A 49905-nucleotide genomic window follows, 5' to 3' on the forward strand; every position below is an offset into this window, starting at 1 on the left:
CCCGACGCGTCCGCGATCACGGGCATCGACGTTCCCGTCGATTGCGGCTGGCTCGCGGGCACCTCCTGGCACAGCTATGGCGGCTTCCGCGATCCGGGGAACGGCAGCGATGCTTGAGATCCGCAATCTGGTGAAGGCCTTTGGCGGGGTGCGCGCGACCGACGACGTCACGCTGACCTTCGAGACCGCCTCGCTGACCGCGATCATCGGGCCGAACGGCGCGGGAAAGAGCACCTTCTTCAACCAGCTCTCGGGGGCGATCCGGCCCGATAGCGGCGAGATCCGGCTCGATGGCCAGAACCTCGTCGGATTGAGCATCGGTGAGATCGTCCGGCGCGGGGTCGGGCGGGCCTTCCAGGTCGCGAGCATCTTCCCGTCGCTGACGGTCGAGGAAACCCTGCTGGCCGCGGTCTCCGCGCATCACCGCCACGCGGGCCGCCTCGGCACGCGTTTCCCGCTCGCCTCGACGCGCGCCCATGCCGGCCATTGCGTCGCGATGGTCGGGCTTCACGACAAGCGCCACATCCTCTCGGCCAATCTCTCGCATGGCGACCAGAAGCTGCTCGATATCGCGCTTGCCCTGGTGCTCGAGCCGCGCGTGCTCCTGCTCGACGAGCCGACCGCCGGCATGGGCCCCGAGGAACGCTGGCGCGTCATCGACAAGGTCCATGAGCTCTGGGAACGGCAGAAGATGACCGTGGTCTTCATCGAGCACGACATGGACATCGTCTTCAAGATCGCCCCGTCGATCCGCGTCCTGAGCTATGGCCGGGTTCTGGCGGAAGGCACGCCGCAGCAGATCCGGACCAATCCGGCCGTGATCGAGGCCTATCTMGGCAGCGAGCATGAGGTGGCGGCATGAGCGGCGGTTCCGTCACCAGCCCTGCGGTCATCGCGCTGTCCGGCGTCGACGTCTTCTATGGGGCGAGCCAGATCCTGTTCGGTGTCGGCTTTTCCGTCGAGCAGGGCCAGACCATGGCGCTGCTCGGCCGCAACGGCGCCGGCAAGAGCACGACGATGAAGGCGATCGCCGGTCTTGCCCCGCCGCGGCGCGGCAGCGTGCGCCTGAACGGCGCCGAGACGACGCGCCAGAAACCGCATCGCATCGCCTGCGCCGGGCTCGGCTTCGTGCCCGAGGACAGGCAGGTCTTTCCGCAGCACAGCGTCGAGGACAACCTGCTGATCGCCGCGAAGAAGGGCCCCGATGGGCGGGACGAGTGGAACCTCGAACGCATCTACGAGGTGTTCCCGCTGCTCGTGCCCCTGCGCCAGCGCATGGCCGGGCGCCTCTCAGGCGGCGAGCAGCAGATGCTCGCGATCGCCCGCATGCTGATGGGCAACCCCTCGGTGCTGCTTCTGGACGAGCCCAGCGAAGGCCTCGCGCCCATCATCGTGCAGCGCATCGGCGAGCTGATCCGCACGCTGCGCCAGACCGGCGTCACGATCCTGATCGCCGAGCAGAACATGCATTTCTGCCTCGGCCTCGCGACGGACGCGACCGTGATCGACAAGGGCCAGATCGTCTTCAAGGGCTCGATCGCGGCCCTGAAGGCGAATGACGACATCCGCCAGCGTTATCTCGCGCTCTGATCGCCCAGGAGATTGCTCGTGCCGACGCTCACCCGCGAGATCGCCCGTTTTGTCGTGCAGCTGCGCACGGAGACCCTGCCGCCCGAGGTTGTGGCCAAGGCCCGGTCCTGCCTCGTCAATGCGCTCGGCATGGCGGTCAATGGCTTCGATACGCCCTATGCGCCGGTGGCGCGCAAGGCCGCCCTGGCGCTCGATGGCGAGATCGCCCACGGGGCGACCCTGCTCGGCGATGGCAGGCGCAGCACGATCGGCGCTGCCTGCCTCGCCAATGCAGCGCTGTTCCATGGCCGGGCCCAGGAGGATACCTGCGGGGCGGCGCATTTCGGCACGATCCTGATCCCGATGCTGCTGGCGATGATCGAGGCCAGGGCCTATCCGCTTGCAAGGCTGCTTCCGGCGCTGGTCGCGGGCTACGAGGCTGGCGGCTTGCTGGAGCAGGCCTTCGCCGGCCGCACGACGCCGGCCGGGTTCCGCTCCTCCGCGACCTATGGCACCGTTGCGGCTGCGGCTGCGGCCGGYACGCTGATGGAGCTTGACGAGGCGACGCTCGCGGCAGCGCTGGCCAATGCCGTCTCGTTCACCGGCGGCGTCCTGCAATCCTTTGCCGACGGCACCGACGAATGGCGCTACCAGGTCGGCATCGTCGCCCGCAACGGCCTGGCCGCCGCCGAGCTTGCCGCGGCCGGCTCGGTCTCCGCGCCGCATGCCGTGGAGGGCAGGGCGGGGCTCGCGCGCAGCTTTGCCGGGGTGGAGGCGCCGGCCGGTCTCGCCGCCAGCCTCGGCCGCGACTGGGCGATCCTGCGCGTCACCTTCAAGCCCTTTCCGGTTTGCGCTTTCAACCAGACGCCGGTGACCGGTGCGCTCGCCCTGCGCGAGGTGCTGGCTAGCAGGCCGCTCGCGGCGGTGCGCGTGCGGATGAACCCCTATGAGACCGGTTATGCCGGCATGGATGCGACCGGCCCGTTCAGCTCGATTTCAGGCACGCTGATGAGCATTCCGTTCTGCATTGCCACGACCCTGGTCCACGGCGCGCCGAGCACGCGGCAGATGACGACCTATGACCGGAGGTCGTCGGGCTCTTCTCGGAGATCGAAGGCCGGCGCCGGGCGGCGTAGCCCGGCGTGATCCACTTGGCGTGACCCGCTTCGCATCAACGTCCTGGCATCGAAGCAGTTGCATTCTCAAAAAATGAATTATGACTCATAAATCATTTTATGTTAAATGCGACTCCTGGTGATTGAGAGCTTCATGACAGAACCATTGGACCCTTCCGTCGCGCCGGCCGGCCACAACGCCGCCCACGGGTTGCTCGCGCTCTATCGTTCGCTGGTGCTGATCCGCTGCAGCGAAGAGCGGCTGAGCGCGATGTTCGCCGATGGCGAGGTGCCGGGTTTCATCCATCTGAGCATCGGCCAGGAGGCGGTGTCGGYTGGCGTCATGGCGGCCCTGACGGCGCAGGATACGATCGCCTCGACCCATCGCGGCCACGGCCATGCCATCGCCAAGGGGCTTTCGCTCGACGGGTTCTTTGCGGAACTGCTGGCCCGGGATACCGGGCTCTGCCGCGGCCGCGGCGGCTCGATGCATGTCGCCGACATGTCGGTCGGCATGCTTGGCGCCAACGGCATTGTCGGGGCCGGGCTCTCGATCGCGCTCGGCAGCGCGCTCGCGCATCGGACGCAGAAGAACGGCGCGATCGCGGTTGCCTTCTTCGGTGACGGGGCGCTGGCCGAGGGCCTCGTGCATGAATGCCTGAACATGGCGGCGCTCTGGCGGCTGCCCATGCTCTTCGTCTGCGAGAACAATGGCTGGGGCGAATTCCTGCCGACCTCGAAGCAGCTCTCCTTTGCATTGAAGGATCTGGCCGCCGCCTACCGGATCCCGCATGTCCTGGTCGACGGCAACGATGTCGCTGCCGTTGCCGAGGCCGCCGCGCGGATCGTGCCCGAGGTCCGGGCGGACGGCCCGCGCATCCTCGAATGCATGACGACGCGCGTGCGTGGCCATTTCGAGGGCGATGCCCAGAAATACCGTGATGCCGCCGACCTCGCTGCGCTGAGCGAACGCGACCCGCTGCGGATCACCGCGACGCAGCTGGTTGAGGCYGGCATCGCCGAGGACGCCTTGGCCAGCATCACCGAAGAGGTCAAGGCGCGCATTCATGCCGCGGTCGAGGCGGCGCGCGCGGCACCTGGCCCCGGTTTCGAGGCTGCGCTCGCGGATGTCTACACAGCGGCGCCAGCCGGGATGGAGGCACACTGATGCCGGAGCTTCGTTATCTCAAGGCGATCAACCTCGCCTTGGCCGACGCGATGGCGGCCGACCCCACCGTCATCCTGATCGGCGAGGATGTCTCCGAGGCCGGCGGCGCCTTCGGGGCCAGCCGCGGCCTGCGCGAGCGCTTCGGTGCCGAACGCATCGTCGATACGCCGATCTCCGAGGCCGCGATCGCGGGTGCCGCCGTGGGAGCCGCGCTCAGCGGCCTCAGGCCGGTCGTCGAGATCATGTTCATGGATTTCACCACGCTGGTCATGGACGCGATGGTGAACCAGGCAGCCAAGGCGCGCTTCATGTTCGGCGGCCAGAGCTCCGTGCCGATGGTGCTGCGCACGCCGCATGGCGGCGGCCTTGGCGCCGGCCCCCAGCATTCGCAATGCCTGGAGGCCTGGTTTGCCCATGTGCCGGGGCTGAAGGTCGTTTGCCCCTCCGACCCGGCCAGCGCCTATGGCCTGCTGCGCGCGGCGATCGCCGATCCCGACCCGGTCGTCTTCGTCGAGAACAAGGCGCTCTACGCCATGAAGGCCGACGTGCCGGCCGAGCTGCCGGTCATCCCGCTCGGCCAGGCGGCGACGCTGCGCGAGGGCAGGGATGTCAGCATCATTGCCTATGGCGCCGCCGTCCACACGGCCCTGGCCGCTGCCTCCCAGCTCGCGGGGGAGGGCGTCGAGGCCGAAATCCTGGACCTGCGCAGCATCCAGCCCTGGGACGAGCAGGCCGTCCTGCGCTCGCTCGCCAAAACCCATCGCCTCGTCGTGGTGCACGAGGCCGTCGAGGCCTTTGGCGTCGGCGCCGAGATCGTCGCCCGGATGGCCGATATCGGTTTCGACGAACTCGACGGGCCGATCGTACGGGTCGGCGCACCCTTCATGCCGGTGCCGTTCTCCAAGGGGTTGGAGACGGCCTACCTGCCTTCCGCCGAGCGGGTGGTGCAAGCCGTGCGCCGCACACTCGCCTGAGATCGAGAGGAACACCCGTGTCCGACAGCATTCTCTATGAGCGCCGTGACGCCACCGCCCTGATCACGATCAATCGGCCAGCGACGCTGAATGCGCTCGACATGGCGACGCTTGCGGCGCTCGACGAGGCCGTGGGCCGCGCCGGGGCCGATCCGCTGGTCAAGGTCGTCGTCCTGACCGGAGCCGGCGAGCGCGCCTTCGTCGCCGGCGGCGATATCGCCGATCTCGATAGCCGCCAGGGCCTGCCGCATTATCTCGAGCTCGGCGAGCGGCTGCACAGCGTCTTCCGCCGCATCGAGACGCTGGACAAGCCGACGATCGCCGCGGTGAACGGCTGGGCGCTGGGCGGCGGCACCGAATTGCTGCTCTGCCTCGATATTCGCCTTGCCGCGAGCTCGGCCAAGTTCGGCCTGCCCGAGATCAATCTGGGCCTGTTCCCCGGCGCAGGCGGCTCTCAGCGGCTGATCCGCCAGATCCCGCTGTGCCGGGCGAAGGAGCTGATGTTCACCGGCGGCCGCATCGATGCGGCCGAGGCGGAGCGGCTCGGCTTGATCAACCGCGTAGTGCCCGATGCCGAACTGCTCGACCAGGCGCTGGCGCTTGCGGCCAGCATCGCGACCACATCCCCGCTCGTCCTGAAACTCCTGAAGCGCACGCTCAATGACGGTGCGGATATGCCGCTGYCCTCGGCGCTGCGCCATGAGCAGGCGATGATCGGCCTCGTGCTCGATTCCGCCGACGCACATGAAGGCTGCCAGGCCTTCCTGCAGAAGCGCCAAGCCAGCTTCCGGGGCGTGTGACCATGTCGAGCGCCGCCCCCATCGTGATGCCCAAGCTCGGCCTGACCATGACCGAGGGCCTGCTCGCGTCCTGGCGCGTCGGTCCGGGCGACAGGGTTGCGGCCGGCGACATCCTGTTCATCGTCGAGACCGAGAAGATCGCGACCGAGATCGAGGCCCAGCAGGCCGGCAGCATCGGCGAAATCCTGATCCCGGAAGGCGAGACGGTCCCTGTCGGCGCCGTGCTCGCAACCTGGGCCGGCGCGGCCCCGGCTGCCGGGGTGCAGAAGGCCGCAGCTCCGGAGATGACCGCGGCCAAGCCGGCACCGGAACCGGTGTCCGTGCCGGCGCCAGTTGCGGGGGATCGCGTGATCGCGACGCCGCTGGCGCGGCGCATCGCCCGCCGGCATGGCCTGGACCTGGCCTTGGTCGCAGGCTCCGGCCCGCGCGGCAGGATCAAGCAGGCCGATGTCCAGGCGGCTCTGGCAGCGACCATCGCACCGACCGAGGCGAACGCCCGACCGACTCCGGCCGTGCGAGCGACGTCCGACCGGCGACGCCCCGCCAGCACCATGGAAAGGATCGTCGCGCGCCGGCTGACCCTGTCCAAGCAGACGATCCCGCATTTCTACGTTCATGCCGAGGCCGATATCTCGCGGCTGCTGGACCTGCGCGAGGAATTGAACGGCAGCGGCGGGCAGACCCGCCTGAGCATCACGCATTTCATCATGGCGGCGGTGGGCCGGGCCCTGGTCGAGATGCCGGCCTGCAACCTGCTCTGGGCCGAGGACGAGATCATCGAGCTCGCCAGTCCGGATGTCGGGCTCGCGGTCGACAGCGAACGGGGCCTGCTCGTGCCGGTGCTTCGTGAGGCCGGCCACCTAAGCCTGGATGCGGTCGCTGACGGGTGCGGCGATCTCGTTGCCCGCGCCCGCTCCGGACGCCTCGCGAGCGCCGAGCTCGAAGGCGGCGCCATCTCTGTCTCCAATGTCGGCATGTTCGGCGCCTCGCATCTCGTGCCGATCATCAATCCCGGCCAGTCGGCCATTCTCGGCGTCGCGGCGCAGAAGCCGGTCTTCCGGCCGGATGCGAATGGCCTGCCGAGCCTGCGGCGCGAAATCGGTCTGGTTCTCTCCTGCGACCACCGCGTGCTCGACGGCGTGCGGGCGGCGCGCTTCCTCGATCACATCGTCAACACCCTTGAAAACCCGTTGCGGCTGCTGCGCCAGCGCGCGGCGGAGCGGAGGCCAGCATGAATTTCGACCGCAGCGACGAGCAACAGATGCTGGCGGAAACCGCGCGGCGGGTCGGCGAAAAGTTCGGCCTGGACTACTGGCGCGAGCTCGACGCGAAGAAGGAATTTCCCAGCGCCGTCTGGCGCGAGATCTGCGCGGCCGGGCTCTGCGGCATCGCGATCCCGGAGGAATATGGTGGCGCCGGGCTCGGCATGGCCGAAGTCGCGATCGCGGTCGAGAACCTTTGCGCGGCGGCCGGCGGGTCGACGCTGAGCCAGATGTTCATGTGCAATCCGGTCTTTGGCGGGGTGACCATCAGCCGCTTCGGCACCGAGGCGATGAAGCGCGAGCTCTTGCCGGCGCTGGTGGCGGGCGACGCGCTGTTCGCGATGGCGCTGACCGAGCCGGATGCCGGTACGAATTCGCTCGCGCTCAAGACATTCGCCCGCACTGACGGCAATGGCTGGCGCCTCAACGGCCAGAAGATCTGGATCACCGCGGTGCCCCAGGCTACGAAGATGCTGGTCGTCGCGCGCACCCGCAAGCTCGAGGAGGTCAGCCGCAAGACCGACGGCATCAGTCTCTTCCTCATCGATGTCGACAGGGCGGGGCTGACCCATCAGGCGATCGAGAAGGTCGGCACCAACACCTTGCCCTCCAGCGCCGTGTTCTTCGAGGATGTGCGCGTCGAGGGGCATGAGCTCGTCGGCACGCTCGATGGCGGCTTTCGCGAATTGCTCGACGTGCTGAACACCGAGCGCATCGTCACCACGGCCGGGCTGGTCGGCACGGCCGAACTCGCGATCCGGCTTGCAGCCGACTATGCCCGCGAACGCAAGATCTTCAACGGCGCGGCGATCGGCTCCTATCAGGGCATCCAGTTCCCACTCGCCGAGGCGCATATCCAGCTGGAATGCGCCAGGCTGATGAACCAGAAGGCGGCGGCGCTCTACGACCAGGGCAAGCCCTATGGCAGCGAGGCCAATATGGCGAAATGGCTTGCCGGCCACGCCGCGGGGCTGGCGACGGACCGCGCCATCCAGACCCTCGGCGGCATGGGTTATGCGAAGGAATACCATGTCGAGCGGCTCTGGCGCGACGCGCGCCTGTTCCGCGTCGCTCCGGTCTCGGAGGAGATGATCCTCAACTATGTCGCCCAGCATGACCTGGGGCTGCCGCGCTCCTACTAGGGCATCGGCCCGAAAAGTGGATTGCGGTTCTCGGGAAAGCYGATGCCATCACAAAGGGTTAGATCATCGGACCGGATACGATTTCCCTGTCTGATGATCTAGGTGTGAGCTCTCAATAGGTTGTCCATCCGGTCCCGAGCGAGGAAGCTGAGGTTGCGAAGCTTCAGTCTCCATCGAAGGAGGACCGGATGAACATCCACAAGAATGCCCGTCTGACGCAGTTGGGTCGAGAGCGGATCGTGCGCATGGCGGCGGCAGGCACGGCCTCTGGCGTGATCGCCAAGGCGGCCGGCGTCAGCCTCAAGACCGTCCATAAATGGATCGCCCGCTTCGCCGCCGAGGGCATGGCCGGGCTGGCGGACCGCTCGTCGCGTCCGCACCGGCTGCATCGCCCGACGCCGGCAGGCCAGGTCGAGCAGATCATCGCACTGCGGCGCCAGCGGCTGAGCGGCCACTCAGAGCGCAGAGCCGAAGAGCTGCCGCGCTGGCTCCATCACTACAACTGGCATCGCCCCCACGGCGGAATCCAGGCCAAGACACCCATCAGCAGACTCGCTCGCGACGAGGACAACCTGTTGACGCTCCACATCTAGGGGCGCTGAGCACCGATGCGATGCGGGCTGTCCGGCCAGCACCGGCAGCCGGGGAGCCACGCCCGAACAGGATTTGAGGAGATGCGAACGCCGCCGGCAGGCCCCCCGTCGGGTTCATTCGTTCTGACGATGCCGTTGCCGCAGCGGCAACGCAGAATGCGGCAGAACTCGGTCAACAATGGGGGCAATGTTGGAAGCGATCGGGCGCCGACGTTCAGAAGGTTCGCCTTCTCATGCCGTGCGGTCCATTCCAGGTGATGGGAGGCCGCAGGACGCAACGACCGTCCGAAACAGCATCTTGGACGATGTGGCCTGGGCAGGGGCATCGGCGCGCGCCCTCGACAGGGACGGCCCCACCAGCCATCCCTTCGCAGAGATGAGCGACGATTTTTCGGACGCACCGGCGTTCGAACATCTGGAACGGGTTGTCCAGAAGCACGCAGACAAGATCGCGCTCAGTGACGGCACGACATCGCTGACCTTTCTGCGGTTGTTGCACGCGGTTCAGATCCTCGCCGCCGTCATCGCCGATGCGGTCCCGCCCGGAGAGACGGTCGGACTGCTTCTCGGCAACGCCCTCTGGTACCCGGTGGCCATGCTGGCTGCCATGCGCGCCGGCAGGCCCGCGGTGCCGCTCAATCCGCGGGACCCGGTGCCGCGCCTGGCGGCCATTGCGGCGGATGCGCGCCTAAAGGCCATCGTGAGGGTCGGCCCTGGCGAACCGCAGGACTGGCCGGATGCGGTGCCGCTGCAATGGATCGACCCGGCAAAATGTCTCGCGGAGGCGCCGCCTGGCAGGGTCCCGCTGTCGCAATCCGAGATCTCCGTCGATGCGCCGGCCATCGTTCTCTACACATCGGGCAGCACCGGAACGCCAAAGGGCGTGGTCAACAGCCAACGCGCGCTCCTCCAGCGTGTTCAGCAATATGTAAACGCCGGCCATATCGGCCCCGATGATGTCTTCATGCCGCTGACCGGGCCTGCGACCATCGCGGGATGCCGGGAAATGATGACGCCGATGCTCTGCGGCGCGACATTGTATCTGCTGGATGTCGAGAGCGCCGGCATTCGCGCCGTTCGCGAGCATTTCCAGACCTGGCAGGTGACGGTCGCCTATCTCGTGCCTGCCTTGTTGCGCGTCTTGATGAATGGCGCCCAGCCCGACACGTTTGCCTCGCTCCGCGTGGTGCGGGTCGGCGGCGAAAGGGTGCTCTGGGCCGATATCGATCGCCTCCGCGCGGCGGTGCCGGAGACCTGCTTCATCCAGATCAGCTATTTGTCGACCGAGAGTACGGGAACACAGTGGTTCCTGCCGAGGGACTATCCGGAACAGGGTGCAACGGTTCCGGTCGGTTTCGTCCTGCCCGGCGTTGATTATGCCGTGGTCGACGAGAACGGAGATCCGGTCGCTCCAGGGCAGGAGGGCGAGCTGCTGCTCCGCAGCAGCTACGTCGCCCTTGGATACTGGGAACGCGGCAGAAATCTCCCGCTTCAGGCGGGCCTGCCCGATCCGCAGCTTCGGCTCTTCGCAACGGGCGATCTCGTCACAGTGGACGAAACCGGCTTGATGCGGGTCGTTGGACGCAAAGGGCGCCAGATCAAGATCAATGGACGGCGCGTCGAGCCGGCCGAACTCGAACTTGTCCTGCGGCGCGCGCCCGGCATCCGCGATGCCGTCGCGGTCGTGACGGACGGAAACGAACTGGTGGCCTTTGTCGTTCCCGCCGAACAGGCGGGCACGGACCTGATTCCAGAATTGCGCGCGCTGATCAGGCGGTCGCTGCCGGCCGCCGTCCATCCGACGCGGCTGCATAGTCTTGCCGAATTGCCACGGCTTCGGGGCGGGAAGATCGACAGTATCCGGCTGCGGGAGCTGGATGGCGGGCTGCGCCCGCCCAAGGACAACGATGACGCTCCGGAATCCCGACAAATGGGAAACCCTCATGCTGTCGAGGCGGTGGTCGGGACCCTTTGGGAACGGATACTCCAGGGCAAGGGAGCGGCAGGCAGCCGCTGGGATGAAGCGGGTGGCGATTCCCTGAAGTTGCTGCAATTCGTCATGGAACTCGAGGAGGCGCTTGGGCGGGAACTCGATCTGGACCTGTTCACCATCGACATGAGTTTTGCCGATATCGTCAGGGCAGCGTCCGGCGACGAGGCGACGAGACATCCGCCTGCCCCCTCCGACACGCGGCCCGTCCTGTTCATCGTGCCGGGATCGATCGGCTACGGCCCTAGCCTTGCGGCCTTCGGGCTGGAGATGGGCAAGGTCGCCCGGGTTGTCGCCGTGCGCTACGAGAACCTGAAGGACCTGCTGGCCGGACAGGGAACGATACCCCGGATGGTCGATGCCGTTGTCGACCAGATCAACCATGCCCAGCCCGAGGGCAATGTGAAGCTCATCGGCTATTCCCTGGGCGGCGGCGTCGCCTTCKAGGTTGCTTCCACGCTCGTCGCGGCGGGCCGGTCGGTCACCTTCCTGGGAATCCTCGACACCAATATCGGCGCCGGGCATCACAGCTACGCTGAGACCCTGGCCCGCACGGCGCAGCGCATCCGGGCGCACCGGGTGACCATCGATCGCATGATGTTGCGGGCCGTCGCCAAGATCTTTGCCCGTTTCGGCGCAGAGGCCCAGCTCGCCAGCGGCATCGAGCGCTTGAAATGGGAGATCCTCGCCCGGCCACGTTTCATTCTGCGCCTCGAGCTCGAGGAGGTGCTGCGCATGCGCGCCTTCGACCACTGGCTCCGCCAGCCGAAAACCGCGCTGCCGATAGCCGCCACCCTGTTTCGATGCCGACGGCCCGGCGTTCCGTTAGATCTGGGCTGGGGCGAGCTCTTCACCGATCTGAACGTGGTCCCGATCGTCGGCGGGCATCTCGATATGCTGATTGAACCGCACCTCGGCCATAACCGCCCCTTGATCGAGCACGCCTTCCTGGCGAGCGGCGGATAGGGCAACCTCCGGTGGACGTTTCCCTCGGCAGCGGCGACGCTCTCAAGGTATCGGCGCAGGCGAGGCATCCCGGCCTCATGTGGCGCTGGCCGACGATGCGACCCAGCACCATCGCAGCCGTGCCGGAGATGGCGCCGGTCTCGGCCAGATCGGTGCCGTAGAGCATGAGGCGCAGCCTGATGCCGGGCGCAACCACATAGCTGTTCGCTGCGATGGTCACGAGCCGCCGCGTCTGTGCCGGATCGAAATCCTGTACCATGCAGGGATTGCCGACCTCGCGGACCGCTGTGCGTTCGTGCTCGACGCCCTGCGGGTTGCCTGACTGACGCGACCGGGCATTCCAACGAAAGGATCAAACCATGTCACTCAAGGATATTCTTCCGGGCAAGCTCGGCTTCGGCGCCGCCCCGCTTGGAAACATGTTMCGCGACATTCCCGAGCAGGAGGCGCTCGCAACGGTCGAGGCTGCCTGGAAGGACGGCATCCGCTATTTCGACAACGCTCCCTTTTACGGGGCCGGCCTCGCCGAAATCCGCATGGGCGAGGCGCTCAATGGCCGGCCGCGCGACGAATACGTCATCAGCACCAAGGTCGGCCGCGTCATCCTCGACGAGATCGAGGATGTCAGTGCGCGAGATCTCGGCGAGAAGGGCGAGGTCTTCAAGCATGGCCGCCCCAACAGGATCGTGAACGACTATTCCGAGGCCGCAACTTTGCGGTCCATCGAGGACAGCCTGAAGCGACTGAAGACCGATCGTATCGAGATCGCCTGGGTCCATGATGTCGCCCAGGATTTCTACGGCGACGAATGGCTCGGCGTGTTCGAGGCGTCGCGCAAGGGCGCCTTCAGGGCCCTCGACCGGCTGCGCGACGAAGGCGTGATCAAGGGCTGGGGCCTCGGTGTCAACCGGGTGGAGCCGATCGAGCTGCTGCTCGGGCTCGACGGTCCGCGCCCAGACGGCTTCCTGCTGGCGGGACGCTACACGCTGCTCGACCATGCGCGCGCCCTCCAGCGCGTGATGCCGCTGGTCACCGAGCGCGGGMTCGGCATCGTCGTCGGCGGCCCCTACAGCTCCGGTGCCTTGGTCGGCGGCCCGAACTTCGAATACGCACCGATGACGACGGAGATCCGCGCCAAGGTCGCGCGCATCAAGGCCATCGCCGACCGCCACGGCGTCAGCATGAAGGCGGCCGGCCTGCAGTTTTCGCTCGCCAATCCCGCGGTCGCTGCGGTGATCCCCGGCGCCAGCCAGCCGAGCCGCATCGCCGAAGACCGGGCTGCGCTGCAGGAGGTGGTGCCTGCCGCGTTCTGGCGGGAGCTGCGGGAGGCCGGGCTGGTCCATCCCGACGCGCCCTTGCCCGGCGCGTAGCATGTCAGGCAGCTGACGGCTGCCGTCTCGCCGGATGAAAAATCGAAGGCATGCAAACACAAGAGGTTAGGTCATCGCACCGGATCCGATTTCCTGTCCGGTGAACTATTCCGTGACCTTGATATCCAGTTCGCGGATCAGCCGGCCGAAACGCTCGATGTCTCCGGTGACCAGGCGCGCCATGTCCTGGGGGAGCCGGGAGCGGGGTCGAGCCCGCTGGCCGCGAGCCTTGTCGCGATTTCGGGAGCCATGATCGCGCGCGCGGCCGCCGCATTCAGGCGCGCGACGATCGGCGCTGGAGTCCCGGCGGGGGCAACGAGGCCGAAGAAATTCGGGATCAGCGGATCATCGGAGAGGCCGAGTTCCGTCATCGTCGGCACCTCGCTCATGTCGCGCAGCCGCCGCTCGTTCCCGACGGCGAGCGCCTTCAGCTTTCCGTCCTGCATCAGGGAGAGCGCGGCCGGCGGCGTGGAGATGGTCAGCGCGACTTCGCCCGTCGCCACCGCCGTGACGGCGGGCGGCGCACCGCGATAGGGCACATGCACCATCCTGACGCCGAGCCTGCGTGCCAGCGCCTCGATGTTGAGATGGGCCATGCTGCCCTTGCCGAAGCTGGCATAGGGCAGCTCGCGCTGCTTCGCGAGGGCGACGAACTCGGCGAAACTGCCGACGCCGAGCCCGGGATTTACGACCAGCACATAGGGGCCCGTCGCGACCACCCCGACATAGGCGAAGTCCCGTTTGCCATCGAGAGCCTGCTGCGGCATCAGGATCGGATTGATGCCAAAGACCTCGCGCGGCGCCATCAGCAGTGTGTAGCCGTCAGGCTCTGCCCGCGCGACGGCCGCTGCCCCGACCATGCCGTTGGCGCCGGCCCGGTTCTCGACGACGACCGGCTGGCCGAATTCGAGGCGCAGTTTCTCGGCGACGAGCCGCGCGGCAAGATCGACCGCGCCTCCGGCCGGGTAGGGCACGATCAGCAGGATCTGCCTGGTGGGATAGCCGGTCTGGCTCTGGGCGAGCGCCGGCAGGGCGAGAGARCCCGCACCGAGGAGAGCCAGGGCGGCGCGGCGAGACATCGGCTCGGACATGGTGACCTCCCATCCAGTTGTTCAGGGTCGTTGGGTCGGTGCTCAGAAGGGCCCGGGCGCGTCGACATGCCGGGTCCATTGCTCCCAGGCGCGGTCCATGGCGAAGGGCTTCAGGTTGAATTCGGCGGCAGAGAGCGCTTCGGCGGTCGTCAGTCGGCGAACCGCGCCGAGCTGGGCGGCCTTCAACTGCACCTCGGCATTGCGAGCGCCGTAGATCGCCCGAAAGGTCACCTCCCGGAGCGAGCGGCCCGCGACGGTGGCGCCGTGGCCGCGCATCAGCACGGTCCAGTTTGCCCCAAGGGCACGCGCAAGCGAATCCCCCTGCGCCTGCGTCGAGACGATCAGGTTCGTGTCGCCGAACTCGTCCTGGCTGTCCCAGAGCGGCACGGTCGCGCCCATGGTCGCGCSCAGATGGAAGACGGGAACGAGTTCGGCATCGCTCGTGCAGAACGGCATCATCGCCGGCGCATGGTGGTGGCAGATGGCCTGCACATCCGGGCGTGCGCGGTAGATCGCGCCATGGATGCTGCGTTCGGCGAAGATGCGGGCCTGCGTCACCGAGACGAGGGCATCCTCGCGGTCGAAGACCAGCACATCCTCGGGCGCCACCAGCTCGGCCGCGCGGGTTCTGGGCATCAGGTAATGATCGCTGCGATCGGGATGGCGCGCCGAGACATGTCCAAAACTGTCGACGATGCCTTCGCGGGCGAGGATGCGGCTCGCGAGAACGATCTCGGCGACCACCGCATCAAGCTCCCGGGTGCCCTGTGGGAGCGGAGCCTCGCTGGCTCCGGCAGGCGCGTTCGACAGCATGGGACGCCCTCGATTGAAATGCGCGGATCTGCGCCGTCGCGGCAGGGTCACTCATTCTGCCGGACGAAATCCAATGCGAAGCGCTTAGGTCAGCGCTAAGCGTTTTGTTGTGGCTCGGCGGCCGGTAGCGGGTGCCCCAACCCGATCACCGCCGCCGACAGCGTCGTCATCGCCGCAGCAACGGCGTCGCGGATGATCGGGAGCGCGGCAAGCTGCCCGGCCTTGCGGGAGCCCGCGAGGTAGAGCGTGCGCCTGAGCACCGGTGCAATGATCGGGCGGGCCGACAAGGTTCCGGCCGCGACCTCCGCGAGCACGGTGCCATAGGGCAGGATGCCGGCCGCAGGCCCGCGCGCGACCAGCGTCTTGATGCCGGAAATCGAACGGACCTCGTGTTCGAGCCGGAGGACGAGCCCGTGTTCGGTGGCGGTCTTCTCGACGAGGGAGCGCACGCCATCGCGCGGCTCCGGCAGGATGAGAGGATGGGCGAGAGCCTCGGTGAAGCTGATGGGGGCCGTGTCCCGGTCTCCCGTCGCGGTGACGAGGACGAGGTCTTCCTGGTAGAGGGYGCGCCTCCAGCAGCCCGGTGCGTCCGGAACCTCATAGGCCAGGATCAGGTCGAGCTCGGCCCGATGCAGGCTGTCGACCAGGAGATGGCTCATCTCTTCGGTCAGGCTGACGGCAAGGTGAGGCGCGCGCTCCGAGATCCGTAACAGCAGCTCCGGCCCGATGATCTGCATCAGGCTCGGGGTCAGGCCGAAGCGCACGGCCTCGCGTGCGTCCTCGCGCAGTTCACGGCGCGTCAGCGCGACGAGGTCGAGGATCTCGACGGCGCGCCGGAACAGCTTTTCGCCGGCGGCGGTTGGGGAGACGCCGCGCGAATGGCGCGTCAGCAGCGTGACGCCGAGGCCTTCCTCGAGCTGCTTGATCTGCATGCCGAGCGCCGGTTGCGCGATCCGCAGCTCATCGGCCGCGCGCGTCATATTGGCGGCCTCAACCACACGGACGAAATAGGTGAGTTGGCGGAGGTTCAACGCCCGCTCCGGGATCGGCTGCTTCGGACGGCGAACCCTGCCACGAAGGCGCTTGCTCTGACGAGTCTGCCGCGCTCGAGCGGCGGCCTGGGCGAACCGCAGGAATCTGATCGAGATCAAGGCGGGGAGGGCCTGTCTGCGGCATCAGCTCGGCATGAGCTTGCTCGCCTTCATCGCGGTCTGTGCCTCGCTTCTGGCGACGCCGGGACCGACCAATACGCTTCTCGCGACCTCCGGCGCGGAGATCGGCTGGCGCCGGTCCGCCGCCCTGCTTGCAGCCGAGCTCCTCGGCTATCTCCTGGCGATCGCCATCCTGCGCCTGGCCCTGGGACCGTTCATCGCATCCCGGCCGATCGTCGCAACGGCGCTCCAGGCAGGCGTTGCGCTCTATCTGGTCTACCTGGCAACGGCGCTCTGGCAGCGCAGCAGCCTGCCTCTCGCTCACGGCCGTTCGATCACCTTCGCCCGCGTGTTCCTGACGACGCTGCTCAATCCGAAAGGGCTCATCTTCGCCTCCACCCTTCTGCCCCCGGCAGGGTTCCCGGCGCTGCTGCCGTGGCTCGCCCTGCTGTCGGCGGAGATCGTCGCGATCGGCTTCGGCTGGGTGCTGCTTGGCAGCACGTTGCAGCGCAGTCTGCAGGACCCGGCCAGGGCCAGGATCGGCTATCGCGCCAGCGCAGCCGTGCTTGGCCTGCTGGCAAGCATGATGGCCGCGCGGACTCTGGTTTCGCTCTGACGGGCCCCGTCCGCTCTCGGACCGTGCCCCCCTCAGGCGTTCGCGACCCAGCCGCGCCAGGTGAAGGCTGCGTAGAACAGGCTGACATTGGCAAAGCCGCCGGCCCGCAGGATCTCCTCGTCCTGTTCGGGGCAGAAGCTTTGCAGGCTGGCCGCGACGGCCGCGCGGGCGCGCTGCACCTGCTCGGGATCGGCGCCGGACGCGATCGGGTAGGCGGCATAGCGATCGAGCCAGGTTTCGCGTTCGTCGGCGCCCTGGGGAAAGCTCGCATGTGCAGCGACGAAGGGCGCGCCGGGGCGAAGCCGGGCGTGGATCTCGCGCACCGTCCGTTCGCGCTCGGGCGCGGCGAGGAAATGCAGCGTCAACAGGCAGGTCGCCGCGTCAAAGGGGCCGGCCGGCGCATCGTCGATATAGCCTTCGACCAGCGTGACCCTATCCATCAGCGGCCCCAGCGTGCGTTCGGCGAGGCGCAGCATCGCGGCTGCCGGATCGACCCCGACGAAGCTCCAGCCGGGATGCGCCTCTGCAAGCGCGCGGATCTCGCTGCCGCCGCCCGCCCCGAGCACCAGCACCTTCGCGTCGTCGGGGGCGCTTTCTGCCAGCAGCAGGCCGGTCATCCGGTGCAGCGCGTCGAGACCGGGCACGAAACGCCGCGGCCCCTCTGCATAGCGCGAGACGGCTTCGGGATCGGAAAAATTCCTGAGGAAGGGCTCTTCGCGAGCCGCGCGTTCAGTCGACACAGGTGGATCCTTCGGGCTGGAGCCGCGCGCGTTGCGCCAGGCGTTGCCGGAAATCCGCGCTCAAGGCTGCCAGCGTCACGGTCTCGAGCGAGGCCAGCAACAGCGCCTGCGCCTCGCGCAAGCTGCCATCAAGCGCCGCATTGACCGCCTGCTCGACGGCGCAAGCCGGCGCCTCGCTGCGGTTGCCGATGGCGAAGAGGGCGGGCGAGCCGATGCCGTCATAGATGTCGCGCAAGGTAATCTCGGCGAGGTCTCGGGCGATTGTCCAACCGCCGCCATGACCCTTCTCGGAACGGACATAGCCCTGGTCGCGCAAGCCCGACATGACCCGCCGGATCACCACGGGATTGGTCCGCATCATCCGCGCCAGCGCTTCCGAGGTCACGGGGCTGTTCTGGTCCGCCATGTGCAGCAGCACGTGCAGCACCCCGGACAAACGACTGTCGCGATTCATGTAACTTCATATGTTGCGTGATTGAGGCGGCGTCAAGAGCCTCCGCGTGGACAGGGCAGGGGCGCCGTCCTGACGGCTATGCCGTCGCCGGGGATAGAGCGGCGACCGACCGCTGCGGGGAAACGAGAAGCTCAGAGGCGTCAACTGCGGCATCGTGGCCGGCTATGGCGCTGGCCCGGCGCAGCAGAAGGTCGTAAGGCAGTCGGGCCGCTCGCTCCTGGCCTGCTTGGTCAGACCTGCGGCATCCAAGGTCGAGCTCCCCGCGTGAGCTCCCGACGGAAGACGGCTCCGCAGTGATGCGGGGCCGTTTTCGTTTGGGGGCGCGCGCTGACCTGCCTGTCAGGCTTCTCGCACCTGCCGATAGCCCGCCGCCTTCGCCAATGTGATGAACTTGCGATCGAACGTCGCGAAACCCTCGCAATGGGCCGACTTGCAGAGATGCAGGGCATCGGCGAAGTCCATGCCGCGCTCAGTCAGATCCAAGGCAGCAGCGACCACCGCGCCGTCTTCGACCGTCACTGTGGGAAGGCCGGCAAAGGCTCTCAAGGCCCGGGTGATATCGGCCGCATCATACTCATAGGCGCTGCGCAGCACCCATTCGACCTCGAGCATCACGGTTTGCGCGACGAAAACCGGCTGTCCGTCGATCAGAATGCGCGCGCGCTCTGATTGCCGGGGATGGTCGCCCGTCAGGTAGCGAACGATCAGATTGGTATCAATCGCGAGCATGCCGGCGCTTTGCCTCAGCCAGAACACTCGCCGCCATCTCTTCCAGCGTCTTCGCCCTGCCGACAGGCGGGAGAACGCCAAAGACGTCCTGAGGCTGGGTCTCCGCAAAGGCAGGAGCCGGCTTCAGCAGCACGCCATCGAGTGTCTCTTCGACGATGAGGCGCGTTCCGGCCCCCCATTCGCGCCGCTGGCGAATGGAGCTGGGCAGAATGACCTGGCCCTTCGTGGAGACCGTCGTTGTCAATTTCGGCGCGCTTGCCATGGTGTCCAAATGCCGTGGGTAAGACGATGGTAAGATAATGCCGCATGGGCTGGCCTTCAAGCGGGATCGAGCCGCGGCGGGGATCCGGCATCCCCAAGCTGCGCCCGCCGCGCCAGCGCGACGCAGCGTCTCTGGATCTGCGCCGGACACGACCCGGTATCGCAATGGCCGGCGGGGCTACAATGGGCAAAACCCCCTTGCGAGCCTCAGCCGCGCCGCGCCGCCTCGATCGCGGCGACATCGATCTTTTTCATGGTCATCATCGCGGTGAAGGCGCGCTTTGCTTCCTCGCCGCCGGCCGCCATGGCCTCGGTCAGCACGCGCGGCGTGATCTGCCAGGAGATGCCCCATTTGTCCCGGCACCAGCCGCAGGCGCTTTCCTGCCCGCCATTGCCGACGATCGCATTCCAGTCGCGGTCGGTTTCCTGCTGGTCGTCGGTGGCGATCTGGAACGAGAAGGCTTCGTTATGCTTGAAGGCGGGCCCGCCATTCAGGCCGAGGCAAGGGATGCCGGCGACGGTGAAGTCGACCGTCAGCACGTCGCCCGCCTTGCCGGAGGGGAAATCGGTCGGGGCGCGGCGGACGGCCCCCACCGCGCTGTCCGGAAAGGTCTCGGCGTAGAAGCGGGCGGCCGCTTCCGCGTCCTTGTCGTACCAGAGGCAGATCGTGTTCTTGGCGATCGTCACGGCTTGTCCTTTCGCTGTTTACGGCCAGTTCCGGCCTGGTTTCCACGCAGACGAAGGCGGTTCACGGTTCGTCAAAAGTCCCCCACGACCTTGGAATGCCCTGGCCCCATCGGGGTTCCGCCAGCAGGGCAGGAAAGACTATGGCGGCATCAGAGCCGCCTTAGGCCCTCAGCCCGGCAGCGCATTCTTGTAGATCTTGCCGTCCTTCATGATCACGACGAAAGACCGGTGCGGATCAGCGACGAGATTGATGTTCTCGAGCGGATTGCCGTCGACAAGCAGCAGATCGGCCAGGGCGTTGGGCGCAACCACGCCGAGTTTTCCCGGATAGGGATTGCGCAGGCCGGACAGTTCGAGCAGCCGCGCATTCGTGCTGGTCGCCATGGCCAGGGTTTCGGCGGGGGTGAACCAGCGCGTCCACTTGGCGAGAAGTTCGCCATGCCGCTTCGCAAGCTGCGGCGAAAACAGGATGTCGGTGCCGAAGGCGAGCTTGAGCTTGTATTTCTTCGCCAGCGCGAAGGTCTTCTCCGTGCCGGCAAACACGGTATAGGCCTTGGCCCGCTCGCCCGAGCCCGGCGGAAAGGCCTCCGCCATCTCGTCCGGGAAGGCTTGCGTGCTCAGCCAGATGTCCTTTTCCGCGATCAGCCGAGCCGACGCCTCGTCCATCAAGTGACCGTGCTCGATGCATTTCACCCCGACGGAGATCGCGCGGGTGATCGCCGCCGGCGTGTAGGCGTGGACGGTGACATAGGTCCCCCAGTTCTCGGCGGCCTCCACGGCGGCGCGCAGCTCGTCTGCGGTGAAGGTCGAGACATCGAGCGGGCTGAACGGCGAGGCGACGCCGCCGCCGGCCGTCAGCTTGATCTGGGAGGCGCCCTGCATCAGCTGCTCGCGCACCCGCATGCGCACCTCGTCGGGGCTGTCGGCGACCATGCTGCCGCCGACCTGCTCCATCCGCGACAGTGAGCCCTGCGCGCGCGGCAGGTCGGTCAGCTGGCGGAAATCCCCATGCCCGCTGGTCACCGTGATGACCGCACCGGAGGGATAGATGCGGGGCCCGGGCAGCACGCCGCCATCGATGRCCTGCTTGAGGCCGAAGGACGGGCCGCCCATGTCGCGGACCGTGGTGAAGCCGCGCATCAGGGTCTCGGTCGCCTCGGCGCCGGCCGTCAGATAATTGAAGCCGAGATTGCCGAAGAGCGATTGCGACGGCGTCGAGCGCACCAGCATCGCGTGCCAGTGCATGTCGGTCAGCCCCGGCATCAGCGTTCGCCCGCCGCCCGCGATGACCACGGTGCCGGGCTCCGCAGTGATTGGGGCCGTCGCGATGCGCTCGATCAGATTGCCGCGGACGAGCACATGCGACGGTGCCGAGAGCCCGCTGCCCGTCCCGTCGAAGATGCGGACGTCCTGGAACAGTGTCGTGCCGGTGCCTGTCGGGGTGCCGACCTGCGCGCGCAGCGGCGATGCCAGCGCGGATGCCAGAGCCGGAAGTGAGGCGACGAAACGCCGTCGGGTCAAAAGTGCCACGCTGCAACCTCCCGAAGCCAGATGGGGGAACGCCATGCCCACAGGCCTAAAGGCGTATCCCAGGAGAGCCCGGATGCAAACTGCCAGCCCAGATCGCCGTGCGTCCGTTCGGACAGGAGCGGCGATCTCGCTCTTTGTTCGAGCATCGGATTCTTCCGAAAACCGGATTCCACCTTTCGGTCCGATGCTCTGGCGAATGCCGCAACCGGAATTCGCGCTCGATCCCGAACTGGTGCTCGCCCTGTTCGTCGCGCCGATCCTGCTCGACGCCGCCTTCGATACCTCGCCGCGCGACCTGCGCCGGAACTGGCTCTCCGTCGGCAGTCTCGTCGTCGTTGCCGTCGGGGTGACGACGGTCGCGGTCGCGGCGGTCGCCCGGTGGCTGGTGCCGGATCTGCCCTGGGCCGCCGCCGTGGCGCTCGGCGCGATCGTCGCGCCGCCCGATGCTGTCGCGGCGACCGCCGTTCTGCGCCGCCTGCGCCCGCCGCATCGGCTCCTCGTCATCCTGGAAGGCGAAAGCCTGCTGAACGACGCGACCGCGCTGCTGATCTATCGCGTTGCCGTCGGGGCCGTGCTCGTCGGGGGCTTCTCGCCAGCCTCGGCGCTGCCGACCTTCGGCCTCGTCGTCATCGGCAGTATCGGGCTCGGCGCGTTTCTCGGCTGGTCGCTGGTCCGCTTCCTCGGCGCGTTCAAGGACCCGCCGAGCGCCATCATCCTGCAGTTCATCACGACATTCGGGGTCTGGATCCTGGCGGAGCGGCTGCATCTGTCGGGCATCATCACCATCGTCGTCTATGCCATGGTGATTGCGCGCACCGCGCCCGCCCGCACCAGCGCGCGCCTTCGCATCCCGTCTTATGCGGTCTGGGAGACGACCGTCTTCGTGCTCCAGACCCTGGCTTTCGTGCTGATCGGCCTGCAATTGCGGCCTATCCTCGCCAATCTCAGCCCGCGTGAGATCGGCGCCTTTCCCGTCATTGCGCTGGCCGTCCTGGCAACCGTCATCATCGTGCGCCTGAGCTGGGTCATGACCTATCAGGCGATCGCGAAACTGACGCGCCGGGCCACGGAGGGCGCGAAGGACGAGACGCGCCCGGCGTCAACGGCTGGCAGCGATGGCCTGATCATCGCATGGTGCGGCATGCGCGGCATCGTCACGCTTGCGGCCGCCTATGCCCTGCCGGGCGGTTTTCCGCACCGCGACCTGATCCTGCTCTGCGCCTTCACAGTTGTGGTCGGGACGTTGTTGATCCAGGGGCTGACCCTGCCGCTGCTGCTGCGCCGGCTGTCGCCGCGGGACGACCGCCCGGTCGAGCGCGAGTTTCGCATGGCGCGAAAGCTCGCCCTCAAGGCGGCCATTGCAACGATCCGCGATGCGCCGTCGGAGGCCGCGCTGGCGGTGCGCCGCGAATATGACGACATGCTCGCGCAGACGCGCGACAGCGACGAGTTCGATACCACGCAGAACCAACTCCGGCGCGATGCACTCGCCGCGGCGCGCGACAAGGCGCTGGCCCTGCGGCGCGACGGCACGATCGGCGACGATGCCTTCCATCGGCTCGAGGAAGAGCTCGACTGGCTGGAACTGGGCGCAGCAGCAAGGACGGTCGAATGAGCGCGGAACTCGATGTCGTCGTGGTCGGCGCCGGCGCGGCCGGGATCGCGGCAGCGCGACGGCTTGGCGAAGCCGGTCTGTCGCTCGCCGTCATCGAGGCCGGCGACAGGGTCGGCGGCCGCGCCTGGACCATCCGGCACGAGGGTTTGCCGATCGATCTCGGCTGTGGCTGGCTGCACTCAGCCGAGCGCAATCCCTGGACCGCGCTGGCGCCGGATCTCGGCTTCACCATCGACAGGACGCTGCCGCCCTGGGGGCGCCAGTTCAGGAATATCGGCTTCCCCGCCGCCGATCAGATGGCGGCCCGCGCCGCCTTCGCCGGCTTCGAGCAGCGCCTGCGCCAGGCCCCGGCCGAGACTGACCGGGCCTCCGATCTGCTGGAGGAGGGCGGCACCTGGAATCCCTATCTCGAGGCCGTCAGCAGCTATATCAACGGAACTGACCTCGAGACGCTCTCGATCCGCGACTATCTCGCCTTCGCCGATGCGGATACGGGCGTGAACTGGCGCGTCATCGAGGGCTATGGCGCGCTCATCGCCAGGGCGGCATCCGGGCTGCCGATCTCGCTCGGCATGCCCGTCTCGGCAATCGAGGCTGACCAATCCCAACTCGCCATCGTCACGGGCTCGKGCACGATCAGGGCAGGGGCTGCGATCATCACGGTCTCGACCGATGTCCTGGCTTCAGGCGCAATCCGCTTGCCGGCGGCGCTTGCCGACCACATCGAGGCGGCGTCCCGCCTGCCGCTCGGCCTCGCCGATAAGGTCTCCTTCGCGATCGACCGCCCGGACGATCTGGAGCCGGACACGCAGGTGCTGGGAAACCCGCATGAAGCGAAGACCGGCAGCTACCATTTGCGCCCGTTCGGCCGACCCTTGATCGAGGGCTTCATCTGCGGCGCCGCGGCGCGCGAACTCGAATCGGGCGAGGACATGGTCGCCTTCGCCAAGGACGAGCTCGCCGGCCTTTTCGGCGCCGGCATCCGCCGCCGGCTGAAACCGGTCGCCCAGACGCGTTGGGCGAAATCGCTCTTCATCAGGGGCTCCTACAGCCACGCGCTCCCCGGCTGCGTCGAGGCGCGCGCCATTCTGGCAAGCCCATGGGACGAGCGCATCTTCTTCGCGGGCGAGGCCTGTTCAACGCAGGATTTCTCGACTGCGCACGGGGCCTATCAGACGGGGCTCGATGCGGCGGAGGGCGTTTTGGGCGGCCGTCAATTCGCGCGCAACGGTGGCCATCTGCGGCGCGATGGGTAAATCGCTGCCACACCCAAGGAAGGCGCTGACCGTTGGCCAGGACGTTCGCGTCCTGATGGGCCGCCAACCGATATAGCCCGTGCAGGCACCCAACGTCAGCTTTTGGCCGACCCTCCCATGCCCGGTTGCGGCGCCTACCGAACCTCATTGATGTAAGCATGCGCGCGCGTACTGGCGCGATGCCGGCCGAGAATGGTCGGCAGGCCCGCCTGATCGTAGGCGACCTCGTCAATGGCGAGCACTGCTTCCGGCCCGGCGAGATCGAGGAGGGCGATGTCCTCATCATTGGCAAGTTCAGCGGTAATCTGCTCGCGAACYGCTGAGATGCGAATGCCGTAATGCTCCAGCAGATGAAGGTAGAGTAGCGGCGGCAGAGCTGCCGGCTCGCGGGGTAGGCCTGGGACTCTTTCTTCTGCGAGCAGCAACTTGTCATGCATGACGGGGCGGCCGTCCGCATGCCGAATGCGGTGGATCGCGACCACACCGCCAGCTCTGATCTGTAGGCGCTGGGCTTGCTMGGGCGTAGCCTGCCGCGTCTCTACCGTCAGGAACTGGCTTGTCGACCGCACCAGGCTGCCGTCAGCCCGGTGGAGACGGAAATACTGGAAGAAGAAGCGCAGCGAATGATGCGGCGCGCGGCCGGTGACGACCGTGCCGGTCTTGCGCCGACGTGACAGCAAACCCTCGGCAACGAGGTCGCTCATCGCCCGGCGCACCGTGCCCACAGCGATGCCAAACCCTTGCGCCAATGCGGTTTCGTTGGGCAGCACCATGCCGGGTTGCCATTCCCCGACGAGGATCGCCTCCGACATATGCCGCTTCACGCGCTCATAGAGCGGTGCGGAATCGAGGGAGACGAGGTTCGGCAGCGTGGACGCCACGTCGCCGCCGCTGATCAATCCCGCGGCAGGCGCGGTCGCTTTTTTGGCATTGACAGGAGGCATGAGGCTGAGTCCTATTTCTATATAGTTTATATGAAAGCTGCTTGAGCGCCAATGGCCATGCACTCCGCTACCTCAGCCATCTCCATGGCAGATCGCGTCCGCGCCGCCCAGCCACCGCGCCGGGGCAGGGCGGTCCGATGAGCCGTGACGGGCAGGAGGCGCGCGAGGCTGTGCGCGAGACGGCGGGGCTGGAGCGCGCCGGCGCCTGGATTGCTGAGGCGGTCGAGGCGGCGATCGCCGATCTCGGAGCGATGATCGCGGTCGATACCTCATTTCCGCCGGGGCAGGGCTATGGCGACTTCGCGACGCTGATAGAGGCGCTGACGCGCCCGCTCGGCTTGGAAACCGAGCGCGTCGATGTGCCGGACGAGCTCTGGCGTGTCCCGAACGGCCCGGCCGCTGGCACCAGGACGAATCTGATTGCGACCGCCAAGACCGGAAAGCCGGTCTGCGGGCTCTATTTCCATGTCGACACGGTCCCGGCCGCACCGGGCTGGACGACCGATCCGCTCTCGATGGCCCGCGATGGCGAACGCCTGATCGGCCTCGGCGCTGCCGACATGAAGGGCTGCATCGCAGCCGTGCTGCTGGCGCTGCGGGCGGCCAAGGCCCGCAACATCGCACTCGCCTATGATCCGATGCTGCTGTTCTGCACCGACGAGGAGGGCGGCCTCTATCCCGGCATCCGCTATCTCGCAGAGCAGGGCCGGCTCGACGGCCCTGTCGGCGCCGAGCTGGGCAGGCTCCACGCTCCCATCATCAATTTCAACGGCAGCGCCGAGGCGCGCATCTGGGCCGGCTGCTTCGGGCTCTTCAACCTGCTGGTGCGGGTCCGCGGGCAGGCGGTCCATGCCGGCGAAGGCAACCGGCGCGGCAGCGGCCTCAACGCGATCGAGGGTTCGCTGCCGCTGCTGAACGCGCTGGCTGGTCTCAAGGCGGAGGTGGCGACCCGCCTGTCCGCACTGCCGCCACCGCCGGGAAAACCGGCACTGGCCGCGCAGCTCAACATCGCGACCATTGGCGGCGGCACGGCCGGCGGGCAGGTGCCGGCCCTGCTCGAACTCACGCTAAACCGCCGCTACATGCCGGAGGAAGCTTTTGAGGACGCGCTGGCCGAGATCGAGGAGACGGTGCGCCGCGCCGTCGCTTCCGTCCCCGGCCTGACCGTCGAGACGGYGCTGATCGGACATCTCGCTCCGACCAGCGATCCGGCCGGGCCGCACTGGCCGCGCTGGCAGGCCGCCGTCGGCGCGGGCTTCGGCTATGCGCCGGAGGATTTCCGCCGCTGGGGCGCGGCGAGCTGCTCTGATTTCGGCTGGGTCCAGCGCGCAACCGGCCGGTCGGAAGTGCTGCTCGGCGGGCTCGGCCGCCCCGACCGCAATATCCACGCGCCGGGCGAGTACACGACGGTCTCCGACATCATCGCGCTGGCGCGCGCCGTGCTCGCCTATCTCGCCGCCGAGTTCAGGCCCGAGCTCAACCCCGACCTTGCCTGACCCCTCTCATATCCCGAAGCTGAAGGAGCGTTCCATGCCGAGCATCCACCGTCGTGATTTCCTCGCCGCCTCCGCCGCCTTCGGCGGGCTTAGCCTGACCGGTCTGCCGGCCTTCGCCCAGAATGCGCCCCGGCGCGGCGGCACCTTGCGCGTCAGCGTCGATCAGGCCGTCTCCAAGCTCAACCCGCTCGTCACCCGGGTGAACCCGGAATATCTCGTTGCCGAACTGCTCTATTCCGGCCTGACGCGCCTGAATCCTGACATGAGCGCCGAGCCCGATCTCGCTGAATCCTGGACGAATTCCGCCGATTTGACCGAATGGAGCTTCGCGCTCCGCAAGGGCCTGACCTTCCATGACGGCTCGGCTTGCACGGCCTCCGATGTGGTCGCGACCTTCGAGGCCATTCTCGACGCCAAGACTGCCTCGCCAGCACGCCAGAATGTCGGGCCGATCGCCAAGGTCGCGGCCAAGGACGACGCGACCGTCGTCTTCACCCTGTCGGCGCCCTTCGCCGATCTGCCGGTGACGCTAGCCTATACCAACGCCAAGATCGTGCCGGCTGCCGTCATCAAGGGCGGGCTGGAGAAGCTTGACCGCCAGGCGATCGGCACCGGCCCGTTCAAGCTCGTCTCCTTCGAGCCGGAGCGGCAGATCGTGGTCGCCCGCAACGAGGCCTATTACGACAAGGCACGGCCCTATCTCGACAAGGTCGAGGTCGTGGTCTTCCCCGATGTCAGTGCCGAAGCCTCGGCGCTGATCGCCGGCGATACCGATCTGATCAGCACCACGCCGCCGACCGAGTTCGGCCGGCTGCAGAAGGCCTCGGGCGTCAAGGCGCTGCGCGTGCCGTCGGGCCAGTTCTGCAACGTCAATTTCGGCTGCGACCAAAAACCCTTTAACGATGTGCGCGTGCGCCAGGCGCTGGCGCTCACCGTCGATCGCGCCGCGATGGTCGATTTCGTCACCGAGGGCTTTGGCTCGCCCGGCAACGATACCCCGCTCAGCCCGGCCTATCGCTTCTTCGCCGAGCTGCCGGCGAAGAAGGCCGACATCGCCAAGGCCAAGGCGCTGCTGGCGGAGGCCGGCTATCCCAAGGGGCTGGAAGCGACGCTGATCGCCTCGGATCGTCCGGGCCAACGCACGCAGCTGGCCGTGGCCCTGCGCGAGATGGCCAAGCCCGCCGGTTTCGACATCAAGGTCGAGACTATGCCGCACGCGACCTATCTCGACCAGGTCTGGAAGAAGGGCTCGTTCTATGTCGGCTTCTACAACATGCAGGCGACGGCCGACGCCATCTTCTCGCTGCTCTACACCTCGAACGCTGCCTGGAACGAGACGCGCTGGAACAATACCGCCTTCGACAAGCTGATCTTCGAGGCGCGCGCCACGGTCGACGAGACCAAGCGCCGCGCGCTCTACGCGCAGGCGCAGAAGCTGATGTATGACGAGGTGCCCTCGATCATTCCCGCTTTCTTCGACCTGCTCGGCGGACAGCGCGATTGGGTACAGGGCTACCAGCTGCATCCGCGCGGCGCCGTCTTCCGGCTGGATTTCGTCTCGCTCGGCGCCAACGCGCCGAAGCGCGGCTGAGCCCGTTCCAAAGCGAGAGACGGCTTCACCGATCAGATTGATTCAATCTGATCGGATCCGGCTCCAAGCGAAAAGCGAGGCATAAGCGCGTGTCGCCCGCCTATATCCTCAAAAGGATCCTGCTGATAGGCTACACGCTGCTGGTCGTGTCGCTGATCGTCTTCGCGATCACCCAGATCCTGCCGGCGGATGCTGCGGTCATGATGCTGGGTGAGAACGCGACGCCGGATGCGCTCGCGGCGCTGCGCGTCAAGATGGGGCTGAACGACCCGATCTGGCTGCAGTACCTGCACTGGCTCGCAGGCGTCCTGCACGGCGATTTCGGCCTCTCGATGCGCACCGGCCAGCCGGTTGCGCCCGCAATGCTCGAGGCGCTCGGGCGCTCGCTGCTGCTGGCGCTGTTCTCGATCGTGCTGATGCTGGTGCTGGCGATCCCGCTCGGCATTATCGCGGCGGTGCGACGCGGCCGGGCCGCCGATCTGGGGGTGAGCTTTCTCTCCTATGTCGGTGTTTCGCTTCCGGAATTCGTCACCGCCACGCTCGTCGTGCTGGTGCTGGCGGATTGGCTGCAATGGCTGCCGGCGACGGGCTATGTGCCGCTGACCGAGGATCCGCTGCGCGGCCTCAGGCATCTCGTCCTGCCGGTGCTGACCGTCTCGCTGATCCTGATCGCCCATGTCTCGCGCATGGTGCGCTCCGAACTGGTCGATGTGCTGCATTCCGACTATATCCGCGCAGCGCGCCTCAAGGGCCTGTCGAAGCGGCAAGTGCTGTTCAAGCACGCGCTGCGCAATGCGCTGCTGCCGACCATCACCATCGTCGCGCTCGATGTCGGCTATCTGCTCGGCGGCGTCATCGTCGTCGAGGAGATTTTTGCGCTGCCGGGCATCGGGCGCCAGCTCATCGTCGCGATCCAGGCGCGCGACCTGCCATCCATCCAGGCCGGCGCGCTGATCCTTGCGACGACCTACGCCGTCGCCAATTTCCTCGCCGACATCGCCTATGCCTGGCTCGACCGGAGGATCCAGTATGATTGAGATCCTCAAGCGGATGCTGCGTTCGCCGCAAGGTGCGCTCGGCCTGATCATCGTCGGCCTGATCCTGCTCGCCGTTATCGTCGGGCCGTGGTTTGCGCCCTACGACCCCGAGAAGATGGCGCCGCTGATGCGCTACAAGCCGCCGAGCGCGCAGTTCTGGCTCGGAACCGACCAGTATGGCCGCGATATCCTGAGCCGCCTGCTGCATGGGGCACGCGCCACGGTCGTCATGGCGGTGATCGCAACTGCGCTCGGCACGCTGGTCGGCGCCGTGGTCGGCACGGTCTCGGCCTTTCTCGGCGGGCGCAGCGACGAGGCGATCATGCGCACTGTCGATGCCATCATGTCGATCCCGAGCCTGCTGCTGGCGCTGCTGATCGTGAACCTGCTCGGCAAGAGCAGCATGAACGCACTTCTCGCCATCGCGCTCGCCTTCGCGCCCGGCATGGCGCGGGTGACACGCTCGGTCGCGCTCGCCGTGCGCAAGCAGGACTATGTCAACGCCGCCATCGCGCGCGGCGAGAGCGCCGCCTATATCGTCGGGCGCGAGATGCTGCCGAATGTCGTCGCCCCGATCGTCGTCGAGATGACGATCCGCGTCGCCTTCGCGGTGATGCTGTTTGCGACGCTCTCCTTCCTTGGGCTCGGCGCCCAGCCACCGGCCTCGGAATGGGGGCTGATGGTCGCGGAGGCCCGCCGCTTCATGCATCTGAGCCCCTGGATGATCCTGTGGCCGAGCCTTGCCGTCGCGCTGGTCGCGATCGGTTTCAACCTGCTCGGCGATGGCTTGCGCGACGCGCTGAACCCGAGGAGCTGAGGTGATGGCGACCCCGATCCTCGACATTGCCGGCTACGGCCTCGACTACGCGACGCCTGCGGGCTTTACCCGCGCGCTCGACGACGTGACGCTCTCCATCGCCCGGGGCGAGGTGCTCGGCCTCGTCGGCGAATCCGGCTCGGGCAAGACCTCGCTCGCCTGGGCGATCATGCGCCACCTGCCGAAGAGCGCGCGCGAGGCCGGTGCCATCCGGCTGACCGGGCAGGATCTGCTGAAGGTCTCGGAAGACGAGATCGAGGCGATCCGCGGCAAGCGCATCGGCATGGTCTTCCAGGATCCGAGCACCTCGCTTAACCCGACGCTCTCGCTTGGTACGCAACTGGCCGAGGTGCTGGTGCGCCATCGCGGCCTGACGCCCAGGCAGGCCTGGGCCGAGGGCGAGGAGCGTCTCGCCCATGTCGGCCTGAAGGTGCCCGGCCAGATGATGCGACGCTATCCGCACGAGGCCTCGGGTGGCGAGAAGCAGCGCGTCGTCATCGCGACCGCCTTCGCCTGCCAGCCGGAATGCATCATCTTCGACGAACCGACGACGGCGCTCGACGTGATCACGGCCCGCCAGATCCTCGACCTGTTCAAGGAACTGCAGGCTGAGACCGGCGTCGCCTCGCTCTATATCTCGCATGATCTCGCGCTCGTCTCGCAGATCGCGACCAAGGTCGCGGTGATCCATCGCGGCAAGATCGTCGAGCAGGGCGCGGTCGGCGAAGTCTTCGCCCGCCCGCGCGACGCCTATACGCAAAAGCTGCTCGCCGCCGTGCCCCGGCCCGACCACCGCCTCGTCGAGACGGCGAAGCCTGCCGCCGGCACGCCGCTGGTCGAGGTCGAGAAGGTCAGCGTCCATTACGGCCGCAAACCCTTTCTCGGCCGGCTGCTCGGGCGCGCCAACACTCAGTTCACCGGCAATCGCGAGGTCAGCCTCTCGGTGATGCCGGGCGAGATCCTCGGCATCGTCGGCGAGTCCGGTTCGGGCAAGTCGACGCTCGCCAGGGCGATGACCGGCCTCAACCGCTTCGAGGGCGAGATCCGCTTCGCCGGGCRCCGGATCGCGGGGCTCCACGACATGGACCGCGCCTATCGCCGCGACGTCCAGATCATCTTCCAGCATCCGGATTCCTCGCTCAATCCGCGCCAGCGCATTCGCGAGATCCTGTCGCGGCCGCTCGAACTCTATGGCGAGCCGGGCGCGCGCAAGGATGCGGCTGCTATCGGCGAACTGCTGGAGCAGGTCAGGCTGCCGGCCGCTTTCGCGGACCGTTATCCGCATCAGCTTTCCGGCGGCGAGAAGCAGCGCGTCGCGATCGCGCGCGCCTTCGCCTCGAAGCCAAAACTCGTGATCTGCGACGAGATCACCTCGGCGCTCGATGTCTCCGTGCAGGCCTCGGTGGTCGAGCTCCTGGTCGACCTGCAGAAGCGCTTCGGCACGGCCTATCTCTTCATCACCCACGATCTCAACCTGGTGCGGCAGATCGCTCACCGGGTCGCGGTGATGTATCGCGGCGACCTCGTCGACCTCGTCGATGTCACCGCGCTGACCGACGGAACCCTCCACCCCTATACCCGCTCCCTGCTCGACGCCGTGCCGGCTCCGGCCGCGGCGGCAGCCTGACATTCGAGGCCCTGACGATGAATCCCCGCGACCTGATCCATTCCCTCGATGAGAAGGCCTGCCTCGCGCTCCTCTCAGACTGGGCGAGGCACAAGAGCTATTCCGAGACCGACGGCGAGCGGGCGCTCGTCCATCATGTCGTCGACCAGATGAAGGCGATGGGCATCGAGGCGGAGGCGCAGGCCTTCGATGAGGGCCGCCGCGCCAATGCCATCGGGCGCTGRAAGGGGACAGGCGGCGGCAAGAGCCTGATGTTCAACGGCCATCTCGACACCAACCCGGCAACCGAGGGCTGGACGGTCGATCCCTGGGGCGGGCTCGTCGACGACGAGTTCATCTACGGCATCGGCGTATCCAACATGAAGGCGGGCGACGCGGCCTCCTATTGCGCGGTGAAGACGCTGCTCGATGCCGGCGTGAAGCTGAAGGGCGACGTCGTCCTGACTTATGTCGTCGGCGAGCTTCAGGGCGGGGTCGGCACCGTCGCTGCGATCCGCAGCGGCATCCGCGCCGACTATTTCGTCAACAGCGAGCCGACCGACGTGCAGGCCGTGACCATGCACGCCTGCGCCTTCTCCTTCGTCATCGAACTCGTCGGCAACACGCGCCATCTCTCGAAGCGCGAGCAGGCGGTCGACGCGGTCATGGCGGCCTGCGACCTGATCCCGCGGCTGAACGGCATGACCTTCTCCGGCGCTCTGACCGCCGAGCATGAATCGATCAACCGCGTCCATGTCGGCGTCGTCCATGGCGCGCTCGGCAAGGAACTGCACGAGTGGCGCGCGCCGCAGGTCGCCGACTATTGCAAGCTCAAGGGTTCCGGCCGCTATGCGCCCGGCCAGACGCAAGAAGGCGCGCTCGCCGACATGCAGCGCGAGCTCGCCGCGCTGGAGGCCCGCTTCCCCGGCCTGAAGACCACGATCCGCATCGAGAAGAAGGAAGGCCACCAGTCGATGCCGGCCTTCGAGGTCGCCAGGGACGCGCGCATCGTCAAGACGGTCAATGCGGCCTATGAGGCGGTGCGCGGCGAAAAGCAGCCGACCGGCGCGATCAAGCCGCCGGGCTTCTTCGGCACCGATGCCGGCCATCTCTATGCCGAAGCCGGTATGGAAGGCATCGTCTGCGGGCCCGGCGGGCGCTACAACACCATGCCCGACGAGCGCGTCGAGATCCGCGACTTCCTCGACATGGTCCGCATCTACATGCTGACCATCCTGGATATCTGCGAGGTGGCGTGAGCCCGCTCTTCTCGCGCGAGGAATTTGCGGGGCGGGTGGCGCGTGCCCGCGCCGCGATGGCGGAAGTCGGCGCGGAGCTTCTGCTGGTCGACCATGCCGAATGCCTGGCATGGCTGACAGGCTTCACGGTCTCGGAGACAATGTATCGCGCGGCTTTCCTGCCGCTCGAGGGCGAGCCGTGGTTCGTCCTGCGGGAGCTCGACGCCGGGCCCTGCCGCGCCGCCTGTTGGTTTCCCGATACGGCTGAGCCCCACGCCGTGATGGCCGATGAAATCCGTCGACGGGGCCTCGGCAACGCGCGGATCGGCGCCGATCATCTCTCCTATGGCTTTACGGCCGCGACGCGCGACCGGTTCGCGGCGCTTCTGCCGCAGGCTCGCTTTGTCGACCTGCCGCAGGCGAGCGACCTGCTCCGGGCCGTGAAGTCGCCGGCCGAGATCAACCAGATCGGCCAGGCCGCCAGCATCGCCGACAAGGCGATGAGGTCAATCGCGGAAAGGGCGCGGCCCGGGCTTTCGCCAAGGGCAGCCTCAGCCGTCGCCGCTGCCTGCTTTCTCGAGAACGGCGCCGATACAGGCGAAACCGGCCCGATCCTGCCCGGCATTGGCGACCACGAATTCCTGCACGGCGTGATGACGGCGCAGCCGCTCGGCGAGAGCGACATCCTCCATGTCGAACTGATCCCGAAACTGCGCAATTACGGCGCCCGACTGATGCGTCCGGTGCTTATCGGCGGGGACGAGCGTGGACTTTCACTGCTCGCCGAGCGTCTGGTCGCGCTCCAGGACGAGCAGTTCGCAGCCATGCGTCCGGGCGCCCTGGCCTGCGAGATCGATGCCGTGCTGCGTGAAGCCGTGCTTCGTGAGGGTTTGCGTCCTGCCTACGATAACGTCACCGGCTACACGCTCGGCCTCTACGCCCGCACCCCGCGGCCCAGCGACTTCTCTCGCGTGTTCCTGCCGAACGCGCGCTGGAGACTCGAAGAGGGCATGGTCTTTCACATGTATGTGACGGCCGGCGGCCTGGGATTCAGCGAAACCATCGTAGTCGAAACCGATGGCTGCAGGAGAATGAGCTCGCTGCCCCGCAAGCTGCTCTCAAGCACCGTGCATTGAAGCTTCGTCCTTCATCGGTTTCGGTCTGGGTCCGGATTGCGATTTGGTAAGGTGCCCTTGGCTCCAATGTTGCGGCGAATGTCCGCTCAGCAACAGGCGCCGAATGTTGGAACTTGACGCAATACGGACGGGTGTGGCTGCAAAGTCGAACGCCTGCGAACGGAGAGGGCAAGGCGGCTCGTCCCCGCGCCGCGTGGGCGATCTCTGGCGTGGGCGAGGCGTGCGGTTCCGTAGGCTAGAGATCAAGGCCGGGCGTTCGGTCCGGCGCAGGCGCCGCTGAGGGGCGCGTGGTCGGCGCCACCCTCTGATCCCCCCCTCAGCCGGCCGAACCTGCGGTGACCGAGCGCCTCCAGCCCGGTGCACAACGCCCGCGCGGCAAGCCACGTCATCTCGCAAAATACATTTGTGTCATAAAACATTCATTTGTATGATCCACTGCAAAAGCACTGCCCTGCATCTGACGGCGGCAGGCCGCTTCCTACCGGGAGCGCCCTTTGGGAGGGGACCATGCAGCGGCTCGTGCAGATTTCCGACACCCATCTCAGCCCGGGCAAGCCGCATTTTGCCTGCAACTGGGAGCCGCTGAGAGCCTGGCTGGCGGGGCAGGGGCCGGACCTCGTCATTCATACCGGGGATGTCACGGTCGATGGCGCCGATGTCGACGAGGATATGCGCCATTGCCGCGAATTGCTGGACGGGCTCGGCTTGCCGGTGCTGAGCATTCCCGGCAATCATGATGTCGGCGAGGCCTGGCATCCGCATCAGCCGGTCAATGCAGAGCGTCTCGCGCGCTGGCGCAGCCATCTCGGCGCGGATTTCTGGAGCCGCGATATCGAGGGCTTCAGGCTGATCGGCCTGAATTCCATGCTGTTCGGCAGCGACGAGGCGGATGAGGAGCGCCAGCTCGCCTGGCTCGAGCGCGAGATCGCCGAGGCCGAGGGGCGCCGTCTCGGCTGGTTCCTGCACCGGCCGCTCTTCGTCGAGACGCCGGATGAAGGCGACAAGGGCTATTGGAGCGTGCCGCCGAGGCCCCGGGCCCATCTGCTCGATCTCGTGCGGAGGCATGACGTCGCCTTCGTCGCCAGCGGCCATCTGCACCGGGCCCATGATTTCATGATCGATGGCACGCGCTACATCTGGGGGCCGTCCTCGGGCTTCGTCGTCGGCCCCGAATTGCAGCCCGGCATGGCCGGTTCAAGCACGCTCGGCGCCGTCACTTATAGCTTCGACGGTCGGGATTTCACCGCCGCGATCCATGAGATTCCCGCGCTGACAACGCTCTGGATCGACGATGTGATCCACGAGGTCTACCCGCCGCGCGCCGCCTGACGACGCCGTCGGCCGCGCCTCGCGGCCGCGTTCGACACCGCCCCGCCATCCCTCACAGTTCAAGAGGCGAACGACATGGCCACAGTCGCACTGTCTTCCATCGCCAAGGCGTTTGGGCCGACACAGGTGCTCGGCGGGGTCGAACTCGACATTGCCGATGGCGAATTCCTGACGCTGGTCGGCCCCTCCGGCTGCGGAAAATCGACCCTGATCCGGATCATCGCCGGGCTGGAACAGCAGGATTCCGGCAGCGTCGCCATTGGCGGGGCCAGCGTGGATCATCTGCGCCCGCATGAGCGGCGCGTCGCGATGGTGTTCCAGTCCTATGCGCTCTATCCGCATATGAGCGTGCGGGCGAATATCGCGCTGCCGCTGATGATGGCGCGGCTGAAACTCTGGCAGCGCCTGCCGCTGCTCCGCCTGCTCTCGGGCCAGCGGCGCAAGGCCATGGCCGGCATCATGACGGATGTCGACGCGGTCGCGACCCAGCTCCAGCTCGGCCATCTGCTCGACCGCAAGCCGGCCCAGCTCTCGGGCGGCCAGCGCCAGCGCGTTGCGCTCGGGCGCGCCATGGTGCGCAGCCCCGATGTCTTCCTGATGGACGAGCCTCTGTCCAATCTCGACGCCAAGCTGCGCGTCCATATGCGCACCGAGCTGGCGGAGCTGCACAAGCGCCTGGGCGCGACCTTCATCTATGTCACGCATGACCAGGTCGAGGCGATGACGATGTCGGACCGCGTCGCGATGATGGATTCAGGCGAGATTCTGCAGCTCGGCACGCCTTCGCAGCTCTATGAGAAACCGGCCTCGCTCAAGGTCGCGCAGTTCATCGGCAGCCCGGCGATCAACCTCCTGCCCGCGACGGTCGGCACTGCAGGCCGCCTCGAATTGTTTGGCCGGCCAATGGCGCTTGCGGTGGCGCCGGCGGCGGGGCAGGCGGTCACCCTCGGCATCCGCGCGGAGGCGCTGACGCTTATCCATGGCGAGCCGGCCGGCGCAGGCCGCGCCTGGTTCTCGGCGCGGCTCAGGCGCAAGGAGAATCTCGGCTCCGAATATATCCTGCATTTCGATCTCGCCGGGCGCGATGCACCGGGCGTCACCATGCGCGCGAGCCCMGCGGTCGCCGCCGGCGTCAACGAGGCGGCCGAGGTCACGCTCGGCTTCGATGAAGCGGCGAGCCATATCTTCGATGCCGACGGCGACAGGCTCGAGCCGCGCGGGCAGGGCGGCGCCTCCGTCGTGCCGCTGAGGGCCTGAGCATGACGCTTGCCCTCTCATCGCCCGCCGCTTTCGCGCCAGTCGCCCGCCGGCGGGCCTTGATCGAGCGGCTGACCGGGCTCGGCTTCGCGCTGCCGGCCTTCATCCTGCTGCTGCTGACGATCCTGCTGCCGCTTGCGGTGCTGATGCTGCTCAGCCTGACGAATTACGAGTTCGGCGGCGTCGACATGGACTGGGTCGGCCTCGCCAATTTCCAGAAGGCGCTGGCCGATCCGATCATCCGGCGCTCTGTCGTCAACACCTTGCTCTATGTCGCGATCGTCGTGCCGGGCGGCGTCTTCGGCGCGCTGCTGATCGCGGTCATGGTGCATCGGCGCCGCCGCAGCCGGTCCTTCTACGAGGTGATCTATTTCCTGCCGGTGACCTCGACGCTGATCGCGATGGCGACCGTCTGGCAGTTCCTGCTCCACCCCTCGCTCGGCCCGGTCAATGGTCTCCTGAAATGGCTCGGCTTTGCGCCGGTCGCCTTCCTGAGCGAGCCATCGACGGCGCTGGCGACGCTGGCCGTGATCGGCATCTGGCAGCTGCTCGGCTTCAACATGATCCTGTTCCTCGCCGGGCTGACCGCGATCCCGCGCGATCTCTACGAGGCGGCCGATATCGATGGCTGCTCCAGCGGCATCGACCGCTTCCTTACCATCACCTGGCCGCTGCTCGGGCCGACAACGATGTTCGTGCTCGTCACCACGATGATCACCGCCTTCAAGATTTTTGACACGGTGGCGGTGATGACGCGCGGTGGCCCGGTCGGCTCCACCGAGGTGCTGCTCTACAACATCTATCTCGAAGGCTTTCAGTATTTCCACACCGGCTATGCCGCGGCGCTGACCTTCATCTTCCTCGCCTTCATCCTCGTCTTCTCGGCCGTGCAGACCTTCGCGCTGGACAAGAAGGTGCATTACTGATGGCCGCTCCTGCGCTTGCCCCCGCCGCCGTCACGCCCGTGCATTCGGTGCTGCGCCGTTTCCTTTCGCTCGCCCTGGTCCATGGCGTGCTGATCGCGGGCGCCATCTTCATGCTGGCGCCCTTCATCTGGATGCTGGTGACCTCGATCAAGCCGCCGGCCGAGATCTTCAGCGCCGAGATCTCGCTCTGGCCAAAGCAGTTCTACGGCCTGCAGAATTACGGTTTCGCGATGGAGAAGGCGCCGCTGCTCCGCTTCGCGCTGAACGGCGTCATCCTCTGCGCCGGCATCCTCGTCGTGCAACTGCTGGTGGCCATTCCCTGCGCCTATGCCCTGGCGAAGCTGAACTTTCCCGGCCGCAACGCGCTCTTCGTCCTGGTGCTGCTCGGGCTCTGCATCCCCGTGCAGGTGCCGGCCATGCCGCTCTATATCGCGCTCGCCCAGCTCGGCCTGCTCAACACCTATTTCTCGATGATGGTGCCGTTCTTCCTCTCGGTCTTCGCCATCTTCCTGTTCCGCCAGTTCTTCCGCAGCTTCCCGGACGACATCATCAACGCGGCAAGGCTCGACGGCATGAGCGAGTTCGAGATCGTCTGGCGCATCGTGACGCCAAGCGCCTGGCCGGCCATCGCCGCCTTCTCGGTCTTCTCGGCGGTGGCGCACTGGAACGACCTGTACTGGCCGCTGATCGTCATTTCCGATGCCAAGCTCGCCCCGCCGCCGCTCGGGATGATGTTCTTCGCCGATGCCGAGACCGGCTCGAATTACGGCGCGCTCACTGCCGCGRCGACGATCCTGACCGCGCCGCTCGTCCTCGCTTTCCTCATCGCCAGACGGAGGTTTATCGACGGCATCACGATGACCGGGGTGAAGTAGGCAGGCTCCGACAAGGACCGGCACTGCCAAGCTCCAACCGCAAGACGCTCAGGCCTGACGCATCGATTCAACCCGGCAGCTTCGCTGTCCATGTCACGGAGATCAAACATGAAACCCTTTGGCAAGGCGCTTGCTGCGGCAGCGCTCGCCCTCGTCGCATCCACGGCCGTCCGCGCCCAGGATGTCACGCTCGACGTGCTCTATGCCTTCCCGGCCTTCGCCAAGTTCCACGAGCCGATAGCCGCGGAATTCATGAAGGCGCACCCCAAGATCAAGATCAATTTCCGCGCGCCGGCGGCGAGCTATGACGAGGGGCATCAGGCGATGCTGCGTCAGTCCGTCACCAACCAGCTGCCGGATGTCTATTATTCCGGCTTCCATCTCTTGAGCGAACTGGTCGAGACGCTCGACAAGCGCAAGCAGGTCGTCGATCTCGCCCCGCTGCTGAAGGGGGAGCCGGAAGACTGGCGCAAGGCGAATTACTCCGACGCGCTGCTCGCGCTCGGCCAGGTCGGCGGCAAGCAGGCTGGCCTTGCTTTCAACGCCTCGACACCGCTGATGTATGTCAATGCCGAGCTGGTGAAGAAGGCGGGCGGCGACCCCGACAAACTGCCCGACACCTGGGCCGAGGTGGTTGCGCTCGCCAAAAAGATCCGTAGCGGCGACACCGCCGGTCTCGCCTACAATATCCATGACTGGCCCGACGACTGGCTCTGGCGCGGCGTGATCCTGCAGGGCGGCCATTCCATGCTGTCGCCCGACGGCAAGAAAGTCGCCTTCGGCGGCGAGGTGGGCGAGAAGACGCTGGGCCTGCTGCGCAGTCTCGTCACGGAAGGCGGCATGCCGGTGATCGACTGGGACCAGTCGCGCCAGCAGTTCATCGCCGGCAAGATCGGCATCTTCTTCGACACGCCGGCACGGCTGCGCCAGGTCACCGACCTGATCGGCGACCGCTTCACCCTGAAGACCGCGCTCTTCCCGGTCGATGACAAGGCCAAGGGCAAGCTGCCGACCGGCGGCAACGCCGCGCTGATCACGGCGAAGGATTCAGCCAAGCAGAAGGCGGCCTGGGAATTCATCAAGTTCGTGACCGGCCCCGAGGCCCAGAAGATCGTCGTCGAGACCGCCGGCTACATGCCGACCAACCTGCGCGCCGGCGGGGACGCGTATCTCGGTCCGTTCTACAAGGACAACGCCAATTTCCGGACGATCAACGGCCAGGTCCAGCGCGCTGCTCCCTGGGAAGGCTATCCCGGCGGCAACTCGGTCCGCATCTGGCGCCAACAGCGCGAGGTGATCTCCGGCGTGATGCGCGGCGACATCCAGCCCAAGGCCGGCATCGAGCGCATCGTCTCCGAGACCGAAGCGCTGATGAAGTGAACAGGCGCGCCTGACGCTTCGCTCCACGCCGCCCGGCGCCAGCCGGGCGGCAAATCCTTTCGATCATCCTTGCCTGGCCCTACGGAGCCCTCATGATCATCGCCCAGCTCAGCGACTTCCATGTGCGCCCGCATGGCCAGCCGGCCTATGGCATCGTCGACACCAATGCTGCGACGCGACGGGCGATCGACGCGGTGCTGGCGCTGGAGCCCCGGCCGGATTGCGTGCTCGTCACCGGCGATCTCTGCGATTGCGGGCTGCCGGAGGAATACGAGATCGTCCGCGCCGAGCTCGCGCGGCTGCCGATGCCGGTCTATGCCGTGCCCGGCAACCATGACCGGCGCGAGGTCTTCKCTTCCGTGCTCGGGGAGGGCGGTTCTTACCTGCCGAAGAGCGGCTTCCTGCACTACGTAATCGAGGACTTCCCGGTCCGGCTGATCGGGCTCGATACGGTCATTCCCGGCGAGGATGGCGGCGAGATCTGTGCCGAGCGCGAGGCCTGGCTCGCTGAGCGCCTTGCCGAGGGGCGCGGCCGCCCGACGCTGATCTTCATGCATCACCCGCCCTTCGCGGTCGGCGTCGACGGCATGGACATCATGCCCTGCCGGGTCTCGCCGGGTTTTGTCGCGCTGATCGCCCGTCATCCCGAGATCGAGCGGGTGCTTTGCGGCCATTACCATCGCCCGATCCAGCTTCGTTTCGCCGGCACGATCGGCTTTGTCGCGCCGGGCACCGCCCATCAGGTCGCGCTCGACCTGTGCCCGGGCACGGAGAACTGGTTCGTCATGGAGCCGCCCGCGCTCGCGATCCATGTCTGGAAACCGGAGACCGGCCTGGTCAGCCATCTCCAGCCGATCGGCGATTTCGGCCCGCGCCGGCCCTTCGTGCTCGACCCCGCCTATCCCGGCAAGCAGCAGGCGGTGGCAGCCCATGTCTGACCAGCGCCTGATTTCCCTTCTCGAACAGGCCGGCGCGCTGGCGCGCGAGGCCGCCGATCTCTTGGTCGCGATGCAGGGCGAGCAGCTTTCCGTGACGCGCAAGGAATTGCGCGATGTCGTCACCGCCGCCGATCTCGCCTCGGAGCGTCTCGTCATCGCGGGCCTGCGCCGGTTGACGCCGGAGGCGGCGATCCTCTCCGAGGAGGCCGGCTTCTCCGGCGCGTCCGACGCGCCCTGCTGGATCATCGACCCGCTCGACGGCACGGTGAACTATGCCGGCGGCCTGCCCTGGTTCTCGGTGACGCTCGCCTATCAGGAAGAGGGCCGCACCGTGCTCGGCCTGACCCATGCCCCGCTCGCCGGGCTGGTCGCGCGCTATGCCGAAGGTTCCGTCGCGAGCATCAATGGAGAGCCTGCCGCCGTCTCCCGGACCAAGAGCCTTGCCGACGCGGTCGTCTCGATCTGCCTGACCTCGCATTATTCGATTGAGGATACGGAGCGGACCTGCGCCGTCATCCGGCGGCTGTCGGGCCTCTGCCGCGGCGTGCGCGTCATCGTCTCCGGCGGGCTTGAAATGTCGCTGGTGGCGGCAGGCCGGCTCGATGCCTTCATCGGGCTGAAGGCCGACATCGTCTCGCACGCCGCCGCCATGCCGCTGGTGCGCGCGGCCGGCGGCAAGGTCACGACGGTCGGCGGACAGGATTCACGCGACGAGGACCTGGAGAAGGTCGTCTCGAACGGGTTGATCCATGAGGAGCTCCTGGAGGCGATCAGGGGCGCCTGAGCCCCACTCGCATGGACGCTTCCCAGGGATCGCTGTAACCATTCCGGCGGCTTGACCTCGCGAGGAGACGCAGCATGGACCGTTTCACGGGCGGCTGTCGGTGCGGCAATGTCCGGATCGTGGCCTCGGGCCGCCCCTACCGCGTCGGCCTCTGCCATTGTCTCGACTGCCGCAAATATCATGGCGCCCTGTTCCATGCGTCCGCGGTGTTTCCTGAGGATGCGGTGACGGTCGAGGGCGAAACCCGCGACTATCGCGGGCGCTTCTTCTGCCCCCGTTGCGGTTCGCCCCTGTTCGGACGCAGCGGCGATGAAATCGAAGTCAATCTGGGCTCGCTCGATGCCCCGGACCAGCTGATGCCGACCTATGAAAGCTGGATCATCCGGCGCGAATCCTGGTTGCCGCCCTTTCCGCTTGCGAGACGCTACGAGCGCGATCGCGACGCCCCGGGGCGTGAGGAATAGGGCGCAGGAACGGTGCACGCCAGCGACGTCAGGGCAGACCGGCCTTGCGGAAGCCATCAACGAAATGCGCGAGCGTCCGGGCGTCGCGGAAGGGCTCCGTCGCGGCCCAGTGCCTGGTCGTGAAATGCGGATTGCCGACGAGGAACAGCGCGGCCTCGGAGCCGGCCTCGTCGAGCCGGCCGAGCTGGGCCAGGCTTGCCGCCAGGAAGCGGCGTGAGCTCGTGCGATAGGTCTCGTCCTTGCGCAGCGTCTCGACGGCGGCTTCGTAGTCGCCCGCTGCATATTGCGCCTGGCCGAGCGTCAGATAGTACCAGCCCGCCGGATACGGGTTCAACCGGAACGCCTTGCCGATATGCGCGAGGCCGTCCTCGGTCCGCCCGGCGAGGACCGCGATGTCGGATAATGTCGCAAAGATATCGGCCTCGTTCGGGTCGAGTTCGATCGCCCGGGCGAATTCCGCATCCGCCTCGGCGAAGCTGCGGTCATAGGCCAGCAGATAGGCCAGGACCCAGCGGCAGCCGGCATCATTGGGGTCGATCGCCACCGCCTTGCGCGCCAGGGCCAGGCCGGTGCTGCGGGCGGGTTCCATCGGCTCGCCCCAATGCACCCAGCCCATCCAGTGGTTCATGGCCAGCCAGCGATAGGCCTCGGCGTAGTCCGGATCGAGCGAAACCGCGCGCGTCAGCATCAGATGCGCTTCCCGCGCCGTCTGCGGGGATTCATCGATCAGCTTGCGCGCCCGCACGCAGAGGTCATAGGCCTCGAGGTTTTTGGGCCGGTTGCGCGGCGGCGGGGCGCTGAGCCGGCCGAGCAGGGCCTCGACGATCTTGCCGGTGACCTCGTCCTGGACGGCAAAGATATCCTCCAGGCTGCGATCGAAGCGCTCCGCCCAGAGATGTTCGCTGCTCACCGCGTCGACCAGCTGTGCGTTGATGCGCACGCGGCCCGCGGCGCGTCTGGCGCTGCCCTCCAGCAGGTAGCGCACGCCAAGATCGCTTGCGATCGCGCGCACATCCATCGCCTTGCCCTTATAGGCAAAGGCCGAGTTGCGGGCGATGACGAACAGGCCGGCATTGCGGGACAGGTCGGTGATCAGGTCTTCGGTCAAGCCATCGGCGAAGGATTCCTGCTCGGGATCGGTGCTGAGATTGACGAAGGGCAGAACGGCGATCGAGGGTTTCCCGGGCAGCGCCAAAGGGGCGCGCCTCGCGCCGTCAAGCTGTTCGATCGCCCCCGTGAAGCGGTAACCGACGCGCGGAACGGTCACGATCCATTCGCCGCTATCGGCGCCCGGGCCCAGCAGCTTCCGCAACTGCGCGATCTGGACGGTGAGATTGCCTTCCTCGACGGCCGTACCCGGCCAGGCCGCATCCATCAGCGCGGCCTTCTCCAGGATTTCGCCGGGCCGCTCGACGAGCGCCGCAAGCAGTTTCAGCCCGCGCTGGCCAAGGGCAACGGGGACATCGTTGCGAAGCAGCGTTCCCGCACCTGAATCAAGCACGAACGGACCAAAGGCAAAGCGCGATCCCTGCATGCGGCGCATTTATAGCCCGTTTGGAAGTTTTTGGAACTATTTGGGCTGGCTTAAGTACGACGCTGCTCGTCTCCCGCAGTCTTCAACCTCATTCAGGCCGAGGGCTCCCGACCCCTCAAACCGGATGGAGGTTGTCATGGACGGATCTTGTACCCTTGCCTCAGTCCCGCACCGGGCCGCGCCGCCGGGCATGTCGCGTTTGCAGTCCAGTCTGGCGAGCCTGCGCAGCATTCTCACGACCTGGCGCTGGCGGCTGCGCTTCCGCTGGCAGCTCGCGCGGAACCTGCAGGAGAATCCGCGTCTGATCAGGGATATCGGCCTGACGACATGGCAGGTCGAGGCCGAGATCGCCAAGCCCTTCTGGCGGCGATGAGCGCCTCGCGCGCTCACGCGTCAGCCACGATGCAGCGCCAGCACCGCCGCGGCGGCGTCTTCATCGGTGATCACCACGGACGCCAGCCTGGCGCGGAGTGCGGCTGCGATCACCGCGGCCTTGTTCGTGCCGCCGGATGCCAGGATCACGGTCGGGATGCGGCGCAGGCCGTCCAGGGGCAGGGCGATGGCGCGGCGGTTGATCGGGTGGTCGATCGCGTTGCCCTCAGCGTCGATGAACTGCCCGAGCATGTCGCCGACCGCACCATGCTCCGCCAATTCCCTGGGGCCGACATCGCCGGGTAGCCCGTAGCGCACCAAAAGCGAGYGCTCGCTCAGATCACCGGCGCTGAGGATCGCGACATCGGTCGCGCGGATGCGGGCGAAGGCGGCCTCGAACACGTCCTGCGCCAGGATGGTGTCGCGCGATTGCGGCGTGCCGGCATAGATCGGTGCCGCCAGATAATGGCACTCCGCCTGCCAGAGCCTGGCGAAATGGCTGGCGATCTCGAACGTGTTGATTTCGATGCCATAGGTCAGCCCGCCCATCATCGAGGTCACGGTCAGGTCGCGATACTGGCCGGCCCGCACATGCCGGATCGTCTCGCGCAGCGTCCCGCCCCAGCCGACGCCGAAGACGCCCGAGGGATGCTCGTCGATGATCTGCGAGACCAGCTCGCCGGCCGCCTTGCCGATCTGCGCGGAGATCTGTGCCGGGTCGCTCGGCGTCGGCACGACGATCGCGTCCTTGAGGCCGAACGCCTCGACCAGCGCCTGTTCCAGCCTGACGCAGCTCTCCAGCCGCGAATTGATCGTGATATTCACGAGCCCGCTGCTGCGCGCCTCGTTCAGCAGGCGGTTGACCCGCAGCCGCGTCATTTTCAGCCGGTCGGCGATATCCGCCTGGGTCAGGCCTTCCATGTAATAGAGCCAGGCGGCCCTGACCTGGGTTTGCGGATCCTCCGGCATCGCGTCATCCCAAGGGCGAGAGCGGCGTCGAGACCGCCAGCCCTTCGCGGCGGAATCGGTCGAGATTGCGTTCCTGCACCGGGCTTACATCGCTTTCGTTTGCTGCGACAACGCACAGCGATGCGGCCTGCCGCTGCGGATTTGCCTTGACCTTCACTAATGTAAATACACAAATACATTTGTAGAAGACCCAGCGAAGCCGGAGTGCGTTGCAGAATGTCCCACGCCATCTTTCTTCACGCCGCGGGTGACGCGCGCTTCGCGCCGTTCAACCTGCGCGAGGGGGCTGCCAGTGAAACCCTGCTGGATGTCGCGGCCGTCGGCCTCTGTGGCAGCGATCTGCACTATTACAAGGATGGCGGCATCGGTTCGGCCGTGATTGCCACCCCTTTCGTGCCGGGCCACGAGTTCAGCGGCTGGCTGACCGAGGACCTGCCGGAGCTTGGCCTGGCGCGGGGCGCACTGGTCGCGGTCGATCCGAATCAGGCCTGCGGCCAGTGCCAGCATTGCCGTGACGGCCACCCCAATCTCTGCCCCGAGGTCGTGTTCATCGGTGCGCCCCCGCATGATGGCGCGATGACCGAGCGGATCTGGGTGCCGAAATCGCAGATCGTTCCCGTGCCGGAACGCTTCACGCCGAGCGATGCCGTGATGCTGGAGCCGCTCGGCGTCGCGATCCACGCGGTCGACCTCGCCAAGCCCCGCCTGCTCGAACGCGTCGCGCTGATTGGTTGCGGCCCGATCGGGCTCCTGATCCTGCAGGTGCTCCGGGCCGTCGGCGTCGGCGAGATTCTGGCCTGCGATCCGCAGCAGCATCGGCGCGCGCTGGCGCTCAAGCTCGGCGCGAGCAAGGCCGGCGCCAGCGTGGCCGAGATCGCGGACTGGACGAAGGGCGAGGGCATGCCGCTGGTGGTCGAGGCCACCAATGCACCGGAAGGCTTTCGCGATGCCATTCGCGCCGCGCGCATCGGCGGGCGGGTCGTGCTCGTCGGTATTCCCGATGGCGACAGCTATGTCGTTCCCGCCGCCGAAGCCCGCCGGCGCGGCCTCACCATCAAGTTCTCGCGGCGCATGGGCCATGTCTATCCCCGGGCGATCGAACTCGTCGCGCAGGGCAAGGTCGATGTCGATGCGGTCGTCAGCCACCGCTTCTCGCTTGCCGACGGGCCCGACGCCTTTCGTCGCCACGCCGCCAACGAGCCCGGCATGGTGAAGAGCCTGATCGCTTAGATCATCAGACCGGACACGATATCCGGTCCGATGACCGAAGCGCTCGTGGAAACATGACGGGCGTCCGACACTGGCGAGGTGGCGCCTGACGTGAGCTTCATCGGCATCGATCTCGGCACCTCGTCGCTCAAGGCCATCCTGGTCGACGGGCAACAACGCGTCGTCGCCGATACGGCGCGCGCGCTCACCGTGCATCGTCCGCAGCCGCTCTGGTCGGAGCAGGAGCCGGGCGATTGGGTCGCCGCCGCCTTGGGCGCCTTGCACGACCTGAGGGACGCTGCGCCCTCCGCCTTTCGTCTCTGCAGGGGCATTGGCCTGTCAGGGCAGATGCATGGCGCCGTACTCCTGGACGAGGCCGACCGGCCGCTGCGTCCCTGCATCCTCTGGAATGATGGCCGCGCCAGCGCGGAATGCGCCGCGCTCGAGGCGGCCGAGCCGGCCTCGCGCGCCATCACCGGCAACATCGCGATGCCGGGCTTCACCGCGCCAAAGCTGCTCTGGGTCCGCCGGCATGAGCCCGCTCTCTTCCGGCGCATCCGAAAAGTCCTGCTGCCGAAGGCCTATCTGCACCTTGTGCTGACGGGGGAAGCGATCGAGGAGATGTCGGACGCATCAGGCACGCTCTGGCTCGATGTCGGTTCCCGCGACTGGTCGCAGAGGATGCTTGCTGCGACCGGGCTCGATCGCAGCCAGATGCCAGCCCTCGTCGAGGGCTCGCAGCCCGCCGGACGGATGCGCGCGGATCTCGCCCGCGAACTCGGCTTTGATTCACCGCCGCTCTTTGCCGGAGGGGCAGGCGATAATGCGGCCGGCGCGGTTGGCTTGGGCGCCGTCGCCGCCGGGGCGAGTTTCCTGTCGCTCGGCACATCCGGTGTGCTCTGGCGTACCACCGCCGGTTTCGAGCCGCGGGCTGACAGGGCCGTTCATGCCTTCTGCCATGCCTTGCCCGGCCTCTGGCACCAGATGTCGGTCCATCTCTCCGCCGCCGCGAGCCTGAACTGGTGGGCGAACGTGACGGGGCATACAGAGGCCGAGTTGCTGGCGGCGCTCGGCGAGACCGTCACGGCGCCATCGCCGGTGTTGTTCACGCCCTATCTCTCCGGCGAGCGCACGCCCCATAACGACCCGCAGATGCGCGGCGGCTTCGCCCGTCTCGGTCACGAAACCGGCCGCAATGCCATGACGCAGGCGGTGCTGGAGGGCGTCGCCTTCGCATTCAGGGACGGCAAGGCGGCGCTGGAAAGCGCGGGCGGGCCGATCATGGAAGCCGTGGTCATTGGCGGCGGCGCGCGTTCGGGCCTGTGGCTCTCCATCCTCGCCAGCGTCCTGGACATGAGATTGCATCGCTATCCTCAGACCGAGACCGGCGCCGCCTTCGGGGCGGCGCGGCTCGCCCGCTTGGCCTGCACCGGCGAGAACTCCGGCGAAATCTGTACCCAACCCCTGAGAAGCCCCGAGATTTTCAATCCGCAGCGGGATCTCGTTGCGGCCTATCGGGAGCGCTACGACGATTGGCAGAGCGCCGCTGAATTCAGTCGCGCGCTGCAGTAGGCGCGGTTGCAGGATTTGACAGGAATGCGAGCGGATGCTCTTGATCGGAGCATCCGTTCAAGATTGTTGCTGTCTCATGGCTCCGCTTCCACGCTTCGACCTCATCATCCTCGACTGCGACGGCGTGCTCGTCGACAGCGAGACGATCAGCTGCCGCACCCTGGTCGATATTCTCTCGCCACTGGACCCGGATTATGATCTGGAAGCGGTGATGCGGCGCTATCTCGGGCGCCCCGCCAGCGCAGTCGTCGAGGATTATGAGCGCATGACCGGCCGGCCGGCTCCGGAGAGTTTCAGGCAGGACTGGCGGGCGCGGCTCTTCTCCGCCTTCAGCGCGGCGCTGCAACCCGTTGCCGGCGTGCGCGAGGCGGTCGAGGCCTTCGATGTCGACTATTGCGTCGCGTCCTCCAGCGACGAGGAGCGCATCGAGCATTGCCTGCGCAAGGTGGAGCTCTGGAATCTGTTCGAGGGGCGGATCTTCAGCACGACGCGCGTCCAGCGCGGCAAGCCCGCGCCCGACCTCTTCCTGCTTGCGGCGCGCGAGCGCGGCGTAGCGCCCGAGCGTTGCCTCGTCATCGAGGACAGCGTCAGCGGCGTGCTTGCCGCCAAGGCGGCGGGAATGACCGCCTATGGCCTGACCGCAGGCAGTCATTTTGCGGTGCTGGACCAGCGGCGCGCGCTGGTCGAGGCCGGCGCCGACAGGTTGCTCGGCGCCTGGCGCGAGCTCGCGCTGCCTGCAACGGCGGGCTGAGGCGTCATGGCCGATAATGACAGCGCGCGCCTCGACGATGCCGCCCGCGCCGGCTGGCTCTACTACATTGCCGGCCGCACCCAGGACGACATCGCCGGGATCCTGAACATTTCGCGCCCCGCCGCGCAGCGGCTGGTTTCGCTCAGCCGCAGCGAGGGGCTGATCAGCTTCCAGATGAACCATCCGATCGGCGCCTGCATGGAGCTTGCGGCACGGCTGCGCGATCGTTTCGAGCTGCAGCACTGCGAGATCGCGCCCTCCGACGGCTCGGCCGAGACGGCTGCGGCCGGCGTCGCCTCGCTCGGCGGGGTGCTGATCGAGCGCTGGCTGCGCTCGCGCAAATCGCTGGTCATGGCGCTCGGTACCGGGCGTTCGATGCGCGCCAGCATCGAGCGGGTGTCGCCGATGTCCTGCCCGCTGCACCGGCTCGTCTCGCTGGTCGGCACGATCTCGCCGGATGGCTCCGCCAGCCCGTTCGACACGCTGGTCAAGCTCGCCGAGATCACCAAGGCCCAGCATTTCCCGATGCCGCTGCCGCTCTATGTCTCGAGCCCCGAGGAGCGGGCGCAGCTGATCGAGATCGAGGCGATCCGGCGTATCCGCGCGATCGCCGGCGAGGCCGATCTCTGGCTAATGGGCATCAGCCAGATCGGCGAGGACGCCGTGCTCTATCGGGACGGTTTCATGACGCGCAGCGAATTGCTCGAAATGGTGCGCCACGGCGCGGTCGGCGAGGTTACCGGCTGGGTCTTCGACGGTGAGGGCAGGCTGCTCGACCGCGGTACCAATCTGCGGGTCACCTCCGTGCCGCCGGAGCCCGGCAGCGACCGGCTGCGGATCTGCATCGGACAGGGTACCGCCAAGGTCGCTCCTCTGCGTGCCGCGCTCAGCGGTCGTCTCATCAATGGCCTCGTCACGGACGAGGATACGGCGCGCGCCCTGCTGGCGCTCTGAGGCCGGCCAGCAGCTCCCTGCGTCCATCGCGTCACTCCCGCTTCGTCCTGATGTCCGGCCCGTGCCCCCCGATTGCCGGCGGCCGTCATCGCTTTGTCATCGATGGTTGACATAGAAGCGGAGTGTGCGAGCATATGCTTCAATCAAGAGCAGATGCTCATATAAACCGACGAGGGAGGCTTTGAATGCGACCTGTCTTTGGTGCGCTCGCTGGTGCGGGTGCGATGCTTCTGGCGGGGTTGTCCTGCGCCCAGGCGGCAACCGAAATCGAGTTCTGGCATGCGATGAGCGGCACGCTCGGCGAACGCGTCGACGAGCTGGTCAAGAAGTTCAACGACTCGCAGAAGGACTATGTCGTCAAGGCGGTCGGCAAGGGCACCTATGACGAGGTCCTGAACGGCACGATCGCCGCCTATCGGGCCAAGCGCCAGCCGGAGATCGTGCAGTCGAACGAGCGCTCCTTCCTGACCATGGTCAATTCGGGGGCGATCATCCCGACCAGCGAACTGATGGCCCAGCAGGGCCAGCCGATCGACGTCAAGAAATACATCGCGCCGGTCGTCAGCTACTACGCCATCGACGGCAAGCTCCAGGCGATGCCGTTCAACTCCTCGACGCCGATCCTGTTCTACAACCGCGACCATTTCAAAGCCGCGGGCTTCGACAAGCCCGGCGCGACCTGGCAGGAGCTCGAGCCGCAGCTCGAAGCGATCAAGGCCAAGGGCGTGTCGAAATGCGCCATGGTGCTGCCGGGCGACTACGAGTGGAGCTTCCTGGAAAACTACAGCGCCGTGAACGACATCCCGTATGCGACCAAGCGCAACGGCATGGACG

The 49905-nt window shown here is 67.1% G+C and carries 48 protein-coding genes; 36 read left to right on the plus strand and 12 right to left on the minus strand.

The window, feature by feature from the left end; genetic code table 11:
• Positions 1-109 precede the first annotated feature (109 nt).
• The 12 genes from AC1DRP_RS18655 to AC1DRP_RS18710 all read left to right on the plus strand — a co-directional run bounded on the left by AC1DRP_RS18655 (position 110) and on the right by AC1DRP_RS18710 (position 12949).
• Positions 110-862, plus strand: a complete 753-nt coding sequence (locus AC1DRP_RS18655; protein ID WP_441488420.1) for an ABC transporter ATP-binding protein — start codon at positions 110-112, stop codon at positions 860-862.
• A complete protein-coding gene (locus AC1DRP_RS18660) occupies positions 859-1590 on the plus strand; it encodes an ABC transporter ATP-binding protein (RefSeq protein ID WP_441504522.1) in 732 nt (243 codons plus the stop codon). Before AC1DRP_RS18655 ends, AC1DRP_RS18660 begins: the two co-directional genes overlap by 4 nt.
• Before the next feature lie 18 nt (positions 1591-1608).
• Complete coding sequence (locus AC1DRP_RS18665) at positions 1609-2715, plus strand: MmgE/PrpD family protein (RefSeq protein WP_476769241.1); 1107 nt, start codon at positions 1609-1611, stop codon at positions 2713-2715.
• 123 nt (positions 2716-2838) lie between these two features.
• Entirely contained in the window at positions 2839-3852 is a 1014-nt protein-coding gene (locus AC1DRP_RS18670) for a thiamine pyrophosphate-dependent dehydrogenase E1 component subunit alpha (protein WP_476769242.1), read from the plus strand.
• Positions 3852-4826, plus strand: coding sequence for an alpha-ketoacid dehydrogenase subunit beta (locus tag AC1DRP_RS18675; protein WP_441504519.1), 975 nt, complete (start codon positions 3852-3854; stop codon positions 4824-4826). Before AC1DRP_RS18670 ends, AC1DRP_RS18675 begins: the two co-directional genes overlap by 1 nt.
• 17 nt (positions 4827-4843) lie before the next feature.
• Positions 4844-5626 carry an enoyl-CoA hydratase/isomerase family protein gene (locus AC1DRP_RS18680; protein ID WP_476769243.1) on the plus strand — a complete coding sequence of 261 codons (783 nt, stop codon included), beginning with the start codon at positions 4844-4846 and terminating at the stop codon, positions 5624-5626.
• 2 nt (positions 5627-5628) lie between these two features.
• Positions 5629-6861 carry a dihydrolipoamide acetyltransferase family protein gene (locus AC1DRP_RS18685; protein WP_441504518.1) on the plus strand — a complete coding sequence of 411 codons (1233 nt, stop codon included), beginning with the start codon at positions 5629-5631 and terminating at the stop codon, positions 6859-6861.
• Positions 6858-8030, plus strand: coding sequence for an acyl-CoA dehydrogenase family protein (locus tag AC1DRP_RS18690; protein WP_441488414.1), 1173 nt, complete (start codon positions 6858-6860; stop codon positions 8028-8030). The genes AC1DRP_RS18685 and AC1DRP_RS18690 overlap by 4 nt, the downstream gene beginning before the upstream one ends.
• Positions 8031-8218: 188 nt before the next feature.
• Positions 8219-8623 carry a leucine zipper domain-containing protein gene (locus AC1DRP_RS18695; RefSeq protein ID WP_441504517.1) on the plus strand — a complete coding sequence of 135 codons (405 nt, stop codon included), beginning with the start codon at positions 8219-8221 and terminating at the stop codon, positions 8621-8623.
• A 307-nt stretch (positions 8624-8930) separates the two neighbouring features.
• Complete coding sequence (locus tag AC1DRP_RS18700; protein WP_476769261.1) at positions 8931-11579, plus strand: AMP-binding protein; 2649 nt, start codon at positions 8931-8933, stop codon at positions 11577-11579.
• A gap of 79 nt (positions 11580-11658) precedes the next feature.
• Complete coding sequence (locus tag AC1DRP_RS18705; protein ID WP_441507952.1) at positions 11659-11901, plus strand: hypothetical protein; 243 nt, start codon at positions 11659-11661, stop codon at positions 11899-11901.
• 37 nt (positions 11902-11938) lie between these two features.
• Positions 11939-12949 (plus strand): aldo/keto reductase, encoded by a 1011-nt coding sequence (locus AC1DRP_RS18710; protein WP_476769244.1) that lies wholly within the window; start codon positions 11939-11941, stop codon positions 12947-12949.
• A 137-nt stretch (positions 12950-13086) separates the two neighbouring features.
• Here AC1DRP_RS18710 and AC1DRP_RS18715 read toward each other — a convergent pair whose 3' ends face one another.
• The 3 genes from AC1DRP_RS18715 to AC1DRP_RS18725 all read right to left on the minus strand — a co-directional run bounded on the left by AC1DRP_RS18715 (position 13087) and on the right by AC1DRP_RS18725 (position 15884).
• Complete coding sequence (locus AC1DRP_RS18715) at positions 13087-14040, minus strand: Bug family tripartite tricarboxylate transporter substrate binding protein (RefSeq protein WP_441507950.1); 954 nt, start codon at positions 14038-14040, stop codon at positions 13087-13089.
• A 42-nt stretch (positions 14041-14082) separates the two neighbouring features.
• Positions 14083-14853 carry a class II aldolase/adducin family protein gene (locus AC1DRP_RS18720; RefSeq protein ID WP_476769245.1) on the minus strand — a complete coding sequence of 257 codons (771 nt, stop codon included), beginning with the start codon at positions 14851-14853 and terminating at the stop codon, positions 14083-14085.
• A gap of 95 nt (positions 14854-14948) precedes the next feature.
• A complete protein-coding gene (locus AC1DRP_RS18725) occupies positions 14949-15884 on the minus strand; it encodes a LysR family transcriptional regulator (protein WP_476769246.1) in 936 nt (311 codons plus the stop codon).
• Between the two features lie 154 nt (positions 15885-16038).
• Between AC1DRP_RS18725 and AC1DRP_RS18730 the strand changes: the two genes are divergently transcribed.
• On the plus strand, positions 16039-16620 hold the full coding sequence (locus AC1DRP_RS18730) for a LysE family translocator (protein WP_441507947.1): 582 nt from the start codon (positions 16039-16041) through the stop codon (positions 16618-16620).
• Between the two features lie 32 nt (positions 16621-16652).
• On the opposite strand, the gene AC1DRP_RS18735 is transcribed toward AC1DRP_RS18730, so the two are convergent.
• The 6 genes from AC1DRP_RS18735 to AC1DRP_RS18760 all read right to left on the minus strand — a co-directional run bounded on the left by AC1DRP_RS18735 (position 16653) and on the right by AC1DRP_RS18760 (position 21057).
• Complete coding sequence (locus AC1DRP_RS18735; protein ID WP_441507946.1) at positions 16653-17360, minus strand: methyltransferase domain-containing protein; 708 nt, start codon at positions 17358-17360, stop codon at positions 16653-16655.
• On the minus strand, positions 17350-17814 hold the full coding sequence (locus AC1DRP_RS18740; RefSeq protein ID WP_441507945.1) for an Rrf2 family transcriptional regulator: 465 nt from the start codon (positions 17812-17814) through the stop codon (positions 17350-17352). The genes AC1DRP_RS18735 and AC1DRP_RS18740 overlap by 11 nt, the downstream gene beginning before the upstream one ends.
• A gap of 339 nt (positions 17815-18153) precedes the next feature.
• The gene (locus AC1DRP_RS18745) at positions 18154-18543 is read right to left on the minus strand and encodes a type II toxin-antitoxin system VapC family toxin (RefSeq protein WP_441488406.1); all 390 of its coding nucleotides are present in this window, start codon (positions 18541-18543) and stop codon (positions 18154-18156) included.
• Complete coding sequence (locus tag AC1DRP_RS18750; RefSeq protein ID WP_441507944.1) at positions 18530-18805, minus strand: AbrB/MazE/SpoVT family DNA-binding domain-containing protein; 276 nt, start codon at positions 18803-18805, stop codon at positions 18530-18532. The genes AC1DRP_RS18745 and AC1DRP_RS18750 overlap by 14 nt, the downstream gene beginning before the upstream one ends.
• Positions 18806-19011: 206 nt before the next feature.
• Positions 19012-19485 (minus strand): VOC family protein, encoded by a 474-nt coding sequence (locus tag AC1DRP_RS18755; RefSeq protein WP_441507955.1) that lies wholly within the window; start codon positions 19483-19485, stop codon positions 19012-19014.
• 174 nt (positions 19486-19659) lie between these two features.
• On the minus strand, positions 19660-21057 hold the full coding sequence (locus AC1DRP_RS18760) for a metal-dependent hydrolase family protein (RefSeq protein WP_476769247.1): 1398 nt from the start codon (positions 21055-21057) through the stop codon (positions 19660-19662).
• A gap of 160 nt (positions 21058-21217) precedes the next feature.
• Here AC1DRP_RS18760 and AC1DRP_RS18765 point away from each other — a divergent pair, with 160 nt between their 5' ends.
• Positions 21218-22636, plus strand: coding sequence for a cation:proton antiporter (locus AC1DRP_RS18765; protein WP_476769248.1), 1419 nt, complete (start codon positions 21218-21220; stop codon positions 22634-22636).
• Entirely contained in the window at positions 22633-23892 is a 1260-nt protein-coding gene (locus AC1DRP_RS18770) for a flavin monoamine oxidase family protein (RefSeq protein ID WP_476769249.1), read from the plus strand. The genes AC1DRP_RS18765 and AC1DRP_RS18770 overlap by 4 nt, the downstream gene beginning before the upstream one ends.
• A gap of 134 nt (positions 23893-24026) precedes the next feature.
• Here the strand turns inward: AC1DRP_RS18770 and AC1DRP_RS18775 are convergent, their stop codons facing one another.
• Complete coding sequence (locus AC1DRP_RS18775) at positions 24027-24836, minus strand: GntR family transcriptional regulator (RefSeq protein ID WP_476769250.1); 810 nt, start codon at positions 24834-24836, stop codon at positions 24027-24029.
• Between the two features lie 137 nt (positions 24837-24973).
• Here AC1DRP_RS18775 and AC1DRP_RS18780 point away from each other — a divergent pair, with 137 nt between their 5' ends.
• The 15 genes from AC1DRP_RS18780 (at position 24974) to AC1DRP_RS18850 (ending at position 41710) form a co-directional block, all read left to right on the plus strand.
• On the plus strand, positions 24974-26332 hold the full coding sequence (locus AC1DRP_RS18780) for a M20 family metallopeptidase (RefSeq protein WP_476769251.1): 1359 nt from the start codon (positions 24974-24976) through the stop codon (positions 26330-26332).
• Positions 26333-26366: 34 nt separating this feature from the next.
• On the plus strand, positions 26367-27923 hold the full coding sequence (locus tag AC1DRP_RS18785) for an ABC transporter substrate-binding protein (protein WP_441488400.1): 1557 nt from the start codon (positions 26367-26369) through the stop codon (positions 27921-27923).
• A gap of 89 nt (positions 27924-28012) precedes the next feature.
• Complete coding sequence (locus tag AC1DRP_RS18790) at positions 28013-28960, plus strand: ABC transporter permease (protein WP_441488399.1); 948 nt, start codon at positions 28013-28015, stop codon at positions 28958-28960.
• Positions 28953-29777, plus strand: a complete 825-nt coding sequence (locus AC1DRP_RS18795; RefSeq protein WP_441488398.1) for an ABC transporter permease — start codon at positions 28953-28955, stop codon at positions 29775-29777. Before AC1DRP_RS18790 ends, AC1DRP_RS18795 begins: the two co-directional genes overlap by 8 nt.
• A gap of 4 nt (positions 29778-29781) precedes the next feature.
• Positions 29782-31404 (plus strand): dipeptide ABC transporter ATP-binding protein, encoded by a 1623-nt coding sequence (locus tag AC1DRP_RS18800; protein WP_476769252.1) that lies wholly within the window; start codon positions 29782-29784, stop codon positions 31402-31404.
• Between the two features lie 17 nt (positions 31405-31421).
• Complete coding sequence (locus tag AC1DRP_RS18805; RefSeq protein ID WP_476769253.1) at positions 31422-32642, plus strand: M20 family metallopeptidase; 1221 nt, start codon at positions 31422-31424, stop codon at positions 32640-32642.
• Positions 32639-33757, plus strand: a complete 1119-nt coding sequence (locus AC1DRP_RS18810) for a M24 family metallopeptidase (RefSeq protein ID WP_476769254.1) — start codon at positions 32639-32641, stop codon at positions 33755-33757. Before AC1DRP_RS18805 ends, AC1DRP_RS18810 begins: the two co-directional genes overlap by 4 nt.
• Positions 33758-34264: 507 nt before the next feature.
• Entirely contained in the window at positions 34265-35086 is an 822-nt protein-coding gene (locus tag AC1DRP_RS18815) for a metallophosphoesterase family protein (protein WP_441488394.1), read from the plus strand.
• 75 nt (positions 35087-35161) lie between these two features.
• Positions 35162-36343 (plus strand): ABC transporter ATP-binding protein, encoded by a 1182-nt coding sequence (locus AC1DRP_RS18820; RefSeq protein ID WP_441507938.1) that lies wholly within the window; start codon positions 35162-35164, stop codon positions 36341-36343.
• A 2-nt stretch (positions 36344-36345) separates the two neighbouring features.
• On the plus strand, positions 36346-37269 hold the full coding sequence (locus tag AC1DRP_RS18825) for a carbohydrate ABC transporter permease (RefSeq protein ID WP_441507937.1): 924 nt from the start codon (positions 36346-36348) through the stop codon (positions 37267-37269).
• Between the two features lie 110 nt (positions 37270-37379).
• Positions 37380-38144, plus strand: coding sequence for a carbohydrate ABC transporter permease (locus AC1DRP_RS18830; RefSeq protein WP_476769262.1), 765 nt, complete (start codon positions 37380-37382; stop codon positions 38142-38144).
• Positions 38145-38252: 108 nt separating this feature from the next.
• Positions 38253-39524, plus strand: coding sequence for an ABC transporter substrate-binding protein (locus AC1DRP_RS18835; protein WP_476769255.1), 1272 nt, complete (start codon positions 38253-38255; stop codon positions 39522-39524).
• A gap of 92 nt (positions 39525-39616) precedes the next feature.
• Positions 39617-40462 carry a phosphodiesterase gene (locus AC1DRP_RS18840; RefSeq protein ID WP_476769256.1) on the plus strand — a complete coding sequence of 282 codons (846 nt, stop codon included), beginning with the start codon at positions 39617-39619 and terminating at the stop codon, positions 40460-40462.
• Positions 40455-41246: an inositol monophosphatase family protein gene (locus tag AC1DRP_RS18845; protein ID WP_441488389.1), complete on the plus strand. Its 792-nt coding sequence runs from the start codon at positions 40455-40457 to the stop codon at positions 41244-41246. Before AC1DRP_RS18840 ends, AC1DRP_RS18845 begins: the two co-directional genes overlap by 8 nt.
• A gap of 74 nt (positions 41247-41320) precedes the next feature.
• Positions 41321-41710: a GFA family protein gene (locus AC1DRP_RS18850; RefSeq protein WP_441488388.1), complete on the plus strand. Its 390-nt coding sequence runs from the start codon at positions 41321-41323 to the stop codon at positions 41708-41710.
• Positions 41711-41738: 28 nt separating this feature from the next.
• Here AC1DRP_RS18850 and AC1DRP_RS18855 read toward each other — a convergent pair whose 3' ends face one another.
• On the minus strand, positions 41739-43253 hold the full coding sequence (locus tag AC1DRP_RS18855) for a winged helix-turn-helix domain-containing tetratricopeptide repeat protein (RefSeq protein WP_441507935.1): 1515 nt from the start codon (positions 43251-43253) through the stop codon (positions 41739-41741).
• Between the two features lie 127 nt (positions 43254-43380).
• Between AC1DRP_RS18855 and AC1DRP_RS18860 the strand changes: the two genes are divergently transcribed.
• On the plus strand, positions 43381-43617 hold the full coding sequence (locus AC1DRP_RS18860; protein ID WP_441488386.1) for a DUF1127 domain-containing protein: 237 nt from the start codon (positions 43381-43383) through the stop codon (positions 43615-43617).
• Positions 43618-43637: 20 nt separating this feature from the next.
• On the opposite strand, the gene AC1DRP_RS18865 is transcribed toward AC1DRP_RS18860, so the two are convergent.
• The gene (locus AC1DRP_RS18865) at positions 43638-44585 is read right to left on the minus strand and encodes a sugar-binding transcriptional regulator (RefSeq protein WP_476769257.1); all 948 of its coding nucleotides are present in this window, start codon (positions 44583-44585) and stop codon (positions 43638-43640) included.
• A gap of 216 nt (positions 44586-44801) precedes the next feature.
• On the opposite strand from AC1DRP_RS18865, the gene AC1DRP_RS18870 reads away from it, so the two are divergent.
• The 5 genes from AC1DRP_RS18870 to AC1DRP_RS18890 form a co-directional block, all read left to right on the plus strand.
• Positions 44802-45815 (plus strand): zinc-dependent alcohol dehydrogenase, encoded by a 1014-nt coding sequence (locus tag AC1DRP_RS18870; protein WP_476769258.1) that lies wholly within the window; start codon positions 44802-44804, stop codon positions 45813-45815.
• Between the two features lie 90 nt (positions 45816-45905).
• Positions 45906-47366, plus strand: coding sequence for a xylulokinase (xylB, locus tag AC1DRP_RS18875; RefSeq protein ID WP_476769259.1), 1461 nt, complete (start codon positions 45906-45908; stop codon positions 47364-47366).
• A gap of 76 nt (positions 47367-47442) precedes the next feature.
• The gene (locus AC1DRP_RS18880) at positions 47443-48117 is read left to right on the plus strand and encodes an HAD family hydrolase (protein ID WP_441507933.1); all 675 of its coding nucleotides are present in this window, start codon (positions 47443-47445) and stop codon (positions 48115-48117) included.
• 6 nt (positions 48118-48123) lie between these two features.
• Positions 48124-49071: a sugar-binding transcriptional regulator gene (locus AC1DRP_RS18885; protein ID WP_441507932.1), complete on the plus strand. Its 948-nt coding sequence runs from the start codon at positions 48124-48126 to the stop codon at positions 49069-49071.
• 185 nt (positions 49072-49256) lie between these two features.
• Positions 49257-49905: extracellular solute-binding protein (locus AC1DRP_RS18890; protein WP_476769260.1), on the plus strand; the 649-nt coding region annotated here is incomplete at its 3' end.

The organism is Allobosea sp. 01N443 (assembly GCF_056399325.1).

Bases quoted from the DNA above. Each gene is read 5' to 3' on its own strand.
- AC1DRP_RS18660 (WP_441504522.1), top strand. From the start codon at position 859: ATGAGCGGCGGTTCCGTCACCAGCCCTGCGGTCATCGCGCTGTCCGGC.
- AC1DRP_RS18675 (WP_441504519.1), top strand. From the start codon at position 3,852: ATGCCGGAGCTTCGTTATCTCAAGGCGATCAACCTCGCCTTGGCCGAC.
- AC1DRP_RS18685 (WP_441504518.1), top strand. From the start codon at position 5,629: ATGTCGAGCGCCGCCCCCATCGTGATGCCCAAGCTCGGCCTGACCATG.
- AC1DRP_RS18690 (WP_441488414.1), top strand. From the start codon at position 6,858: ATGAATTTCGACCGCAGCGACGAGCAACAGATGCTGGCGGAAACCGCG.
- AC1DRP_RS18695 (WP_441504517.1), top strand. From the start codon at position 8,219: ATGAACATCCACAAGAATGCCCGTCTGACGCAGTTGGGTCGAGAGCGG.
- AC1DRP_RS18730 (WP_441507947.1), top strand. From the start codon at position 16,039: ATGAGCTTGCTCGCCTTCATCGCGGTCTGTGCCTCGCTTCTGGCGACG.
- AC1DRP_RS18740 (WP_441507945.1), bottom strand. From the start codon at position 17,814: ATGAATCGCGACAGTCGTTTGTCCGGGGTGCTGCACGTGCTGCTGCAC.
- AC1DRP_RS18745 (WP_441488406.1), bottom strand. From the start codon at position 18,543: ATGCTCGCGATTGATACCAATCTGATCGTTCGCTACCTGACGGGCGAC.
- AC1DRP_RS18750 (WP_441507944.1), bottom strand. From the start codon at position 18,805: ATGGCAAGCGCGCCGAAATTGACAACGACGGTCTCCACGAAGGGCCAG.
- AC1DRP_RS18765 (WP_476769248.1), top strand. From the start codon at position 21,218: ATGCCGCAACCGGAATTCGCGCTCGATCCCGAACTGGTGCTCGCCCTG.
- AC1DRP_RS18785 (WP_441488400.1), top strand. From the start codon at position 26,367: ATGCCGAGCATCCACCGTCGTGATTTCCTCGCCGCCTCCGCCGCCTTC.
- AC1DRP_RS18795 (WP_441488398.1), top strand. From the start codon at position 28,953: ATGATTGAGATCCTCAAGCGGATGCTGCGTTCGCCGCAAGGTGCGCTC.
- AC1DRP_RS18815 (WP_441488394.1), top strand. From the start codon at position 34,265: ATGCAGCGGCTCGTGCAGATTTCCGACACCCATCTCAGCCCGGGCAAG.
- AC1DRP_RS18825 (WP_441507937.1), top strand. From the start codon at position 36,346: ATGACGCTTGCCCTCTCATCGCCCGCCGCTTTCGCGCCAGTCGCCCGC.
- AC1DRP_RS18835 (WP_476769255.1), top strand. From the start codon at position 38,253: ATGAAACCCTTTGGCAAGGCGCTTGCTGCGGCAGCGCTCGCCCTCGTC.
- AC1DRP_RS18845 (WP_441488389.1), top strand. From the start codon at position 40,455: ATGTCTGACCAGCGCCTGATTTCCCTTCTCGAACAGGCCGGCGCGCTG.
- AC1DRP_RS18850 (WP_441488388.1), top strand. From the start codon at position 41,321: ATGGACCGTTTCACGGGCGGCTGTCGGTGCGGCAATGTCCGGATCGTG.
- AC1DRP_RS18855 (WP_441507935.1), bottom strand. From the start codon at position 43,253: ATGCGCCGCATGCAGGGATCGCGCTTTGCCTTTGGTCCGTTCGTGCTT.
- AC1DRP_RS18860 (WP_441488386.1), top strand. From the start codon at position 43,381: ATGGACGGATCTTGTACCCTTGCCTCAGTCCCGCACCGGGCCGCGCCG.
- AC1DRP_RS18870 (WP_476769258.1), top strand. From the start codon at position 44,802: ATGTCCCACGCCATCTTTCTTCACGCCGCGGGTGACGCGCGCTTCGCG.
- AC1DRP_RS18880 (WP_441507933.1), top strand. From the start codon at position 47,443: ATGGCTCCGCTTCCACGCTTCGACCTCATCATCCTCGACTGCGACGGC.
- AC1DRP_RS18885 (WP_441507932.1), top strand. From the start codon at position 48,124: ATGGCCGATAATGACAGCGCGCGCCTCGACGATGCCGCCCGCGCCGGC.